Here is a 54,961-nt window from a genome sequence, read left to right on the forward strand (position 1 = left end):
GAGTCGATCAGCCGATCTCCGCCCAGACCGTTCGAGCGCTCGCCGCGTCGGCGGGCATCATCCCCGCGGTCATGGGAGGCGCAAGCGAAGTGCTCGACCTCGGCCGCGAGCAGCGTCTGTTCACGCGGGCGCAGAAGATCGCGCTCGCCGAACGAGACGGAGGCTGCACCGCCCCAAGCTGCACGCGGCCGCCGCACCTCACCGAAGCGCATCATGCGAACTGGTGGGATCGCGACCTCGGTCCATCCGACCTCGAGAACGGGGTCCTCCTCTGCTGGTTTCACCACCATCTGCTCCACCGGGCGGAGTGGACCATGAAGATCGTCGATGGACGGGTGTGGTTCATCCCCCCACCCCACATCGACCCCGCCCAGCGACCACGGCCCGGCAACAATCGCCGTCGAACGCTCCGCATCCCGACGCCGGAATCTGCAGCACTGGACGGAAACGCGGCAGCAGCGTGACCCGGCGGGCAGCACCTCGCTCGTCTGTTTGGAGAAAGACGTCGACGCCGGAGCGGGCTACGGGAACGGACACCGTCAGCTTCGCGACACGCCGCGGGGCGACGATCCGTCCTGGCGGCTCAGTGCAGCGTGGGGCGGTAGATGAACTCCTGCGTGCGGCCGTCCAGCGTCTGGGTCTCCACCAGGTCGAGGTCGAAGTCGGCGGCGCCCTCGAACACCGGGTTGATTCCGGTCTGGCCGGTGATGACGGGGAAGAGCGTCAACTGCATGTAGTCGACCAGACCAGCTGCCATCAGAGTGCGGTTCAACGACAGGCTCCCGTGCGAGCGCAACGGCACATCCGACTCCGACTTGAGTCTCGTCACGATGTCGACCGCGTCGCCGCTGACGACGGTCGCGTCGGGCCCGTCCAGCGGCTCGTGCAGGGTGGACGACACGACGGTGGTCGGCTGGTGCCACATCCGTGTCACCCACGGATCCCGCACCTCGGAATCCTCGGTGCTTCCCGCCAGCATCTCCACAAAGTCCCGATAGGTCTGTGCACCCAAGACCATCCGCTGCTCCGTGTCGTACAGCGCGAGGCGCCTCTCGAGCAACTCAGGACCCTGCTTGCCCCAGTAGCCGGTCCAGTCACCGCCGGTCGCGGCGAACCCATCGAGGCTCGAAAAGACGTCGAACGTGTAGGTGGCGGTCATGGCATCCTCCTCGATGCGTCAGCTCAGAGTGGGCCGAGCGTGCCAGCCGGCCGGGTCAGATCGCCAAGCCGGATGCCTCGGTCGCGATCGGATTCGGCTCGGACGGGTCGATCGGGTTCGGCTCGGTCGGGTCGACGGGGTTCGGTTCCGTCGGCTCGGCCGGGTTCGGCTCGGATCCGGGGTCGAAGGTGCCGTCGGGAATAGCGGCGTCGTGGTCGGGTTGGATGCTGCTGGTGAGCTCTGCGTCGGACATGTCTCTCCTCGTCGGTGAGTTGCGATGCTCTCACTCTGCGCCTCCACCGGGCCGCCGCGACAGGGGGTTGCGGGCGCGCTACGAGCGCGGTCGGTCATGGGACGATCGCCGCTCGGGGAGAATGGAGGTCGTGTGACGCCACCGGATGATTCGGGATGCGTCCATCATCCGAGGGGAGGAGGGATATGGCCGACAGGTTCTGGCGCTTCTACGACAAGGCCAACGCCATCGTGCGCACCTTCACGGGACCCGCCCAAGTGGGCATCGGTCGCCCCGAAGCTCCCGAGGTGCGACCCTCCGATCCCGACTGCCCGATCTGCCACCGGCCGATGTCGCAGCACCGGATCGAGCGATTCGCCGACCCGCGCACACCTACCCGGATGCACTGTCCCGTCTGAGCTGGCTTCGCCTGAGCCAGCACGTCCCGCGCGAGACGCTACCCGCGTGGCACCACCATGACGGGCACGCGTGCGGAGTTCAGCACCTTCGACGACACCCCGCCGAGGAGCACCCGACGGGCCGGCCCATAGCCGCGCGATCCGACGACGAGGAGGTCGACATCCGTCGCCTGGAGGTCGGACAGCGCGTCGACCACCGGTCCCTCGACGAGACGGGCGGAGCCATTGACGGATGCCGCAGCCGACACGACGGCGCGCTCGAACTGCGCCCGCTGTTCGGCGGCGAAGCCCGCCTGCTCGCCGAGGGACGGACGCACGAGCGTGTCGGGCAGGACGCTCACCAGCTCGAGCGCGGCATCGGTCTCGTCGGCCAGTGCTCGCGCCGCACCGAGGGCGGCGATACCGTCGGGGGTGTCGACGTAGGCGACGGCGATGCGGGTCGGCGGGGAGGCTGCGGAGGCGGCATACTCCCACGGCACGATGAGCACGGATCCCGGGGCGCCCTGGAGGAGCCGCTCGGCCGTGCTGCCCGGCGCGGTGCGTCGCGTGCCACGGGACTTGCGCGACCCGATCACGACGATCGCCCCCTCTCCCGATGACTCCAGCAGGTCGTGCAGTCCATGGGAAGCGGAGTCGGCGGCCACCGCGCGGAACTGCGCCGGCGGACCGTCATCGCCGAGCAGGCTCCGCGCATCCGTCAGCAGAGATTCCGCCTCCTCGCGGTTATAGGCGACCCACTCCGTGTCGACCCGGCCGATGCCGATCGGAACGTGGCCCGGATAGACCGTGACGACGACAAGGGGACGGCCGCTCGCGCGGCTCAGCGGCCCCGCGAAGGCGAGCACGTCGGGGCCCGCAGCACCCTTGAAGGCCGCGATGAGCGGGGCGGCCACGGGTTAGGCCTTCTCGTCCGGCGTCGTGGCGGCCTTCTCGTCCAGCGACGGATCGACCTTCGCGCCGGTACGCACCCGTGAGTGACGGATGGAGTAGCTGAAGTAGATGATGAGGCCGATGATGAGCCACACCACGAAGCGCACCCAGGTCTCCCACGGCAGCTGCACGATGAGGTAGCCGCAGAGCAGGATGCCGATGATCGGCAGCACCGGCGAAAGCGGCACGCGGAACGGACGCTTCATGTCCGGCTTGGTGCGGCGCAGCACGATGACGCCGATGTTGACCAGCACGAAGGCGAACAGGGTGCCGATGTTGACCAGCTTGACGATCTCGTCGAGGGGAACGAGTGCGGCGAGGATGGCGATGAGTACGCCGAACCCGAGCGTCAGCCGCGCGGGCGTTCCGTAGCGCGGGTGCACCTTCGCGAGCTTGCGCGGCAGCAGGCCGTCGCGGCACATCGCGAAGAAGATGCGCGTCTGGCCGTACATGATCACGAGCACGACACTCGTGATGGCGATGAGCGCGCCGGCCGCGAGCAATCCGCCGGCCCACGGGATGCCCGCACCCTCATTCAGTGCGGCCGCGAGCGGGGCGTCGCTGCCGGAGAGGGTCTTGACGGGCGCGACTCCGACCGCGGCGATCGCGACCAGGACGTAGAGGATGGTGGAGATGACGAGCGACCCGATCACGGCGATCGGCAGGTCGCGACCCGGGTTCTTCGACTCCTCGGATGCGGTGGTGACGGCGTCGAAGCCGATGTACGCGAAGAAGATCACGCCCGCTGCCGAGGCGATGCCGCCGAAGCCCACCGGCGCGAACGGATCGAAGTGCCCGGCATTGAAGGCCGTGAACGCGACGATGATGAAGAAGATCAGGATGAGGATCTTGATCACGACCATGACCGCGTTGGCCCGTGCGCTCTCCCGGGTGCCGAGGGTGAGCAGGATGCTGATGGCCAGCACGATCACCACCGCCGGGATGTTGATGACGCCGCCCTCGGACGGCGAGGTGGAGATCGCCTTCGGCAGCTCGTACCCGAAGGTCGCCTTGAGGAACTCGTTGACGTTGCCGCCCCAGCCGACGGCGACCGCCGCGACGGAAACCCCGTACTCAAGGATGAGGTCCCACCCGATGATGAACGCGACGAACTCGCCGAGCGTCGCGTAGGAGAACGTGTACGCACTGCCCGACACAGGGACGCTCGACGCGAGCTCCGCGTAGGAGAGCGCCGAGAACGCGCAGGTCAGCGCCGCGAGGATGAACGCCAGGAAGAGGCTCGGACCGGCGAGCTTCGCGCCCTCGCCGATGACGACGAAGATGCCGGTGCCGATGATGGCTCCGACGCCGAGTGCGGTGAGCGCGACCGGCCCGATGCTGCGCCGAAGCTTCTCATCGCCGTTCTCGGTCTCGTCGATGAGGTCGTCCACCGAGCGGGTGACGAACAGATCCTTCATGCGCATGTGCATTCCTCTCGATGAGGACCGTCGCACCAACGGAGTGCGGTGATCGGTGCGCTCACTCTGGCACTGATCTCGCGTGCCCGAAAGAGCGTGAATCGAACCGCGCTATCGTGAGCCCACGAGCCGCGCGTCGCTAGAGGTGCCGCGCCAAGCATCCGGAAGGGGTGAGGCGACCGTGCTCATCGACATCGCGACCATCGTGCTCGGCGCCGTGTCGGCCGTGCTGGTCGGGTTCGTGAGTCGACGCATCCTCGGCACGCCCGTCGGCTGGCCGCGCAGCATCGTCGTGGGCGTCATCGTGTTCCTGATCGGCTGGCCCTTCGCCGGGTGGGTGGTCGACCAGACCGGTCTCGAGTCCGCGATGGCGAGGGGCGGGCGGGTCGGCGCCGAGGCCACCCTCGTCACGGTGGCCGTCGTTATCGTGTCGATCGGATGGATCTTCGCCGGCGGCGTCGCCACCCTGGTCGCGCTCGAGGCGATCTTCCCCACTCATCCGCTACGCAATCCCGTCGACGTCGTGAGAGCCGCCGTCAAGCAGCGCCGACGCACCCGTCGCTACCTCCAGATCGTGTCGATCGCCTCGAGCCACGGGGCTGGATGGCTGTTCCACGGTGGGAGCCGCGCCGACTCCGAGCTCAGCACCTCGCAGCAGCGCGCCGACGCGATCGTGGAGACCATCAACGCGTCCGGCGTGACGTTCGTCAAGCTCGGCCAGGTGCTCTCGACGCGGCGCGACCTCATTCCCGAGCCCTACCTCAGCGCCCTCGCGAGCCTGCAGTCGGCCGCATCGACACTGCCGTGGGAACGGCTTCTTCCCGTGGTCGAGGGGGACATCGGCGGGCCGCTCGCATCCGTCTTCCGCAGTGTCGACGAACAACCGCTCGCCGCGGCATCCGTCGCGCAGGTGCATCGGGCCGTGCTGAACGACGGAACGGCCGTGGTGCTCAAGGTGCAGCGACCGGATGCGAGCGCCCAGGTGCAGGCCGACGTGGACATCGTGCTCCGACTCGCGGACCGGGCCGAGGTCGCCAGCCCGCTCGCCCACGACCTCCGCGTCGCCGCTCTCGCTCGCGGCTTCACGACCACCCTGCTGGAGGAGCTCGACTACCGGGTCGAGCGCCTCAACACCGAGATGATCCGCGCCGCCGTCGCCAACGTCGACCACTTGGACGGCGGTGCCCGCAGCGGGCAGCCGGGCGGCGGACCCAGCGCCGCCGAGGGTTCGCCGATCGCGGTGCCGCGCATCCACGCCGCCGCCTCGGGTCGTCGCGTGCTGACGATGGACCTCGTCGAGGGCAAGCCGCTGAGCGGTGCTGCCGCCGAGCTCGGGCAACTCACACACGAGCAGCGCACGGCGCTCGCGACCGTCCTCATGCGGGCGGTGCTCGAGCAGATCCTCGTGCACGGCGTCTTCCACGCCGATCTGCACCCGGGCAACGTGATCCTCCAGCCCGGTGGCACGCTCGCACTCATCGACTTCGGGGCGGTGGGCATCATCGAGCGCAGCCGCCGGGGGCACCTGACGGCCCTGCTGCTCGCGGCCATGAGCGAGGACGACACCGGAGCGACGGATGCGCTGCTGCAGATCGTCGACGTTCCCGAGGGCTTCGAGGTGGACGAGTTCCGTCACGAGGTGGGCGTAGTGCTCACGACGCAGAAGTTCCGGCCGCCCGGCGATGGGTCGATCTTCACGCGCATGCTCGACGTCATCCGTCGCCACCGCATCGCGCTGCCGGCCGACCTCGCCTCGGCATTCCGGAGCTTCGCCACCCTCGAGGGATGCCTGCGCGTCATCGAGCCCGACTTCGACCTGGTGGAGAACGCGCTGCCGATGGTGCCGTCGCTGATGCGCAAGACGGTGCACCTGCGACAGCTGGCCACCGCCACCCAGGCTCGCGCCATGGTGACCGCCGGCATCCTGCGCGAACTGCCTCGCCGGCTCGACACCCTGCTGACCGGCGTCGAGCGCGGGACGTTCGGCGTGCGCCTGCGCACCCTCGACGATGCTGAGACGCAGGGCTTCATCCAGAAGATCACCTCCGAAGTCGTCGGCACTCTCGTCTCCATCGCGGCCGTCGTCATTGCGGTCGTGCTGATCGTCTCCGACGTCGGGCCTGTGCTCGCGGGCGGACTACGCCTTCTCGACCTCATCGGCGTCGTGGTCGGGCTGTTCGGTTTCCTCGGGCTGCTCCGTGTGGTGCGGCAGATCTTCGTGCGCCGCTCGCCCTGACGGGTGGGCCGGGTCCGCGACCTGCCCTTGCGGTGACATCGCGGCGGGTGGTCGGATGGACCCCATGCAGCACACCACATCGGCGGACGGCACCCCCATCGCGTACGAGACCGTGGGGGAGGGTGCGCCCGTCGTCATCGTCGGCGGCGCGTTCTCGACCGCGGCCGGTGGTGCGCCCCTTGCGGCGGCGCTGGCAGATGCGGGGTATCAGGGCGTGACGATGGACCGGCGAGGGCGTGGCGAGAGTGGCGACACCGGGCCGTATGCACCGGCCCGGGAGGCGGAGGACCTCGCGGCGGTCATCGAGGCGGTCGGAGGCAGCGCATCCGTTCTCGGCCATTCCTCGGGAGCGGTGCTCGCCCTGTTCGCCGCCGCGGAAGGGGTGCCGGTGACGCAGCTGTTCCTGTCGGAGCCGCCGTTCCACTTCGGTGAGGGCGAGCCGGATGCCGACCTGCCCGATCGCCTGCAGGCGCTCGTCGACGGCGGCAAGCCCGAGGAGGCGGTGACGCTGTTCCAGCGGGAGGGCGTCGAGCTGCCCGACGCGATGATCGAGTGGATACGGCGGAGCCCGATGTTCGACTCGCTCGTACCGCTCGCGCAGTCGACGGTCTACGACGCGGTGCTGACCGCTACGGTGTCGACGCCGACGGATGCGATGACGAGCGTCGCCCTGCCGGTCACGATCCTGCGGGGCGAGCCCACCTATCCGATGCTCGTGCGGTCGACCGACGTGCTCGCCGAGGCGATGACGGATGCCGAACTCGTGGTCGTGCCGGAGTCGCACGACCACAGCGCCGACCCCGCCGGAACGACGCGTGAGATCCGGCGCCGGTTGGGGTGAGGGCGACATGACCCGGTTCATCATCCTCGCCCGCGGACTGAACGTCGGCGGCAAGAACCCGGTGCCGATGGCGAGGTGGCGGGCCAGCCTCGAGTCGATGGGTTACACCGACGTGGTGACCTACATCGCCAGCGGCAATGTGCTGCTGGAGTCGACCGAGTCGGCCGCGCGGGTGAAGGAGCGCGTCGATGAGGGGCTCGCCGCCGAATTCGGCATCGACGACGAGAACGTCAAGGTGCTCGTGCTGCGCCGCACCCAGTTGAAGGGCGTGATCGAGAACAAGCCGGCCGGTTTCGGGGAGGAGCCGACGCTGTACCACAGCGACGCGATCTTCCTCATGGGCATCGCGGTGGCCGATGCCCTGCCCGCGTTCAACCCGCGCGAGGGCGTGGACCGCGTCTGGCCGGGAAAGGGCGTCATCTACTCGCGGCGGCTCAGCGCCGAGCGCACGAAGAGCAGGCTCAGCACGATCGTGGCATCGCCGCTGTACAGGTCGATGACCATCCGCAGTTGGAGCACGACGCAGAAATTGTGGGAGCTGGCGAGGGCGTGACGGAGGGTGACGCGATGAGTAAAGACGAGAAGACGGATGCCGAACTCCGCCGCGAGCAGTTGACTCGGGCGCCGAAGTCCGATGAGGGCGGCGCCGCTCCGCGCATCGAAGTGACCGAGCACGGTGACGACGTCACGCGCATCGACGTCGCGGACACCGCGGCGGTTCGCCCGGGGGAGCCCGGCTGACGCCTCTGCTGGTCGAGTACCGCAGACGCGCCAGCGGCTTCGCGTATCGAGGCCGCTTCTCGATGCGCGGCCTGGGTAGGGCACGATGGGTGAATGACGACAGCATTGGTGCTCGGTGGCGGAGGGGTCACGGGCATCGCCTGGGAGACCGGATTGTTGTTCGGACTGGAGCAGGCGGGAGTCCGGGTGCGGGATGCCGACCGGCTGGTGGGCACCTCGGCGGGCTCGACGGTGGTCGCGCAGTTGGCATCCGGAACCGACCTCAGTGAGCTCTACCGACGCCAAGCGGGTGGCCTCGTCGCCGAGAAGGCTGCCGCGTTCAGCGGTGCTGATCTCCGGCGGCTCGTCAGCACTCTGCTGTTCACCCGGGATCGCGCGAAGGCGCTGCGCCGGTTGGGCGCCGAGAGCCAGGCGCGGGTGCGGTCAGGAGAGGCGGCCGAGCGTCGTGCCATCATCGCGGAGCGTGTTCCGGTCGATGTCTGGCCCGATCGCGACCTGCGCATTCCGGCCGTGCACGTCGAGACCGGCCTGCTGCGCGTGTTCACCCGCGAGGATGGCGTCGCGCTCATCGACGCGGTGGGCGCGAGCTGCGCGGTGCCGCTGGTGTGGCCGCCGGTCGAGATCGACGGTCAGCACTACATCGACGGCGGCCTGCCGTATCCGGCGAATGTGCAACTGGCGAGCGGATGCGACACCGTGCTCGTCATCGCGCCCATCACGCGAGGGCTCGGGCTCGGCACCTCGGTGAAGGCTCAGGTGCGCGCTCTGGGCGGTGACGTTCGGAGCGTCGTCCTGACACCCGACCGCGAGGCGAAGCGTTCGATGGGACGCAACTCGCTGGATCCGGCCGCGCGCGAGGCATCCGCCATCGCCGGGCTGGCCCAGGCCGAGCGCGTCGTCGAGAGGGTGCGCGGGCTGTTCTGATCGGGCCGTCGCGCTCTCATCGGCGGGCGCGGACCTCGTCGATCGCCGCGGTTCTGATCGCGCCCCGCTGTCCCGCGCCAGTCGGCGCCGAGTCCGATCACGCGGCGCGGACCACGCCCCGCGCCGACCACGCTCGGGCCCGTAACGTGAACGGCCCGTCCGGCGAGGGCGCCAGCTCGCGGCGCAACTCCTCCCGCAGGCGTTCGCGCGCCGCGTTGGTGAGCGTGGCGACGTAGGCGGGAGCAGGCCCCTGACCGCCGAGGAACGGCATCCAGTAGTCGTCGAAGTCCTCGAACTCGGCGATGAGGTCGATCGCCTCGACGCCGACGTCCGCCAGGTGCGCGGCGAACAGTTCACGCAAGGCGTCCGGGGTGCAGAGGTCGAATCCGGTCGCCTCGCGCACCGTCGTGGCGGCGGGGTCGAGCGGCACTGCGACATCCCAGAATCGCCGGATGATCTCCATCCCGTCTCCGTAGTCCCAGACGTACCCGGCGATGAGAGCGCCCGCCGTCGCGACGCGCACCATCTCGCGGACGGCGGCGTGCGGGTCCGGCACGAAGTTCAGCACGAGCCCCGACACCACGACATCGGCGGAGTCGTCGGGTAGGGGCAGTGCGGATGCGTCCCCGGCCACCACCTGCGCCGGATCGCCGAGCCTCGTCGCAGCGGCCGCCCGGAACCCGCTGGACGGCTCGACGCCGATCAGCGCGGCGGGCGCGCATCCGGCAAGGATCGCTTCGGAGAGCGCGCCCGTGCCGCATCCGACGTCCACCCAGCGCGCGTGCTCGGGCGCGGCGATGCGCTCGAGGAACAGGGGAGCGATGCGCCGACTCCACCGGCCGATGTAGCGCTCGTACGGATCACCCTGCTGCCAGGTGTCGGCCGACGTCATGGCCTTGTTCTACCGCGGGGAAGCCCCTCCCGCAAGGCGCGGACGACGGCGTAGCGTGAGCATATGACCGACTGGGACACGGTGCGCCGACTGGCGATGGACCTGCCCGACACCACGGAGGCCGTGAGCTGGGGCACCCCGCACTGGCGCGTGCACGGCAAGGGTTTCGTGTGGGATCGGCCGCTCCGCAAGAACGAGCTGGCCGCTCTTGAGCTGGACGAGCAGCCCGAACCGGTGCTGGGTGCCCGAGTGGAGGACGAGGCGACCAAGCTCGCCCTCATCGCGGAGGACCCCTCGGTGTTCTTCACGACGCCGCACTTCGACGACTTCTCGGCGATCCTCGTGTGGCTCGACCGCATTCCGCAGCGTCGTCTCGAGGAGCTGGTAACGGAGGCCTGGTTCGCCGTTGCGCCCGCGAACCTCGCCCAGGCGTGGCTTCAGGAGCACCCCGACTGAGCCCGCAAGCCGGGTGATCCGCCGTTTTACAGGACGAGAGCGCACCCGAGGCGCATATGGAGGGTGGCTCGGCTGTGGTCCTGTAAACGGAATGGCACTCGGCTGGAATCGGCTGACGGTGCGCGCCGCCATGATGGGTGTGAAGCACGGAATGGAGAATCAACGTCATGCGCAGCATCATCGTCACCGAATTCATCAGCCTCGACGGCGTCATCGACTCGCCCGGCGGCGGCACGCACGCGCGCGCCGGCTGGACGTTCACGGAGGTGCCATTCGTCGCGGAGGCCTACGAGATCAAGGGACGCGAGCAGACCGAGGCGGGCGCGATGCTCATGGGACGGGTCAGCTACGTCGACTTCGCGCCGGTGTGGCCGACCATGGCGGAGTTCGCCGAGTACAACGCGATGCCCAAATACGTCGTCTCCACGACGCTCGTCGAGGAACCGGAGTGGAACAACACCTCGATCATCCGGTCGCTCGACGATGTCGCCGCGCTCAGGCAGGGCGACGGCGGGCCCATCATCGTGCACGGCAGCGCCACGCTGGCTCAGGGGCTCGCGGCGGCGGACCTCGTCGATCGCTACCACCTGCTCGTGTTCCCGCTGCTGCTCGGCTCCGGCAAACGACTGTTCGCGGATGCCGAGAGCTCCGGCAGGCTCGCGCTCGTCGAGCACGAGGCGTACTCCAACGGCGTCATCAAGGCCGTCTACGACGTCGTCCGGTGATCACGACCGGGGTCGACCTCGCGGCGGAAGCCCGCGGAACGGCCGTGGTCAGCATCGACTGGAGCGGCTCGGCAGCCGTGATCGTCGACGCCGCCGTCGGCGTGGATGACGAGCGGATCGTGGCGGCATCCGTGCGAGCGGACGCTGTCGGAATCGACTGCGCGTTCGGCTGGCCCGACGACTTCGTGGAGTTCGTCACCGGTCACGCAGCCGGCAGGCCGGTGGACCTCACCCGCGACTCCGGCCTGGACTGGCGGCGGAGGCTGTCCTACCGCGAGACCGACCGCTTCGTGCGCGATCAGACCGGGCGCTGGCCGTTGAGCGCCGCCACCGATCGCCTCGGGCTCACCGCGATGCACTGCGCGGCCCTGCTCGACGCGATCGGCGCAGCCGTCGGACCGGTCGATCGCGCCGGCAGTGGACCGGTCGCCGAGGTGTACCCGGCGGCAGCCCTGCGAATGTGGGGTCTCTCGCGCCCGCGCTACAAGGTCGACGCGGCCGTCCGTGACGGCATGCTCGACAGCATCCGTCACGCGGCACCGTGGCTCGACATCAGGTCGCACCGGGCGCTCCTGGTGGCGTCGGACGACGTGTTCGACGCGATGATCGCCGCGCTCATCTCGCGGGCGCACGCGATGGGCGAATGGATGCGCGTGCCGCCCGAACAGCAGGACCGGGCGCGGCGGGAGGGCTGGATCGTGCTGCCGGCAGTCGGCATCGAACAGTTGCTCGGGGGCTGACTACTGCGGGGTCGCGCAGCATCACGACCGGTGCCGCGCCGCACGCCGCATCACGACCGGTGCCGCGTCGCGCGCCGCACCCTGCCCGCCGCTGCGGCCTGCTCGGCTCTTGCCGCTGTCGGCGGGTGCGGCCACGATGGGCGCATGGATGTCGAAGCGATCACGCCGCAGCAGTTCCACGACGCCGACGGGGTGGATGACTGGCGGGTGATCGCGTGGGGGGCGCACGCGTTCTTCCGGTCCGGCTCGTACGCCCAGGGCGCGCGGTTCGTCGCGGCAATCGCCGAGGTGGTCGCACCGACCCAGCACGATCCCGACGTGGACCTCCGCCGGGAGGGCGTCGCGGTCAAGCTCATCAGCCGCGAGGTGCGCAACCTCAGCACGCGGGACATCGAGCTGGCCCGGGCGATCTCGGCGGCCGCCCGCGAACACGGGCTCGAGCCCGACCCGTCCGCCGTGCAGGTCGTGCAGGTGGCGTTGGCATCCGTTCCCTCCGCGGACGTGACGCCGTTCTGGCAGGCGGCGCTCGGCTACGTGCGGCCGAACGACTCGCATCTCGTCGACCCGCTGCGACGCAACGGCTCGTTCTTCCTGCAGGACGAGATGGACGAGTCCAAGCCGCGCCGGGGACGCATGCACGTCGACGTCTCAGTGCCGCACGACCAGGTGCACGCCCGCATCGAGGCGGCACTCGCCGCTGGCGGACGGCTCGCCGACGACTCGCAGGCGCCGTACTGGTGGACCCTCGCGGATGCCGAGAACCACGGTGTCGACATCACGACGTGGTGGGGGCGCGAGTCGATCAGGCTGGAGGAGGAGCGGGAGACCGAGGCAGCGGACTGACGGCGTCCCGTAATCGGTCGCGCGGGGCCATTGCCGCCGCGGCCCGGCCGGGTCTAGCGTGATGGCATCGCCGTTGTGACCTGTTCGGGGGTAGTTCTCATGGTCCACGTTTCGCTCCGCTCTCTGGTTTCGAGCCGCGTGTCGGCTCGACGGGCATCGATCGCCGTGGCGGGCGTGCTCGTCGTCGGGCTCGTCGCGGCAGCGGCACCGGCGTCTGCGTCTCCGGGAGGGGGAGCACCGAACGCCGCACCTGTGAAGGCTGTCGCGACCGCCACCACGTCGACCTCGGTCGGCTACGGCGGCGCGGTCTCCTCTGTGGATGCCTCCGCGAGCCGGGTGGGACTGGAGGTGCTGCGCCTCGGCGGGAACGCTGCGGATGCCGCCGTCGCCACCGCATCCGCCCTCGGCGTGACCGAGCCGTACAGCGCGGGCATCGGGGGCGGCGGCTACTTCGTCTACTTCGACGCGAAGACCGGGAAGGTCTCCACCATCGACGGCCGCGAGAAGGCACCGGCCGGCATCAGCCACGATGCGTTCATCGACCCGGCGACCGGGCAGCCCTACCCGTTCACGCCGCAGCTGGTCTCGTCAGGCGTCTCGGTCGGCGTTCCCGGGTCGCTGGCCACGTGGGACGCGGCGCTCCACCGCTTCGGCACCCGCCCGCTCGGACTGATGCTGCTGCCGTCGATTCTCCTCGCGGCACGCGGATTCCCGGTCGACGACACCTTCCGCAACCAGACGCTCGACAACAAGGCGCGGTTCGCCGCGTTCCCCGACACGGCCAAGCTCTTCCTGCCGGGCGGCGACGCGCCGAAGGTCGGCTCCACGTTCCGCAACCCCGACCTCGCCACCACGCTCGCCATCATCGCGCTGAAGGGACCCCAGGCGTTCTACTCGGGCCCGCTTGCGGCCCAGATCGCGGACGTCGTGCAGCACCCGCGAAAGGATCCCGCGTCGACCCTGCCCGCTCCCGCCGGAACGCTCACCACCGCAGACCTCGCCGCCTACTCGGTCGTCAACCAGGCGCCGACGCACGTGGACTACCGAGGCCTCGACGTCTACGGCATGGCGCCCTCCTCGTCAGGCGGCACGACCATCGGCGAGGCTCTCAACATCCTCGAGAATCACCACCTCTCCGCCGCCACACCCGCCGACACCGCCGCGAGCCTGCACCTCTACCTCGAGGCGTCCGCTCGCGCATTCGCCGATCGCGGCGCCTACGTCGGCGACCCGGCGTTCGTGAACGTGCCTACCGACACTTTGCTGAGTCAGGACTTCGCGGATGCGCGCGACTGCACCATCGATCCGCTGCACGCGTCGACGCGTCCGGTCGCCGCGGGCGCCCTCGACGGGAGCGGATGCGCATCCGTCACCTCCGAGGAGCCCGCCGACACCGAGAACGTGTCGACGACGCACCTCTCGGTCGTCGACAAGTGGGGCAACGCGGCGTCGTACACGCTCACCATCGAGCAGACCGGCGGGTCGGCCATGACGGTGCCCGGGCGCGGGTTCTTACTCAACAACGAGCTCACCGACTTCAGCGCCGTCTACAGCCCGACGGACCCGAACCGCATCGAGCCGAACAAGCGCCCGCGCTCGTCGATGTCGCCGACGATCGTGCTCGACGACGGGAAGGTCACGTACGTGGTCGGGTCGCCCGGTGGGTCCACCATCATCACCACGGTGCTCCAGGTGCTGGTGAACCGCATCGACCTCGGCATGACGCTGCCGGAGGCGATCGCGGCTCCCCGCGCTTCGCAACGCAACACCGCGACGACCTCCGCCGAGCCCGATTTCATCACCGCGTACGGCGGCGCCCTCGCCCCGTACGGGCAGGTGCTCACGCCGTCGGGCGACCAGTTCACGTCGGCGGCGCAGATCGGAGCCGCCACGGGAATCGAGGTCGGGCCGGGCGGGCTGCTGACGGCCGCGGCTGAGCCGGTGCGCCGCGGCGGTGGAACAGCGCTGGTGGTCAGATCCGCGCGGTGAGGGGTCGCGAGCCGGCCGAACATCGCGCCACCCTCCCGATGACCGTGTCGATGCTGTCAAGCTGAGGACATGCTCGCACTCGAGGTGATCGTCGCCGTCGGCCTGGCGATCCTCATCGGCGCCGTGATCGCGAACCGGCTGCACGTCACGACGCCCATCGTCCTCATTCCCCTCGGCGTGCTGCTGGGGTTCATCCCGGCGTTCCGCGACGTCGAACTGCCGCCCGAGACGGTGCTGCTCCTCTTCCTCCCGGCGCTCCTGTTCCGCGAGAGCATCACCACCTCGACGCGCGAGATCCGCCGCTTCATCCGCGTCATCCTGCTCAACGGCACCCTGCTGGTGTTCATCACGGCGATCGGCATCGCCGCGGTGGGCACCTGGTTCGGGCTGCCGTGGATCGTCGCCCTCGTGCTCGGCGCGGTCCTCGCGCCGACGGATGCCACGGCCGTCAGCGAGCTGGCCGGATCGCTCCCGCGCCGGCAGCGCACCGTGCTGCGTGCCGAGAGCCTCATCAACGACGGCACGGCGCTCGCCATCTACGCGATCGCCGTGTCGATCGCCGTGGGCAGCCAGCAGGTCACCCCGCTCACCATCACGTGGACGCTCGTGGTCTCCTTCGTCGGCGGCGTCGCGATCGGGGTCGCACTGGGACTGGTGGGCTCACTGACCTTCCGCATCCGTCAGCCGCTGCCGAGCAATGTCGGCCTCATCGTCACCCCGTTCGCCGCCTTCCTCGTCGCCGAGGTCGTCGGGGCATCCGGTGTGCTCGCCGTCGTCGTCTGCGGCCTCGTGGTCAGTCGCATCGCACCGCGCCGCTTCCAGCCCGAGGCGCGCGATCAGGCGCAGTCGTTCTGGACGGTGACGACCTACATCCTGAACGCGGCCCTGTTCGTGCTCATCGGCTTGGAGTTGCAGGTGGTCGTGCGCGAGCTGCCGCCGTCGCAGCTCGGTGTCGGCCTGGTGTTCGGGGTGGTCGTGTGGATCGCGCTCATCGTCATCCGCGCGTTGTTCGTCGTGCTCACGACGGTCATCATCCGCAGCGTCGATCGTCGGCCCTACCAGCGCACGCTGCGCTCCACCCCGCGCGGCCTCGTGATCGCTGCGCTCGCCGGGTTCCGCGGAGCCGTCTCGCTGGCCGCCGTGTTGGCCGTGCCCGTGACGCTCGCGTCGGGCAAGAGCTTCGCCGATCGCGACCTGATCGTGTTCGTGACGACCGTCGTGATCGTGCTGACGCTCGCCGTGCAGGGTCCGCTGCTGCCGGTGATCATCCGCTGGGCCCGCCTGCCCGCCGACGACGGCGTCGACGAGGAGCGCACGTTCGCCGAGCTGGAGGCGTCGCGCGCCGCCGTCGAGGCCATCCCCCAGATAGCGTCCGAGATGGGCATCGACGACGATGTGCGCGACAAGGTGATCGCCGAGGCCCAGAAGCACATCAGCGTGCTCGAGGCGGTCGCGTCGGATGAGCCCGACGAGGAGACCACCCGTCATAAGGAGCAGTACACCCGGCTGCGGCTCGCCGCGTTGGAACGCAAGCGCGAGACCATCGTGAACCTCCGCGACCAGCAGCGCATCGACGACATCGTCCTTCGCCGCATCCAGTCGCAGCTCGACCTGGAGGAGCTGCGGCTCACCGGTCGCGCGTTGGAGTGACGCGCGCCTTCTCGCGGTCAGCCGAGAGACGCCGCGAAGGCGCGCACCCTCCGAGCCATGTCGTCGGGAACCTCGGCGATCGTGAAGTGACCGCCCTCGGGCAGCCGTTCGAAGATGCGCAGCTCGCGGTAGTGGCGACGCGCGAGGGACTCCGGATAGGTGGACTCGTGTCGCTGGATGAACACCGCCGCGGAAACCGCCGTGGGCGGGATGGGATCGGGCGTGTCAGCACCCTCGTGATACGGGCGGAACGACGTGCCGATGCTCTGGGTGACCCAGTAGATCATCGCCTCTGTGAGGATGCGGTCGCGGGAGATGTGGCGCTCGACCGCTCGAGGATCGCCCGGCGGGGTGTCGCTCCACTCGACGAGCTTCTCGGCCAGCCAGGCCAGCAGGCCGGCCGGGGAGTCGTTCAGTGCCACGGCGAGGGTGTCGGGGCGAGTCGATTGAACGTGTCCGTAGGCGCCGTTGACCTCATGGTGTTCGGCGATCCCGGCGAAGAACTCGCGCTCGAGCGGATCGGTCAGCGCTTGTCGCTCGTCTCGGTTCGGGAAGTGCGCATGGGTCACGACGATGCCCGCGACACTCTCGGGATGGCTGGCGGCGATGAGGTCGCTGATGTTCGCGGTGACGTCCTCTCCGTAGGTGATGTACCGCTCGTATCCCAGCACGTCGGTCATCAGCGTGTGCATGGTGTCGGCCAGCCGGTTCTCCGACATCGGACCGTCGGAGTACGGCGACGAGAACGCGAAGCCCGGCAGGCTCGGGACCACGACGTCGAAGTCGTGCAACCGATCGGCGAAGTCGAGTTGCAGCGCGAACGTGTGCGGCCAGCCGTGCATCACGAGGAGGGCCGGCGCATCCGCTCGGGACGACCGCTGGTGAACGAAGTGGACGGATGCGTCGCCGATGCGGGCGATGAACTGCGGATGCTGATTCAGCCACGCTTCGCGGCCGCGCCAGTCCCAGTCGATCCAGCTCTGGACGAGTTCGTGGAGGTAGGCAGCGCTCATGCCGGAGGCGGGTTTCCGCGGTGAGTCGGGCAGCAGCCGCGTGCGCCGCAGGCGATCGCGCAGCTCGTCGAGCACGTCGTCGGGAACGTGGAGGTCGAAGCGCTGGACATCGCTCATGCCGCGACGCTACCGGGCGCCACCGACATGTGCACCGACACGACTCCGCGTCCGCGTGACGCGCTCGACGTCCTCCCGCTCAGGAAGGGACCGGCGGTCCGCCGAGCGTCGTGTTCAGGGAGCCGAGCGCGCGAAGAGTCGCCGCCAGGTCGGCCGGCGCGACGTCGGGCAGTAGCGAGCTGCGCGCGTCAGCAAGGGCGGCATCACCCTTCAGCACAAGTGCAGCACCGGCGTCGGTGAGGGCGACGCAGTTCTCGCGGCGCGAGTGGGCGGACGGCTCGACGGTCATCAGCCCGGCCGCGACGGCGAGGTCGATCTGGCGGCTGACCGTGCCCTTGGTGAGACCGAGCCGGTCGGCGACGGCCTGCTGGTTGAGGTCACCGGGGTACGCGTCGACGACGCTGAGCACGAGGAACTGCGCAAGCGAGATGCCGACCTCACCACGGACGAGCGCCTGACCCGCGCGGTCGATGCGCGAGGCCACCTGGCGCACGAGGAACCAGAGCTGCGCTCTCTCGTCCCAAGGGTTCTCGGCCATGACGGCAGCCTACCAGAGCGTTCCAACAACAACGGTTTGATTTTAAACGGTTGCATATGCAACAGTAGGGGTGAGAAGAAAGGCGAACCCCATGCGCATCATGCTCGTCCTCGATCACCCGTACACCCTCGACTCGGCCGCGAACGTGCCCCACGAGCGCAGTTTCACGGCTGCCGTGGCCGCAGCGGCGATTACCGGCGCGGAACGCGCGGGCCACGACGTCGACCTCGTCGATCTGACCGCCGACTGCTTCAACCCGGTGATGACCCGTGACGACCTCGTCGCGTGGAGGCTCCGGGCATCCGTCGACCCGCTCGTGCTGGACTACCAGCGCCGACTGTTCGAAGCCGACCACCTCGTCTTCGCGTTCCCGATCTGGTGGGAGGCGATGCCAGCGGCGACCAAGGGGTTCCTCGACCGGGTGCTGGTCAAGGGCGTCGTGTACGAGGAGCTTCCGGGCGCGAAGGGCAACCCGTTCCGCAATCGGATGACGCGACTGCAGGGCGTGACCGCGCTCAGCGTGATGACGACGCCGACGGCCGCCTACCGCTGGTGGTTCGGCGACCCGATGCGCAAGATCCTGTTCAAGGGGACCTTCGGCAAGATCGGGGTGAAGAACCTGCGTTGGCGCAACTACGCCAATGTGGCAGACCGCACGGACGCCGATCGCGCGCGCCTTCTCGACGAGACGGCCGACTATTTCGCCGCCCTGCCTGCCCGTGAGGAGGTCGGTTCGCGCGAGAACGCTGGATGAGACCGCCGATGGCTGCATATCGCGCACATGACCGATCTCATCCTGCGTTTTCACGGGCACGAGACAGGCCGGTGCGTTCAGGGCCTGCCCCCGTGCGTCCGGGGGCCGGGGAGGCGCAGGATGGCGCCATCCCGACCGGCGTTCGTGCCACGGGCATCCCGCGCCGCTCATCACACCCGAACAGAAGGAGGCGGCCATGCGCCCGCCCGAGATCGATGCCGTACTCTCCCTGACCCAGCTGGTCGTCAATGAGACCGAGGACAGCGGGGGTGACGAGCCGTACCTGTGGGTGCTCGGCTTCAAGGTCGACGCCGACACCATCGGCGCGCCGTCCACGAATCCTCCGTTGCCGACGCTCAATGTCGCGACCAAGGGCGGCGGCATCCCGTGGGTCGTCGGCAACAACAGCGTCGACAACGGGCAGGTCTGGCCCATCCCGTCCGCACTCGGCACGCGCGCCTTCCGGCTGAAGCCCAAGCTGCTCGACTTCGGCGGCTGGTTCGGCGGCTTCGCGGGCATCGTCTGCCTGCTCTGGGACCAGGACTCGTTCTCGCCCACCACCTCCGAGGCCGGCCACAAGGCCTTCGAGAAGGTGTTCGGCAGCTCTCTCGCCGACCAGTTGAACATCATGCTCGCGGGCGACCCCGACTACGACGCCGCGCTCAACCGTGATGTCAACGGCAACCCACTGCCGGTGCCCGTGGACGGGTTCGGGCTGCAGTGGCGCATCGGTCGTCTCGGAGACAGCGCAGCGCTGAAGAACCTCACAAAGGTACTGAAAGATCGCGTGAAGGACGCCATCACCGGCCCGATCAAGGACGCCATCAAGGACGAGATGGACTGGGACGAGTACTTCGACCCCGACGACCTGCTCGGAGTCGACGCCGCGGTGTTCTCGAATGACCAGCTGCGCGCGGGTGCGAACGCCATCTCGCTGACCTACACGGATGACGAGTCGAACTACGAGATCCGCGGCACGGCGCACGGGACGCGCGTTCACCGGCCGCAGCTGATCTCGAGCGTGCTCTCATCGACCGGCACCTTCGCGGGGTCGGCCCAGGTGGTCACGCACGTGTGCCGGTTCCCCGAGACGACCTACACCGCTACGGCCACGCGGCTGGTGACCACGCAACGCTTCTCGGTGGTCGACCTCTCGGGCGGCTCGCCGACGCCGGTGCGCTGGGTGCTCGACGGCGTGCTGCTCGATGGAGCGGGAACCGTGCCTGTGACGCTCGCACCGGTGAGTTCGGTGTCAAAGGGCCCGACCGCCGACCTGGCGGCGACCTTCCCGGGCGGCGCCGGGGTAATCGGCTTCTCGGCATCCGGGGCCTCGATCGACATCACCAACCTCTCGGGTGATGGCGTCCTGGCCGGCACGCTCACCGCCGTCGTCGCCTACCCGGGCGACCCGACACTGAGCCCGAGTTTCCCGGTGACCCCGGCGGACGTCATCGGTCGTGGCTACGCGATCGATACCGACGTCAGCATCGTGACGCTGCAGATCGCCATGGACCAGCACTTCATCGACGACCTCACCAAGTGCCTCCGCTCGATCGCCCAGGCCGACCTCGAGTACATCCCGCGCACCTTCAATCCGCGCGGCGACCCGGACGCCCCGCACCCCAACTGGAAGGAACTGCAGCAGATCGCCTACGAGCAGCAGGTGCTGTTCTCGCTGGCCCAGGGCAAGACGGCGAAGACGGATGTCGGCCAGGTCGCGCTCAAGGAGGCAGCGCAGCGCCTCCTGGCGGTGAACGCCGTGTCGCCCGCCGAGTTCCGCACGATCTCGCAGCGCATCGCGGTGCACTGAGACATCGGCGCGAAGGAAGACGCGAACGGATGCCGCGAGCCCGCCTGGCACTCGCGGCATCCGGCTGCCCGGCCGCGGGTCGGCTAGGTCGCCTGGCCCTCCGTCGGAGCTGCCGGCGCATCGGTCGCCGGTCGGATCTCGCGCAGCACGGCTTGCACGGGTTCGTGATCGGATGCCGCGGCGCCGTCGAAGCGGACGGCGTTGATGCCCGTGCGCAGCACCTCGACACCCGGCCCGACCAGGATCAGGTCGATGCGCTTTCCGCCCGCGCGACGGCGCTTGTAATCGGAGAAGGTTCCCCATTGCGGGGTGAGCCGCTCGTCGGCGACCTCCCACGAGTCCCGCAGGACGCTGACGCCGGTCAGCGCCGCGTAGACGGGCGAGTCGACATCCGCGTTCACGTCGCCCATCGCGACGATGAGCGCATCCGGATCGGACGCGTGCGCGGCCTTCGCCAGCTCGATGATCATGGCGGCCGACAGGAGCCGCGACTTGCGGGAGAGCTGGTCGAAGTGGGTCACGAACGCGAACACGCGGGAGCCTGTGGCGATGTCGGTGAACTCGGCGGAGACGACGGTGCGCGGCACGTGATTGCCCCAACCGCGAGAACCGGGCTTGTCGGGTGTCGCGGAGAGCGCGCGCTGCTTCCACGCGACCAGCCGCAACCGGCGCGTGTCGAAGTAGATCAGGCAGGCCTCGCCGCGCCCGTTCGAGTTTCGGCCATGGCCGACCCGGTCGTAGTGGGCGCCGAGGCTGCTCGTCAGGAAGTCGGCCTGGTCGGACATGGCCTCCTGCACGCCGAGGATGGTCGGCTGCTCAGCCTGGAGGATGAGCTTCATCAGCCACTTGCGGCTCGCCCACCGGTCGGGGTTGCCCCGCATGAGGTGCGGCATCCGCCGACGGATGTTGTAGGTCATCGCGTGCAGGTCGGGCGGCGTGACCGGGCCGACGAGCGTGGGATCCGTCATGGGCTCAGCGTACGTCGCGGAATTCGGGCCGCCGTGCACGGCACCGTCGATCCTCAGAAAACGAGTAATCTCGATCGCGATGACGGATGCCCCGGTGTCGGTCGTACCTGCGAGGATCGGACCGTGCTCGACACGACCACCGCACGGCTCGAACTGCGCAGTCTCACTCTCGACGACGTCGACGAGTTGTACGCCGTGTACTCCGACCCCGAGACCTGGCGGCACCTGCCCGAGGGACGGTTCACCTCGCGCGAGCGGGCACGCCGCCTCATCGAGCGATCCCTGAGGAGCGTCCGCGCGACCGGCCTCGGCGAGTGGGCGGTGCGTGTCGGCGCTGGAGGGGCCGCTGCCGGCTTGGCGGCGGGCACGTTCATCGGCGCGGGCGGCGTCAAGCTGTCGGCGGGCGGAGTGTGGAACCTGGGGTATCGGCTGACGCCGGTGAGTTGGGGCCGCGGGTTCGCGACCGAGGTGGCGCGGGCGGCGCTCGAGGGTGCCGCGTGGGCGGCGCCGGACGTGCCGGTGACGGCGCGCGTGCTGGCCAACAATCCGGCATCCGTCCGCGTGATCGAGCGCGTCGGACTCGAGTTGGTGTGGGAGGGGCACCCGCCCGCATCCGGTGCGCTGCAGAACGGGGAGGAACCGCCGCTCCGACGGGTCTATACGGATCGCCCCCTGAGTCCGGATGCCTATCGATGGCTGGTGCGACACGCGTGACGGAGGACGGATGACCGAGTACGAGACGCTCTACGTCGCTGACGAGGCGGCGTGGCGGGCATGGCTGGAGACACACGGGGAATCGGTCGCCGGTGTGCGGCTGGCGATAGCCAAGAAGGGCGGTGCCGGCGCGAGCGCGACCTACGCCGAGGCCGTGAACCAAGCGTTGTGCTTCGGCTGGATCGACGGACCCAAGGCCAGCCTCGACGCCGACCACTACCTGCAGACGTTCACTCCGCGTCGGGCGCGCAGCATCTGGTCTGCGCGCAACCGCGAGCTCGTCGACGAGCTGATCGCGTCGGGACGGATGACGGCGCCGGGGCTGCGGGAGGTCGAGCGCGCCCAAGCGGACGGGCGGTGGGATGCCGCCTATCAGCGCGGCTCGGACCGCACGGTCCCGGACGATCTCGCCGCAGCCCTGGCCGCGAACCCGGAGGCCGCCGCCTTCTTCGAGACGCTCACGGCGCAGAACCGGTACGCGATCGTGTTCCGCACCACGACGGCGAAGCGGGCCGAGACGCGCGCGCGACGCATCGGCCAGTTCGTCGACATGCTCGCGAAGGGGGAGACGATCTATCCGCAGAAGCGGGGGTGAGCCACCACGCCGGCGGCATCCGCCCGTCTGCTCGCTCACAGCGCATCCCGTTCTCTGGACGCGTTGCGGCGAGCGCACCTAGGCTGCCCCCATGACGGGGTTTCGAGCGCTGGTCACCGGCCAACTGCTGACCGCTGAGACGTCCCGCGAGGGCGACAGGGTCACCACGCTCGAGCTGTTCTTCGACCTCGTCTACGTGTTCGCGTTCACCCAGGTCACGCAGTTAATGGCGCACGGCCACAGCGCCGAGAGCGTGCTGCAGGGCCTCGCCGTCCTCGCGCTCATCTGGTGGTCGTGGACCTCGTTCGCCTGGCTCACCAACCAGGCGCACGCCGATCGCGGGGTCGTGCGCGTGGGCATCATGATCGCGATCGGCGTCATGTTCATCGTGTGCCTCGTGATTCCCGAGAGCTTCGACGACCTCGAGGGCGGCCTGTTCGCGCCGATGGTGCTCGTGGTCGGGATCACCCTCGTGAGCATCGTCCACGCCGTCACCTATCTGATCGCCGCGGGGACGGATGCCGCACTCCGCCGCCAGATCCTCCGCAGCGTGGGCATCACCATCGTCCCCGTCTTCGTGCTAGCCACCATCGGGGCATTCATCGGCGGACCGTGGCAGGCGTGGATCTGGCTGGGCACGGCCCTACTCGAGGGCGTGATCATCTTCGTCACCTCGCACGGCGGCGACTGGCGCATCTACTCGATGGCGCACTTCGCCGAACGGCACGGGCTCATCGTGATCCTCGCGCTCGGAGAGTCGGTCGTGGCGACCGGCGTCGGAGTGGCCGCATTGCCCATCAGCGTGCCGATCATCGTCGGGTCGCTGTTCTCGATCACCCTCGCGGTGGCGATGTGGTGGAACTACTTCCACCACCTGTCCGGCGGTGTCGAGCACGCGCTCCAGCGCCGCGAGGGTCGGCGTCGGGTGGATGCGGCAACCGATGTCTACACCTACCTGCATCCATTCGTCGTCGCCGGCATCATCATCGTCGCCCTGGGCGTGGAGCAGGGAATGCATCACATCGAGTCGTCGGAGCCGATCGGCCTGTTCGCGGCTTGGGCGCTCGGCGGCGGACTCGCCCTCTACCTCGCGACGACGGGGTTCATCTGGGTGCGCGTTTCTGGACAGTGGTCGCTGTTGAGGTTCGGCGCTGCGACGGCGTCGCTCGCGCTCGTGCCGGTGCTGGCCGCACTGCCGGCACTCGCGGCGCTCCCGATCCTGGTGATCGTCTCGGTACTGCTCGCGGTGTTCGAGGAGCTGCTCGGGCCGCGCGCGAAGGTGCGTTCGCGAGGACGGATGCGGGTCGCGTCCGTCGACTGACGCCTGCGCCGGAGGGTGCATCCGGACGCTCCACACGCGACCTGCGGGTGGAGCGTCCGAATGCGATCAGGGCCGTTCATCACGAGCGGCGGATTAGAACGGACGCACCAGCAGAACCTGCTGCTGGGTGTCGTTCACCGTGCTCGAGCGAAGGCTCGCCATGGCGTCCAGAGCCTGCACGCTCGAACTCGAGAGCGAAGTGCTCCCGGATCGGCGTGCGCTCCAACGCACGAGGGCGAGCCCGGTGCGGCGGGTGAGTCGGTCGAGGGTGGTCGTGGGGAGCTGCGCCCCGCGAGTATCTCGAGCGGTGATGAGTTGCGTATTCATGATCATTCCTTGATGGGTGGTGATGCGGGCGCGCCCGATTGCGGGCGCGCCGAAGAGCCGCCGCAGGGCGGAGCGTCTGTCGACGGAAGCGCCTGTCTGCCGGGTCGGCAGGAGGCGTGCGGGAGGCATGACCTCTCCGGGCGCAGGGCACGGATGGTCGGGAGCGACGTTTCGTCGGTCAGCCGAGACGGTGTTCGAGACGCGACTCACGCCATGGCAGAGCGTGAATTCGCTCTGGACCGGGCGACGGTAGCGGCCGGAGCTCAGGCGCTGGAGTCAGCGACGGATCTCACGGACGGGACCGGCGGGCGGAGTCGGCATCCGACCCGTGTTTCAGCGTGAGCGACGAATCGTCAGCACGCGCGACGGAGGAAGGAGGCCGGAGTCTCGAAGGTCGTCTTCGGGTTCATCGTCATGGCTGCTCCTTTCCTGTGGTCGGCTTCGGGCTGCAAGACAGCGGCACCGATTGATCACCATAGCGGTGATCCTCGGCGCTCGGCAAGGAGAACTTTCGCGCAGGGTCGGATCGTGACCATCCGGTGATCGGAGAACTTCGGGACGAGACGCGTACCGCCCAGTCGGTACGCTGGACGTCGATCGAAGGAGTGACCGCATGGGCGAGACGACGAGCATCCCGGGTTCCATGAAGGCGTGGCGCGTGACGCGGCACGGCGAGCCGGCGGACGTGCTGGAGTTGCATGACGTCGACGTGCCGACACCGGGCGCCGGCGAGGTGCTCGTCAGGGTCACGGCGGTCGCGGTGAACTTCCCGGACGTGCTGCTGGCGCGCGGCGAGTATCAGGAGCGTCCGGAGATGCCGTTCATCCCCGGCATCGAACTCGTCGGCGAGGTGGTCGCCCTCGGGCCCGACGTGACCGACCACGCCGTGGGGGATCGCGTCGTCGCGACGAAGATCGGCGTGCTCGCCCAGTACGCGACGGTGCCGGCGGTCGCGGCGCATCTCGCCCCCGTCTCCCTCGATGACGAGCACGCCGCGGGATTGTCGATCGCCTACCAGACGGCGTGGTTCGCGCTGCACCGGCGAGCACGACTGCAGGCCGGCGAGACGCTGCTGGTGCACGCCGCGGCCGGTGGGGTTGGCACCGCCGCGGTTCAGCTCGGGGTCGCCGCGGGCGCCCGGGTGATCGGCGTGGTCGGCAGCGCGGAGAAGGCGGATGTCGTCGCTGCGGCGGGGGCAGAGCGCGTCGTCGTGCGCGGCGATGAGGACGTCGCGGCCGTCGTCAACGAGTTGACCGGCCGCCGAGGGGCCGACGTGGTGTGCGATCCGGTGGGCGGGGAGAGCTTCGAGAAGAGCACCAAGTGCATCGCCTTCGAGGGACGGATCGTCGTGGTCGGCTTCGCGGGCGGCGTCGTGCCCGAGGTGCGCGCCAACCACGCGCTGGTCAAGAACTACAGCGTGCTCGGGCTGCACTGGGCGCTCTACCAGCTGCGCCGACCCGACCTGGTGCGTGAGGCGCACGCCGATCTCGAGCGGCTCGCAGCCGCGGGCGCGATCACCCCGGTCGTCGGAGGCACCGTGCCGTTCGAACGCGCGCCCGAGGCGATCCAGGAGCTGGCGGGCGGGCGGACGGTCGGGCGCTTGGTCATCCGGGTGGGCTGAGGCCGAGCGCGGCGTCGGCGGCATCCGCTCGATGCTCGACAGTGTCGGCGGTGTGGGGCACTCTGGTGTGCAGACCGAGGCACCGAAGAGAGAGGATCCGACCATGTCGACCCTGAACCCCTATGTCAACTTCAGAGACGAAGCACGAGCGGCGCTGGAGTTCTACCAATCGGTGCTCGGCGGCGAGCTGACCGTCAGCACCTTCGCCGAGTTCGGCATGAACGACGTGCCGGAATCCGCCGACCTCATCATGCATGGCCAGCTCGAGACGCCGGCCGGCTTCACGCTGATGGCATCCGACACCCCGCCGTCGCTGACGTTCGACGAGGGTGGACGCATCACCATCTCGGTGAGCGGTAGGGAGGAGGACGAGCTGCGCGGGTACTGGGACGGCCTCGCGGAGGGGGCGACCGTGACCATGCCGCTCGAGAAGGCGCCGTGGGGCGACTCGTTCGGGCAGCTCACCGACCGGTTCGGCGTCAACTGGATGTTCAACATCGGAAGCGCCGACCCCGCCGAGTGAGGCGGCATGCTCCCACTCGGGGTCGGTTCGCGCAAGCCCAGCCGTTCTCCCTGTTCGCCTGCCTACCGTGACGAGTCCCAGCCCCGAATCGACAGCACGTGAAAGGAAAACCATGGCTCAGGTCATCGAATCCATCGACGTCGACGTTCCCGTCTCGACCTCCTACAACCAGTGGACCCAGTTCGAATCGTTCCCGCGGTTCCTCGACTACGTCGACTCCATCACCCAGACGAGTGACACCATGACCCACTGGGTGGTCACCATCGGCGGTCAGACGCGGGAGTTCGACGCCGAGATCACCGAGCAGCACCCCGACGAGCGTGTCGCCTGGAACAGCGTCGGCGGCGACGAGAACCACGCGGGCGTCATCACGTTCCACAAGCTCAGCGACACCACGTCGCGCCTCACGGTTCAGCTGGACTGGGAGCCGACCGGCCTCGCCGAGAAGGCGGCCGCGACGTTCGGCGTTGACGACCACGCGATCAAGAAGGACCTGAAGAACTTCAAGGAACTCATCGAGTCGCAGGGTGCCGACGACGGCGGATGGCGCGGCGACGTCTCGAACTGACGCACTGACGTCGTAGACCGACGGACGGACGGCCCGACGCGGGCGGAGAACACTCTGCTCGCGTCGGGCCGTTCGCTCGGGGAAGACGGCTACTTGGACTCCACCACGACGCCGGCCGGGGTCGGAGCGGGAGCCGCGCCCTTGAGCGTGCTGTCGAGCCATCCGCCGACCAGGGCCGCGGCGATCGGAAGCTGGGTGGACCGGGAGATCTGGCCCTTGTCGCAGCCGATGCCGAAGAACGACGAGGAGTCGACGAAGCCGCAGTGGTAGCCGCCGGTGATGGTGGCGAACTCAGCCGGTGCCGGCTTGGCGTCGTACATCGCTCGGGTCGTTGCCGGCTTGACCACGGTGTCGGAGCTGCCGACCACGAACAGTGCCGGAGCCGCGATCGTGGCTGCCGCCGCGGTCGCCGACGGGCGCGTCTCGGCTGCCGCTTCGACGGCGACGCTCTCGATCTCGGGATGCCGGCTCGCGGTGAGCAGCGCGGCTCCGCCGCCCATCGAGTGGCCACTGACTGCGTCGAGGGTTGCTGACGCGTTGGGCTGGGTCGACCGCACCCAGGTGATGGCGCGCCACAAATCGTCGGCGAAGCGGGAATGGTTGGGGAACAGTCCGGTCTCCGAGTCGGGCGCGATGACGATGTATCCACGCGAGGCGATGGAGGAGAGCGTCGAGGCGTACCGGGAGGCGGACTGCACGAAGCCGTGTCCGAAGGCGACGACCGGATACGAGCCCGGTGCGCCCGATGTGGGTTGCACGAGACGTGCACTGAAGGAGCGGCCGTCGACGCTCACCGTGACCTGCGAGGTGGTCGTGGGCAAGGCGACCGCGGCCGTGGACGCCGGAGCGCTCTGGAGGGTGACGGCTTGAGCGGCGCTCGGAACGAGCAGGCCCCCGAGAATCAGGGCGAGAAGGGCGACGACGGTGGCACCGGTTCTTTTCATGTCGTCAGCGTAGCTCCGCGTCGATCTGCTGAGAAAGGGAACATCGCGCATCCGCCGGTCGTTGCTCACACCATGACGACAATCGGAATCATCGGAGCAGGACACATCGGCAGCCAGGTCGCGCGGGCCGCCATCACGGCGGGCCACGACGTGGTGATCGCCAACTCGCGTGGGCCGGAGACGCTCGCCGATCTGGTGGCGGATCTGGGCGACCAAGCGCGCGCCGCGACGGCAGTCGAGGCGGCCGAGGCCGGCGACGTGGTCGTCGTGACCGTGCCGTTCAAAGCGCACGACTCCATCCCGGTCGAACCTCTTGCCGGCAAGATCGTGATCGACACCGACAACTACTACTTCGAGCGCGACGGCCACGTCGCCGACCTCGACGAGGGCCGCGACACCGTGACGGGCATGCTGCAGAAGCACCTGCCCGATTCGCGCGTCGCCAAGGGCTTCAACCACATCATGGCCAAGGACATCACGACGGATGGCCAGCCCGCCGGCACGCCGGATCGTCGCGCCCTGGCGACAGCGAGCGACCACGACGATGCCGCCCAGTTCGTGATCGATCTCTACGACAGCTTCGGATTCGACGCCGTCAACATCGGGCCCCTCTCGGAGAGCTGGCGCGTCGAGCGCGACCAGCCCGCCTACGTCGTGCGCCAGAACCGGGACGAACTGGTGGCCAACCTCGCGAAGGCCGAGCGCACCACCGCGTAACAGCAGACAGATCGCACCGTGGTGCCCGCCTCCGAGGACGAGGCGGGCGCCGCTGCGTGACGGCTGCTTCGCGCGCATCAGCCGGTGCCCGTGTGGGGGGCCGGTGCTATGCCTGTCCCATGAGCGAATCAACCGAATCAGTCGCGCGGCAGTACATCGAGGCGGTGGGCCGACGCGATCTCGCGCCGCTCGACGCCCTGTTCGACGAGGGGATGGAGGCCAGGTTCGCCGGGTCGCCGTCCGACAAGAAGGAGTGGACCGAGGCGCTTCGACGCCTGCTCCCCATTCTCGTGCGCAACGACATCCGCGAGGTGTTCTCCAACGGCTCGCGTGCGTGCGTGGTCTACGACTTCGTCACGGACACCTCGGCGGGCGCCATCCCGTGCGTCGAGCTCGTCAGTGTCGTCGATGGGCGCATCACCGAGGTGGAGCTCATCCTGGACAGGGTCGCCTTCGCGCCCGTGCGGGAGGAGCTGGGGCGCCGCACTGCGCAGCAATGACCGACGGGACCGCCCCGCCGAGCTGGACGAGCTCGGAGCGGGACGGTCCCGTACGTGGTCAGCGCTTCGCGATCAGTGGGCGACGACCGGCTCGGGCGCGTCATCCGTCGTCGCGGCGGGTGCCGGGTCGTGCGAGAGCGAGAGGCCCTGGCCGCGGCGGCGGAACAGCAGCGCGGCGAGCACGGCACCGAAGGCGAAGAAGCCGGCGCCCCACCAGTACGCGGTGGCGTAGCTGTGCACCGCGGCCTCCGCCATCACCCGCGCGGACGGGGGCGTGTGCGAGGCGATGTAGTCCGTCGCCGCGGTCGCCGCAAGGGTGTTGAGGAGCGCGGTTCCGATCGAGCCGCCCACCTGCTGGCTGGTGTTCACCATCGCGGAGGCGACGCCCGCGAAGTGGCGGTCGACGCCGAGGGTGGCGGTCTGCATCGAGGCGGGCATGATCGAACCCATCGCGAAGCCCAGGATGAGCAGCGGCGGCAGCACGTCGGCCGCGTACGTGCTGTTGAGGTCGAGGTGCGTGAGGTAGATCATGCCGATGACGCCGAGCGTCATGCCGAACGGCACCATGATCTTCGGTCCGAAGCGCGGCACGAAGATGTTGGTCGAGAGCTGCGCGGCCAGCACGAGCATGCCGATCATCGGCAGGAACGACAGGCCGGTCTGGATGGGCGAGTAGCCGAGCGACGCCTGCAGGTAGTACGTCACGAACAGGAAGATGCCGAACATGCCGGCACCGGCGATGAGCACCGAGCTGTAGGCGGCTCCGCGGTTGCGATCGAGCACGATCGAGAGGGGGAGCAGCGGATGCGCGGCGCGCCGCTGCCAGAGCACGAACGCGATGAGAAGCACACCGGCCGCGGCCAGGAACCCCCACGTGAGCGGCGAGTCCCAGCCATCCGTCTCCGCGTTGGAGAAACCGTAGACGAGGGAGAACAGCGCGCCGGAGACGATCAGGGTTCCCGGGATGTCGAGCTTGGGACGCGGACCGGTGCGGTGCATGTTGGCGACGAAGATGGAGGCGCCGATCACCGCGACGATCGCGATGATGACGTTGATGTAGAGGTTCCAGCGCCAGTCGAGCTTCTCGGTGAGGAACCCGCCGAGCAGCAGTCCGACCGCTCCACCGGCTCCCGCGATGGCGCCGAACACGCCGAAAGCCCGTGCGCGCTCCTTGGGAATGGTGAACGTGGTCGTCAGCACGGCGAGGGCGGTCGGGGCGAGGAGAGCGCCGAATGCGCCTTGAGCCGCGCGAGCGGCGACGAGCATGCCGAACGTGCCCGCCGCTCCACCGATGGCGGAAGAGGCGGCGAACCCGACGAGGCCGATGATGAACGTTCGCTTGCGTCCGATGAGGTCGGAGAGGCGTCCGCCGAGAAGCAGGAGGCTGCCGAACGCCAGCGAGTAGGCGGTGATGATCCACTGGCGGTCGCCGTTGGAGAAGCCGAGGTCGGCCTGGGCGGCGGGCAAGGCGATGTTGACGACGGTCGAGTCGAGCACCACCATGAGCTGCGCGAGGGCGACGACCGACAGCGTCCACCACCGGCGGGACGAGGCGTGCTCGCTCTCGGCCGAGGTCTGGAGGGTTGGGGATGGGGAAGTCATGGGAAGAACTATATACGACACTCACCAGTTCCGGATATTACGAGTTCCTGAACTATGATGTTCTCATCGGGCGACATCCGGTCGCACCCTCATCCGGAAATGGAGACAGCCGCAATGACGCCGCTCGACCTGTCCGCACGTTCCAGCCAGCTCACCGCCGAGCTGGCCGACCAGATCGACGACGCGTTGGCGGACGACGATTTCGAAGACGGCCCTGATGAGGTCGTCGACGATGCCGCCGCGTCTGATACCGCGCCACGCATGGGGCGCAAGCGCGACCACACGCGCGACGCCGACATTCTCGCCGCCGCCCTCGACGTGCTCTCGGAGGAGGGCTACGACGGCATGACCGTCGACATGGTCGCCACCCGTGCGCGCGCGGGCAAGGCCACCCTCTACCGCCGCTGGCCGTCCAAGGCCGAGCTCGTGATCGACGCCGTCGCCTGCCTCAAGAAGACGGATGCCTCCGCCCCGTTGCCCGACACCGGCACTCTTCGTGGCGACCTGATCGCGCTCATCAAGCCGCATTCCATCGAGGACGGCGAGAAGAAGCTGCAGATCATGGCGGGCATCGCCTCGATGCTCTCGCGTTCGCCCGAGCTCGCCGACGTCGCCCGTGCCGCCATGGTCGAGCCGCGCGCGGCCATCAACCGTCAGCTGTTCCGACGTGCGGTCGAGCGGGGCGAGATCAGCGCCGACCATGACTTCGAGCTGCTGTCGCTGCTGTCGCCGTCCGTCGTGACCTACCGCACCCTGATGCTCCGCAAGCCCGTCGACCGTGAGTTCCTCATCTCGCTCATCGACGAGGTCGTGCTGCCGGCCCTCGGCATTCCGCGAGCCTGAGCCCCGCGGTCGACGCACAGCGCTGAATGCAGGATGAGACCGCCGATAGGCGCATATCGCGTCCATCGCCCCTCTGATCCTGCAAACCGCGGTCGACGAACCGCGTAGCATCGACATACCGCGCGGTCGGTCGGCCGCGCGGACTCGAGGAGGAGGATTCGTGCAGAGGTTCGACGGACAGGTAGCGCTCATCACCGGCGGTAGTCGCGGCATCGGCCTCGCCATCGCGCAGCGGCTGGTCGAGGAGGGGGCATCCGTCGTCGTCACGGGTCGTAAGCAGGAAAGCCTCGATGAGGCCGTTGCCCAGCTCGGCGCGAACGCCAGTGCCGTCGCGGGACGGGCCGACGACGCCGAGCATCGTGCAGCCGTGTTCGCGCACATCTCCGACCGGCACGGCCGGCTCGATCACCTGGTGAACAACGCCGGCATCAACCCCGCCTACGGCCCGTTGCTGGATGTGGACGAGGCGGCAGTGCGCAAGATCCTCGAGGTCAACGTGGTGGCGACGCTCGAGTGGACGCGCTCCGCGGTCGCCGCCGGCCTTGCACACTCCGTCGTGAACCTCGCCTCGGTCGCCGGCACGAGCGCCAGCCCCGGCATCGCGGCCTACGGGGTGTCGAAAGCCGCCCTCATCAACCTCACGGTGCAACTCGCGCAGGAGCTCGCGCCGCGCATCCGGGTGAACGCGGTGGCGCCGGCCGTGGTCAAGACGGCCTTCGCCCGGGCGCTCTACGAGGGGCACGAGGAGCAGGCGGCAGCCGCGTACCCGCTCGGCCGGTTGGGGCTGCCGACGGATGTCGCGGGCCCGGTCGCCTTCCTGCTCTCCGACGACGCCGCGTGGATCACCGGCCAGACGCTCTCGATCGACGGCGGTGTCGGCATCCGCGGGCTCTGGTGAGGAGACGGGCATGAGGCAGACGAGCGTCGCCGACGACGTCACGCGCGCAGCGGTGGAGCTGTTCGCCGCGCAGGGATACGCCAACACGAGCGTGCAGCAGATCGTGGAGGCGGCCGGCGTCACCAAGGGCGCGATGTACCACTACTTCGAGTCGAAGGACGACCTGCTGTTCGGCATCTACGACCGGCTGCTGGCGATGCAGAAGCGACGGATGGACGACATCGTCGCCCGTGGGGGCGCGGTCGACGACGTGCTCCGTGCCGTCTGCATCGACGTGATGGAGACCTCGATCGCGTCGCTGCAGGAGGGAACCGTGTTCTTCCGGAGCGCCCACATGTTGAGCGCCCCGCGGCAGCAGGAGGTCACTCGGCGTCGTCGGGAGTACAACGACGAGTTCGCCGCGCTGCTCGAGCGCGGTCAGTCGGAGGGTCTCTACCGCACCGACATCCCGCGCTCCGTTCTCATCGCCCACTTCTTCAGCGACACGCACTACTTGCCGCAGTGGTACTCGCCCGAGGGGCCGGAGGATGCCACGCTCGTCGCCGAGCAGCTGACGGACCTGTTCCTGCGGAGCATCCGGGCGTAGCGGGCTCACTCGTAGCGGAGGGACTCGATCGGGTCCTGGCGCGCTGCACGGAGCGCCGGGAGGGTGCCCGCGAGGAAGGCGATCGCCATCACGAGCAGCACGATCCCGAGCACCGAGAGCGGGTCGAAGGCGATCAGGTGCAGTCCGGGCAGGTTCGAGAGCACCTTCCCGAGCGCGTTGCCGACCAGGCTCCCGACGCCGATGCCGATGGCCGCTCCGATGGCGCTGCCGAGGAAGCCGATGAAGGTCGCCTCCAAGCTAAACAGGCCGAAGACCTTCCCGCTGCCCATGCCCATCGCCTTCATCAGGCCGATCTCACGGGTGCGCTCCTGGACCGACATGAACAGGGTGTTCACGATGCCGAAGCTCGCGGCGAGGAGGGCGATGATGGCGAAGGCGTTGAGCACGACCACGATCGCGTCGATGACGGTCTTGAAGGTGCCGAGCTGGTCGGCGACGGTCTGGCCGGTGTAGCCGGCATCCGTCAGTCGGGTCTTCAGGGCGGTCACGTCCTGCGCGTTGCCGGAATCGGCGAAGCGGATGCTGGCCTGCCGGAACTGCCCCTGCTGCGCCGCGGGGAGTCCGGTGCTCTGCAGGTCGTGCAGGTTCGCACTCAGCGCCGTATTGGCGACCAGGGTGGTGCCTGCGCCGCCGAGGGAGGGATTGGCGACGCCGATGACGGTCGCGTCGACCTGCTGCGCCTGGTGCGCTCCGTCCGTCAGCCCCAGCGTGATGGTCTGGCCGACGGCGGACGCCGCATCGTCGAAGCCGAGCGAGTCGACGTAGTTCGCCGGGATCGCCACCTGCAGCTCGGATGACGTGTCGCTCGGCTGAGCGCCGGCCGCCAGCTGCAATGCCGAGCCCGAGAAGAATCCGCCGATCGCCGCCTGATACTGCGTGCCGTCGCCATGGCGCACCCAGTCGAGGGTGATCGCGTCGATCGGCGTGACAGACGTCACGCCGTCGATCGCTCGCAGGGCGGTGACGTCGGAGTCGTCCATGAGCTCCACGGCGGTCAGGGTCGGGCCCTGCCGGGTGGTGCTCGCGTTCGGGTCGTAGGCGCGCGGCCCGTCGCCGGTGGGCGCATCCGGTGCGTTCTTGCTCACCGTCATGCCGTTGCTCGCCCCGACGGAAGCCACCGTGTCGTCGATGTAGCGGTTGATCCCCGTGCCGAGCCCGGTGGTGATGGTCAGCGTGAACGCGCCGATGAAGATCGCGAGGATCGTCAGCAGGGTGCGCGTCTTGCTGCGGAAGGTGTTCGAGACGGCCGAGCCGATCACGTCGATGGTCCTCATGCCGCCACCGCCTCGGCGTCGATGATGAGACCGTCGCGCACGTGGATGGCCCGATCGCAGCGGGCCGCGAGCTCCTCGTCGTGCGTGACGATGATGAGGGTGATGCCCTGTTCGCGATTGAGGGTGAACAGGATGTCCTCGACCACGGCGCCGGTGGCTGTGTCGAGGTTGCCGGTGGGTTCGTCGGCGAAGATGACGCGCGGGTCGTTGACCAACGCACGGGCGATGACGGCGCGTTGCTTCTGTCCACCCGAGAGGTCGGATGCGCGGTTGCGCGCCTTGTCGTCGAGCTCGAGCCGGGCCAGCACCTCGAGGCCGCGGCGACGGCGCTCGGAGCGTCCGACGCCCGCGATCTTCAGCGGCAGGATCACGTTCTCGAGCACGCTGGCGCCCGAGGTGAGGAAGAACTGCTGGAAGACGAATCCGAAGGTCTTGTTGCGGGTCGTGTTGAGCGTGCGGCCGTGCAGGCTGGCCGCATCCGTTCCCGACAGCGCGATAGTGCCGCTCGTCGGTTGGTCGAGGAGCGCCATCAGGTGCATGAGCGTCGACTTGCCGGAGCCGCTCTTGCCGACGATGGCGAGGGACTCGCCCTCGAGGACGTCGAAGCTCACGCCCTTGAGCGCGTCGAAGCGGGTCGCGCCGCGGCCGTACGACTTGTGCACGTCATGGAGGGACAGGATGGGGGCGGGCATGGCGATCCTTCGTCGAGGGAGGAGTGGATGCATCCACTCTCGCCCTCGGCTGCCGAACGCGCATCCACCCGGGGCGGCATCTTCGGATACCGCCCCGGCAGTACGCCGTCGCGGTACCCGCAGCTAGGCGCGGAAGGCGGCCGCGAACACCGACGGCATCTTGAGCCAGCTCGGCTTCGCGGCGTACTCGGTGAGGCGCTGACCCGTCAGTGCGGCGCTGCGAGCGGAGACGAACCACGGCGGCTTGGGGAACAGGGCGTTCTCGCCGTGCCGGACGGAGTGCGGGAAGGCGCGGAACGGACCGGTGAGCACCGTGCGCTCCGGGTCGGGCAGCAGCAGCGCGTTGTGCACGACGCCCCGGCCGCTCTGCACGTCGTCGAGCGTGTGGCCGGGGAACGCGCCCCACGTCGCGGCGGCGGTCAGGAAGACCACGCCCGTCCACGCGTTGATCGCGATGCTGCCGTAGCGCAGCCGCGCGATCGCCTCGCGGAAGCCGTCGCCCAGGCGCCTCCGCTCCTTCGGGTCGATGAGCACGTTGGCGCCGAGGGTCCCGACGAGGTCGTCGTTGGCGGTCGCCACGGCGGCGTCGAGGAACTCCTGCCCCGTTCCCGGCACCTCGATCACGCCGAGCACCGGGGAGAAGTACTCCGTCGAGGCCATCACGTCGGCCGAGGCGGTGGCGTCGACGAGGAGGCGGCAGCCGTCGGGCCCGACCGCCTCGGCATCGGGGTAGGAGGCACGCGCGGCGGCGACCCGGTCGTCGCTGCCCGGGTACCAGGCGTGCCGCACCGGTGCCTCGTCCAGCGCGAGGCGGAGGGCGGTGAGGAACTGCTTCTTCTGCGGCCAGTCGGCGCTCAGGATGACGACCTGTCCGGCGATGCAGTTGTAGCCGCCGTTATGCAGGCGCATCGTGGCGATGTGCTCGGCCTGGAAGGTGAGGTCGGAGTCGAGCCACTCGCCGGGCACGACGATGATGGGCGAGACGCCGCCCAGCTCGCTCGTGATCGGCTTGTCAAGGGTGGGTGTTCCGGCCTTCTTGCGCGCGCGGCCCTCTTCGCCCGGGCCGTAGACGATGACGTCGTGGGTTGCAGCGCTGCCGGTGATGTGCACGTGGGCGATGCCCTCGTGGTGCACGAGGTAGGCGCCGACCGGGCCGCCGCCCTGTACGATGCGCAGCACTCCCAGCTGGATGAGCGGCGCGAGCGCCTTGGCATAGACCGGCTCCATGCCGGCGAGGGTCGGGTTGAGCTTGAGCAGCGCGACGCGGTTGTTGGCGACGAGTTCGTACAGCACGTCGAGGGGTGCGATGGACGTGATGTTGCCCGCACCCAGCACGAGGCCCACTCCGCCGGTCTCGGTGGGGTGCAGTGACGCGAGGCCCACGCCGGCGCGAACGGTCTTGCCGTCGACGCCGGGCCGCATCCACACCTCGGCCGAGAAGCCGTTCATGAGCATGCCCTCGGCGGCATCCGCCGGCATCACCGGGACGGTCACGCGGTCGCCGGGAGCCGTTCCGAAGGTGATGCGATCGAGCGGATTGCGCAGCGTGGCGAGTGCCTCGAGGCTGTTCGCGACGGCGGCGAGTCCGGTGAGCATCGCGTAGGGGCCCGAGAGCCACTCCTCGCCGACGAGGGGGGAGTCGGCGTCGAGTCCCTTGATGCTGCTGGCCGTCAGCGCCCACTCCTGCGCCGAGGTCGCGACGAGCCCGTGCACCCGCCGCAGCAGCGCCGCACGGTCAGCCAGGGACGTCTTGGCCCACACTCGTTCGCCATCGTGCAACTCGCGGACGGCGGCGTCGAGCGCGGCGCGCTCGTCATCCGTCATGCCGGCCTGGTTGACGGCCGCGGACGGGGCCGACTGTTCGATGATGCTCATGGGATCTCCTTCGATCGTGCTCACCCTAACCCGTGCAGGTCGGGGAATCGGTGGATGCGGTTCAGCGCCGGAACTCGGCCTTGCCGAGCGCGCTCAGATGCACCTCGTCGGGCCCGTCGGCCAGGCGCAGCGCCCGCGCTCCGGCGAACATCTCGGCGAGGGGCGTGTCCTCGGACAGGCCGGCCGCACCGAAGACCTGGATCGCCCGGTCGAGGATCTGCTGCACCGCCCGCGGCACGGCGATCTTGATGGACTGGATCTCGGTCATCGCCTCGCGGTTGCCCACCGTGTCCATCAGCCACGCCGTCTTCAATACGAGCAGCCGGAGGGCTTCGATCTGGATGCGCGACTCGGCGACCCACTCGCGCACGACGCCCTGGTCGGCGATCGGCCGGCCGAAGGTCTCCCGGGTGGTGGCCCGGTCGCGCACGAGCGAGAGGGCGCGCTCCGCCATCCCGATCGCCCGCATGCAGTGGTGGATGCGGCCGGGGCCGAGCCGTGCCTGCGCCATCGCGAACCCCTCGCCCTCTCCGCCGAGCAGGTTGGTGGCCGGCACCCGCACGTCGTCGAAGACGATCTCAGCGTGGCCGCCGTGGTCGCGGTCGTCGTAGCCGAACACTGTGAGCGGGCGCACGATGGTGACACCCTCCGCGTCGCGCGGCACCAGGATCATCGACTGCTGGCGATGGCGGGGTGCATCCGGGTCGGTCTTGCCCATCACGATGAGCAGCTGCGCCTCGGGGTTCATCGCGCCTGTCGACCACCACTTGCGGCCGCTGATGACGAAGTCGTCGCCGTCGCGTCGGATGCGGGTGGCGATCTGGGTGGCATCGGAGGATCCGACGTCGGGCTCTGTCATGCAGAACGACGAGCGGATGCGGGCGTCGAGCAGCGGTTCGAGCCACTGCCGCTTCTGCTCGGCGGTGCCGAAGTGGGCGAGCAGCTCCATGTTGCCCGTGTCGGGGGCGTTGCAGTTGAGGGCATACGGGGCCACGTGCATGCTCCAGCCGGTGAGCTCGGCGAGCGGGGCGTACTGCAGGTTCGTGAGCCCGGCACCGCCCTCGCCGGGGAGGAACAGGTTCCACAGGCCCTGCTCGCGCGCCTTCTGCTGCAGCGCTCGCACGATGGGGCGCGTGTGCCAGTCGTTCGGGGTGGCCCTGACCTGCTCGGCGAGGACGTGTTCGGCCGGGATGATCTCCTGGTCGAGGAAGGTGCGCAGCCGGTCGATGAGGTCGGTGGTGCGCTCGTCGTGGGCGAAGTCCATGATCAGTGCCTTCCGGTGGATGAGTAGAGGCGGGCGATGCCCTCTCCGGCGAGCGGATCGACGAGCGCGCCGATGCGGTCGAAGCCCTCGCCGACGGTCTCGCCCGCCTGCCAGCGCAGGTGGATGCCCTCGGCGATCACCGCGAGCTTGTATGCGGCGAAGGCTCGGTACCAGCCCAGGTCGGGGACGCTCGTTCCCTCGCGGGCGGCGTAGGCGTCGACGAGCTCGTCGAAGCTCGGGTAGCCGGCGCTCGTGTCGACGGCGCTCGGCATGAGACCGAGCGCGCCCGGCAGGTCGGCGATCGTCCAGTAGAGCCCGAACATGCCGAGGTCGACGAGCGGGTCGCCGATCGTGGACATCTCCCAGTCGAGGATGGCGGCGATGCGCGGGCCGTCGTCGTCGTCGCCGACCAGCGCGTTGTCGAGGCGGTAGTCCCCGTGCACGAGACCGCTGCGCTGCGACGCGGGCATCCGTTCGCCGAGGGCGTCCTGGAGGGCGTCGAGTCGCGGAAGTTCGCGGGATCGCGAGGCGTCGTACTGCCGCCGCCAAGTGCGCAACTGCCGTTCGAGGTAGCCCTCCGGTCGTCCGAAGTCGGCGAGCCCGATGGAGGCGGGGTCGATCGCGTGCAGGTCGGCGAGCGTCTGCGCGAGCTCGATGCCGAGGTGGTGCAGCCCCGCCGGACGGTAGTGCCGGTTCTGGGACGGATGCGCGAGCACGCGTCCCTCCACGAGCGCCATCACGAAGAACGGGGTGCCGGTGACGCGGTCGGCGTCGGTGTCGTCGACGAAGGCGATGGCAGGAGGGACGGGTACGGCGCTGCCCGCCAGCGCGCTGATGATGCGGTGCTCTCGGCGCATGTCATGGGCGCTCGCGAGCACGTGACCGAGCGGCGGGCGGCGGAGAACGAGCGGCATGCGGGCACCGTCGACCCGATAGGTGAGGTTGCTGCGCCCGCCCGCGATGACGGTCGCCGTCAGCGGGGCGTGGGCCAGCTCGGGGTGCGCATCCTCGAGCCAACGGGTCAGCCCGGGGACGTCCACCCCGGGCGGGGATCCTGCCGGACCGTGGGTCACCGGTGACCACCTCTCGCGTTCGCGCTCTCCTCACGAGGGCGCCTCCGCAGCATACCGCGTAGTCGGTACGTGCTCGGATGGCGGAGGAGCGCCGATAGCTCCCGAAATGCAGGATGAGATCGCTCATGACCGCGATATGCGGCTATGACCGCTGTGATCCTGCGTTCTCGTCGGCAATCAGCAGTTCCGTCTCGATCGCGGCCCTCATGCCAGCGGGCACCGGGGTGGGCCGGCGGGTGGCCGCATCGACGAACACATGCACGAACCGGCCGGTCGCGATCGGCTCCTGCTCGCCCGCTCGCAGGATGCCGAGGCTCCAGGTGATGCTCGTCGTTCCCAGCCGTTCCACGCCGATTCCCACCTCGAGTTCGTCGGGGAACGACGCCGACGACTGGTACTCGCACGCGCTCGACGCGCACACGGCGATGGCCTCACCCTGGGGGTCGAGGCCGCCGTACCGCATCATCCAGACGTTGATCGCCGTGTCCATCGCCTCGTAGTAGACGGTGTTGTTGACGTGCCCGTACTGGTCGTTGTCGTTCCACCGGGTGGGGAAGGGGTGGCGGGCCGGGTAGGGCATGCAGAGGCTCGTCTCAGTCGGCGCGCAGCAGCACGCGGAGCGCCACTCGTGCCCGGTCGGTGCTCGGCTCGTCGCCGGCGATGAGGTCGGAGTAGGTGAACGACTCGGATACGCGCACGATGAGGAAGGCGAGGGTGGACGGGTCGATCGCCCCGCCGAGCGGTGCAGCGCCGAGGTCGCGACGCACGAGCCACTCGACGGTGGCCACGTAGCGCCGCTGGATCTCGCTCTCCTTGGTCGTCAGCAGTCTCAGCGCGCGCGCCGGCTCCCGCCGCAGGAACTGGCGGAAGTAGTCGTTCGAGATGAGGTCGTCGGTGAAGTGCGTGAGCGTCGCGGCGATGCGCTCGGCTCCGACCAGTCCGTCGGCCGCCTGCTCGGCTTGCACCAGCGTGGGAACGGCGAGCGACCAGAGCACCTCGCTCAGCAGGGCGTCGCGATTGCCGACCCAGCGGAACAGCGACGTGCGATCGACGCCGAGCGACGTGGCCAGCGCCCCCATGTCGATGCGGCGACCGGTGATGAGCGTCTCGCGGGCCGCTTCGAACGCGCGCAGGGCGTCCGGATGCGCTCCGCTCGCCAGCCGCTCCGACAGCCACGACGGAGCGGCGTCGAGACCCACCGACGCCACGGTCGCTTCGGTGATCGAGGCTGGCATGCCGGAACTCTACCTCCGTCGATCGGGCCGAGGCGACGGATGCCCGTGCCTCGAGGAGGAGGTCAGGAGCCCGGGAGGGCGGCGTCTCCGGCGGCGGTGTCCGAGGAGAGACCGCTGATCCACGGAACGAGGCGACGGTTCTCGTAGACCAATCCGACGACCACGGCGAGCGCGCCGACGGCGATGCCCACCGGGAGGAACACCGCCGTTGAGGCGCCGGCGGCGATGGCGAGCAGCAGCGCGGCGATGGCGCCGGCGAGCACGCCGTTGACGAACACGATCATGCTGGCCATCGTGAACAGCATCGCCCAGAACCCGTAGCGCACCCCGCGGTATCCGCTCCTCGGCGCGTCCGGCCCGAAGAAGTGCGCTCCGGCCGGGTCGAGAGTTGCCCAGTACTGGCGCACGCGTTCCAGCCGGCGGAGCGCCACGAGGTTCTCGACGCTCGTGTCGACCAGACGCACGATGGTGAAGCATCCGAGGATGAAGACGGTGGGCAGCACGGAGAAGGTCAGGGCGGCCAGGGCCGTCGGATGCGTGGCGCTGAACCCGATCGCGACGAGCCCGCTCGAGAGGGTGGAGAGGTAGAGCGCCGCCCGGCTCGAGCTCTCACTGACCGAGATGCCCGACACGGACTGCAGGCCGAACTGCTCATTGGCCAGCGCTCCGAGGAACGCGGGCGACGGCTCGTGGGCTTCAGGATCGCTCATGATCACACTTCACCGCATCATCGCCGTGCGGCATGCGATTTGGCGGGCGGGTCGCAGGTCGCCCGGGCTCACATGCAACGTTCTGGAAAATGATGCATACTCGTCCCATCACCGGATGAATCGGAGAAGCGATGACGCTCACGACCTCGCAGACGAACGCGCTGCCCACCACCGACCTCGACTCGGCCGCGCCGGCTGAACTCCTCGACGTCGACTTCTACTCCTTCCAGAACCTGCTGACGCCTGAGGAGCAGGCATCCGTCTCCCGGGTCCGCGCCTTCCTCGAGGAGAGGGTGCGCCCGAACGCGGACGAGCTGTGGGATAAGGCGCAGAGCCCGCGCCACCTCATTCCCGAGTTTGCCGCGCTCGGCCTGTTCGGAGCGGGCTGGCCCGAGACGCGCCAATTCGAGAACAGCGCCGTCTACCGGGCGTGGATCGCGCTGGAGATCTCCCGCGTCGACCCATCCACAGCCACCTTCGTCGGCGTGCACAGCGGGCTCGCCATGAACGCGGTCGGCGTCGGCGGCTCCGAGGAGCAGCGAGCCGAGTGGATGGGGCCGATGGGGCGCGGCGAGCTCGTCGGAGCGTTCGGCCTCACCGAGCCCGAGCACGGTTCAGACACCGCCCGTGGGCTGCAGACCACCGCCACCCGCGACGGCGACCAATGGACCCTCAACGGCGCGAAGCGCTGGATCGGCAACGCCACCTTCGCCGACATGGTGGTCATCTGGGCGCGCGACACCGCAGACGACCAGGTCAAGGGCTTCATCGTGCGGCAGCCGGCGGAGGGCTTCACGGCCACCAAGATCGAGCGCAAGCAGTCCCTTCGCGGTGTCGAGAACGCCGACATCGTGCTCGAGAACGTCATCGTGCCCGAGAGCGACCGGTTGCAGAACATCGACTCGTTCCGCGACGTCGCCATCGTGCTGCGGATGACCCGCGCCGAGGTGGCTTGGCAGGCGATCGGCGTGATGGTGGGCGCCTATGAGGCCGCCCTCGCCTACGCGAAGCAGCGGGTGCAGTTCGGCAAGCCGATCGCCTCCTTCCAGTTGGTGCAGCAGAAGCTGGCCAACGCTCTCAGCAACATCACCGCGTCGATCGCGTTGTGCGTGCGCGTCTCGGAGATGCAGGACGAGGGCATCCAGAAGGACCACCACTCGGCGATGGCGAAGGCCTTCGCGACGGCCCGGATGCGCGAGACCGTCGCCCTGTGCCGCGAGATCATGGGCGGCAACGGCATCCAGCTCGACCATGGCGTCGCCCGGTACTTCGCGGACGCCGAGGCGGTGTTCACGTTCGAGGGCACCTTCGACATGAACTCGCTCATCGTCGGCCGCGCCATCACCGGCATCGCCGCGTTCCACTGATCGCTCCCGCCGCACACCCTGGGTACCGTCGCCCCTGACGGCACCCGCCGCACACGACAGAGGAGTCACCATGGCCGAGGCCTACATCGTCGCCACCGCCCGCTCGCCGATCGGTCGTGCTCGCAAGGGTTCGCTCGCCTCACTGCGCGGCGACGACCTCACCGTCCAGATGGTGCGGGCCGCGCTCGACAAGGTCCCCACCATCGACCCGGAGCGCATCGACGACCTCATGCTCGGCTGCGGCCTGCCGGGCGGCGAGCAGGGCATGAACATGGCGCGCGTCGTCGCGGTGCTGCTCGGCCTCGACGCACTCCCGGGCACGACCGTGAACCGCTACTGCTCGTCGAGCCTGCAGACCACGCGCATGGCCTTCCACGCCATCAAGGCCGGCGAGGGCGACATCTTCATCTCGGCGGGTGTCGAGTCGGTCACGCATGCGATGCGCGGGTCGAGCGACTACATCCCGGGCGAGAACGTCGAGAATCCGTTGTTCGCGGATGCCGTCGCGCGCACGGCATCCCGCGCCCAAGGCGGAGCCGCCACCTGGCACGACCCGCGCGAGGACGGCCTGCTCCCCGACGCCTACATCGCCATGGGCCAGACTGCCGAGAACGTCGCCCAGTTGCGCAGCGTCAGCCGGGAGGACCAGGACGCGTTCGCCGCCCGCAGCCAGCAGCGTGCCGAAGCGGCGATCGCGAGCGGCTTCTGGGCGAACGACATCACGCCGGTGACGCTCGCCGACGGCTCGGTCGTGTCGACGGATGACGGACCGCGCCCCGGCGTGACGCTCGAGGCGCTCGCCGGGCTCGACCCGGTGTTCCGACCCGACGGCACCGTCACGGCCGGCAACTGCTGCCCGCTCAACGACGGAGCAGCGGCGGTCGTCGTCGTGTCCGACCGCGTCGTCGAGGAGCTCGGCCTCGAGCCGCTCGCTCGCGTCGTGTCCACCGGGGTATCCGGGCTCTCTCCGGAGATCATGGGGCTCGGGCCCGTGGAGGCGTCCCGCCGCGCGCTCGCCCGGGCGGGCCTCTCGATGGACGACATGGACCTCATCGAGCTGAATGAGGCGTTCGCCGCCCAGGTGCTCCCGTCCGCCCGCGAGCTCGGCATCGACGAGGAGCGCCTCAACGTGCACGGTGGGGCGATCGCGGTGGGCCATCCGTTCGGCATGACGGGTGCGCGCATCACCTCCACCCTCATCAACGGACTCGCCGCGACCGGGGGCCGCTACGGCCTCGAGACCATGTGCGTCGGAGGCGGCCAGGGCATGGCCCTCATCCTTGAGCGCGTCTGACCCCTCACCCCCCATCCGTTGGGCAGTAGGGGTCGCGAACTCGGGCTGGCGCGAGCAACTAGTGCCCAACGGATCATTCAGGCGGGGACCAGCAGGGTGACCCACTGGGCAACGAGGGCGGGGCGCTCCGAACCCTCGATCTCGACCGTGAGGTCCTGCACGAGACGGATGCCGGTGCCGGTGCGCTCGGCCGCCGACAGGACTCCGACCGCTCGGACCCTCGAGTCGACCACCACCGGCTGCAGGAACCGCACCTTCTCGAAGCCGTAGTTGACGCCCATCGCCACGCCGTCGACGTCGAGCAATCTCGACGCGAGGGCCGTGAGAAGCGACAGCGTGAGGAACCCGTGGGCGATCGGCGCACCGAACGGACCCGCGGTGGCCCGCTCCACGTCGACGTGGATCCACTGGTGGTCATCCGTCGCATCGGCGAACGCCTCGATGCGCGCCTGGTCGATGGCGAACCACTCGCTCGGACCCACCGCCGTGCCGACGGCGTCGAGCAGCGCTTCGGGGGAGGAGAACGTCGCGCTCATGCCTTCGGGCCGCCCGCCACGTAGAGCACCTGTCCCGACGTGAAGCCGGCCGCCTCGGAACAGAAGAACGACACCGCGGCGGCGACGTCCTCAGGCTGGCCCACGCGCGCCACGGGGATCTCCTTGGCGGCCCCCGCGAGGAAGTCGTCGAACCCGACGCCCATCCGATCGGCCGTTGCACGTAGCATGTCCGTCGCGATGAACCCGGGCGCCACCGCGTTCACGGTCACTCCGTAGCGGCCCAACTCGATCGCCAGGGTCTTGGTGAAGCCCTGCATGCCGGCCTTCGCCGCTGCGTAGTTGGCCTGCCCGCGATTGCCGAGTGCCGAGGTGCTCGACAGGTTGACGATGCGCCCCCAGCCCTCCTTCACCTGGAACGCCTGCACCGCCCGGCTCATCAGGAAGGCGCCGCGCAGGTGCACGTTCAGCACCGCGTCCCAGTCGCCATCCGTCATCTTGAACAGCAGGTTGTCGCGCAGGATGCCGGCGTTGTTGACCAGCACCGTCGGAGCGCCGAGCTCGTCCGCGACCAAGGCGACCGCTTCGGCGACCGCCTCGGAATCGGCGACGTTCGCGCCGACCGCGAGAGCTCGACCGCCGGATGCCTCGATGGCCGCGACGGTGTCCGCGCACTGCTCGGCATCCAGGTCGAGCACGGCGACGGTGCAGCCGTCGGAGGCGAGCTGCTTGGCGGTCGCGGCCCCGATGCCGCGGGCGGCTCCGGTGACGATGGCGATGCGGGTCATGCGGTTGATCCTTTCGAAGGGGTTCAGAACGTGATGAGCTGTCGCAGTTCGCCGCCGGCCGCGAGACGGTCCATCGCGGCGTCGATTTCGTCGAGGCGGATGTGCGAGGAGATGAGCTTCTCGAGCGGGAGGCGGCCGGAGCGCCAGAGCTCGACATAACGCGGGATGTCCCGGCTCGGCACGGCGGACCCGAGGTAGCTGCCGATGACGGTGCGCGCCTCGGCGGTGAGGGCGAGCGGCGAGAGGGATGCCCGTGCGTCGGGAGCGGGCAGTCCGACGGTGACCGTCGTCCCGCCGGGTGCAGTCAGGGCGAAGGCTGTCTCGAACGCGCGGGCGGATCCGGCGGCCTCGATCACGACGGGGGCGCGGAGCGTCGCATCCGTCGCGTCAGCAGGGGAGTAGGCGGCGGATGCCCCGAGCTCGAGCGCCAGCGCGAGTTTGCCCTCGACGGCATCGACGCCGATCACCTCGTGCCCGAGCGCGACCGCGACGAGGAGCGCGGCCATGCCGACACCGCCGAGCCCGACGACGATCACGCGCGACCCCGCCGCGGGGCGCCCCGCGTTGATGACGGCTCCCCCGCCGGTCAGCACCGCGCAGCCGAGGAGCGCGGCTATCTCGGCCGGCACGTCGGCATCGACCGGGACCACCGAGGTGCGGCTGACCACGGCGTGGGTCGCGAACGCGCTGACGCCCAGGTGGTGCTTCACATCCTCGTGGCCACGATGCAGGCGGATGCCGCCACCGACGAGGGTGCCGGCGTTGTTGGCGGCCGATCCGGGCTCGCACGGCAGACGACCGTCGGTACGGCATCCGTCGCAGTCGTCGCAGCGCGGGAGGAAAGTCATCACGACGCGCGTGCCGACGGCGAGGTCCACGCCGTCGCCGACTTGCTCGACGATGCCCGCCGCTTCGTGGCCGAGCAGCATCGGCGTCGGTCGCACCCTGTTGCCGTCGACGACGCTGAGGTCGGAGTGGCAGACACCCGCGGCCTCGATGCGCACGAGCAGCTCGCCGTGGCCGGGCGGATCGAGTTCGAGAGTCTGGACCGTGAAGGGTCGCGATGCCGAGAACGGCGCCGCGGCGCCGGAACGTTCCAGGACGGCACCCGTGATCTGCACCTGACCTCCTCGTCCAGCGGAGCCTCCAGCATAGCCGTGCATCGCGAACCGACTACGCGGTATGTCCTTGGGTCGGCGTCAGACCGCGATCAGGTCGACCCCGGCGATGGACGGGTCGATGAGCACCTTCGCGTGCGCTTCGGGGTCGGCCAGGGCGGTGAACGCGCGATCCACCCCCGCAAGGCCGACGCGACCCGTCACGAGCGCGGCGGCGTCGAGCTTGCCGTCGGCCAGGGCGTGCAGCGTGTCGCGGAACTCCAACGGCGTGTAGCCCACGACGAAACGCAGGTCGAGCTCCTTGTTGATCGCGAGCGACGGACGGATGGCGTCCGCGCCCATGCAGACGCCGACCACCACGACGCGGGTATGGAGGGGAGCCGAGGCCAGGATGCCGTCGATCATGCCGGGCACGCCGACGCACTCGAACACGACGGGGCGCTTCGCATCCGTCACGCCCACCCTGTCGAGGCCGCGCCAGGCCGTCCACCACGGGATCGGCAGCTTCTCGAGGCTCTCGATGAGGTCGATGCCGGCGTTGTAGGAGTCGGGCATGGTGGCCATCTCGCCGTGTCCGGCCGCCGCCTCCCAGGGCGACGCGACGGCGGGATCGACCACGACATGCGCGCCCACCCGAGCGGCGAGGGCGCGCCGACCGGCCGAGAAGTCGCTCGCGACGATCGTCTCGACGCCCCGCGCCCGGAGCACGGCGATGACGGCGAGACCGACCGGGCCGCAGCCCATGACGATGGCGACGTCCTTGCGCGTGATCTCGGACCGGGCCACGGCGTGCCACCCGACGGCCATCGGCTCGGTCAGCGCGGCGAGGTCCGGTGCCAGGCCGCCCGGCACGGGAATCGTCAGCGCCTCCTGCACGACGACCTGTTCGGCATAGCCGCCGGAGGCGTCAGCCGACAGGCCGATGCCGTCGACGGTCCGGCCGCGGCGCACGAGCGGAACCGTCACGACCGGGGTGCCGACGGCGATGCGGCGCGTGCTCCACGGCCCGTGGTCGGCCACGACTCCATAGATCTCGTGGCCCATGACCACGGACTGGTCCGATCGCATGTACCGCGGATACCCGCAGAGCTCGAGCACGTCGGCGAGGTCGTCGGCGTGCCTCCGCGCGTGCAGGTCCGACCCGCAGATGCCGCAGCGCCCCACCTGCACGAGCAGCTGGCCGGCGCCTGGGCGAGGTGCGGGCAGGTCGGCCACCGCAAGCCGGCCGTGCTGAACGGTGACGGCCCTCATCGGGCGATCGCTGAGGCCGCGGCGACTGCCGGCGTGACGCCCTCGGTGACGGATGCCGGCCCGGTCGTGAGGCGGTAGGCATCCGCCCGCCACTTCACGTTGTCGCGCCGGAACCGGAACGTCCAGTCCGGGTAGATGGAGGCGTTCCGGCCGTTGACGTCCCGGTAGAACGAGGTGCAGCCGCCCAGCTCCCACACCGTCGTGGCGAGCTTCGCGTCGATTCTGCGGTTGTACCCGTCGTGCACGCTCTGCTCGACCTCGATCGCGGTCGCCCCCGTGGTGTCGAGCGCGCGGATCGCGTGCGTGATGTGCGCGACCTGCGCCTCGATCATGTAGACCATCGAGCTGTGGCCGAGGCCCGTGTTGGGCCCGAGGAACATGAAGAAGTTGGGGAAGCCGGGGACGGATGCTCCGAGGTAGGCGCGGGGGGAGCCCTTCCAGTGGTCCTGGAGCAGCTCGCCGCTACGTCCGCGCACCCGGTCGGCGAACGGGATGTCCGCCACGTGGAAGCCGGTGGCGAAGATGATGGCGTCCACCTCGCGCTCGACCCCGTCGGCATCCACCACGGAGTTCTCGCGCACCTCGCGCAGCGCCTTCGGCACGAGCGTCACGTTCGGCTTCTGCAGGGCCGGATACCACTCGTTCGACGGAACGATGCGCTTGCAGCCGACCAGGTAGTCGGGCGTGAGCGCGGCGCGCAGTGCAGGGTCGGCGACCTGGCTCTCGCGGTGCTTGCGCGCGAGTCCCTCCACGAGCTTCATGAGCTTGGGCTGCTTCGCGAACCCGAGCAGCAGCGCCTCCTTGGACAGGTAGACCTTGTCGCGCTCGCGCTTCTGCGCCGCCGGGTTCCTGCGGAAGCGCGCGCGTTCGGCATCCGTTATCGGCCGCTTGTCGTGCGGCATGATCCAGGGGGCGGTGCGCTGGAAGACGAACAGCTCGCCGACCCGGTCGACGATGCGGGGCACGTACTGGATGGCGGATGCGCCCGTGCCGATCGAGGCCACGCGCTTTCCGGCGAGGTCGTAGTCGTTGTCCCAGCGCGCCGAGTGCATCACCTTGCCCCGGAACCGCCCGATGCCGGGCACGTCCGGCAGCTTGGGCTCCGTCAACGGACCGACAGCACTCACCAGGACGTTCGCCGTCCAGCGACCGTCGCTGGTCTCGATCTCCCAGAGCTGGTCGGCCTCGTTCCAGGCCGCGCCGGTCACGTCGACGCCGGTGCGAAGGTGCGGTCGCAGGCCGAACCGTTCGAGGCAGGTGTGCAGGTAGTCCCGGATCTCGGGCTGCGGCGAGTAGGTCGACGACCACTCCGGGTTGGGGGCGAACGAGAACGAGTAGAGGTGGCTCGGCACGTCGCAGGTGCAGCCGGGGTAGGTGTTGAGGTTCCACACGCCGCCGACATCCGCCGACCGCTCGAGGATGACGAAGTCCTCGAAGCGCTCCTTCTTCAGGCTGTAGCCCAATCCGATGCCCGAGAACCCGCTGCCGATGATCACCACCTGTGCGTGCCGGCTCATCGTTGACTCCTCCGCCGCGGCGGCGTGCTCGGTCGTCTGCGCGGTGCTGTTCTGCATGTCGTTCCCCGTCCCTGCGGACTGTCTGCTCTCCATGATGCGACGGATGGCGGCGTTTCGCGCCTCAGGCGGCTTCGCGGGCCAGCATCGCCTCGTGGTCCCTGGTCATGAACCGGGTGGCGATGAACATGCCGATGGCGGCCACCACGAAGGCGATCGGCACCATGATCATCATCGCTCCCTGCAGGCCCTGCGCGATCGCGGCGTCGCTCGACATGCTCGATGCGGCGGACGTCGCGAGGGAGTCGGACACCGCGCCCACCGCGATCGGCCCTCCGGCGCCACCGATCAAGAGGCCGATGGCGAACACCACCCCCAGTGCGGTGGAGCGCTGACGCGGGCCGATCACGTCGGACACGGCCGGCAGCGACGCGGCGAGGTAGACGATGCCGAGCAGGTAGCCGATGCCGAGGAAGACCACGAGCTGCCAGAGGTTCTGCTGGGCGGCGGCGAGGCCGACGAGCGAGAACACCGCGGCGCCCACCAGGCTGATCGACGCGATCAGGACACGCCGCGATGGCGAGGACTTCGCCGCGCGGTCGAGCACCCGGCCGCCGAAGATGAGACCGAGCAGGCCCGTGATGCCGATCACGACGCCGCCGAGGAGGGCGGCCGGGATGAGCTCGAGCCCGTAGTAGCGCTGCAGCACCGGGGTGAGGAAGGTGCCGATGGCGTAGGCGGCGAAGTTGTAGCCCGCGTAGGCGAGCACGAGCCCCCACAGCGAGCCGACCCGGAAGAGGCCGGCGAAGGCACGGCTCTTGGCGGGACGGTCGGTGGCGGCCGCGGGGGCGCCGAGGGCGTCGAGACGGTCGGGCTCGGCAGCGCCGCGGCGCGGCTCCTTGATGAGCAGGATGAGGATCGCCACGATCACGCCGGGAACGGCGGCGATGAGGAACGGCGCCCGCCAGGAGTCGAACGCCACCGCGATGCCGCCCACGGTGAAGAAGGCGAGCAGCGTGCCGATCGGGAAGCCGAGCAGGAACAGCGAGTTAGCGCGCGCTCGCTTCTCGCTCGGGTAGAGGTCGGAGATGAGCGATCCGGTGGCCGGGGTGTAGCTCGCCTCGCCGATGCCGACGCCCACGCGAGTGCCGAAGAACGCCCAGAAGTTGGTGAGCAGCCCGCCGAGGGCCGTGAAGGCGCTCCAGACGAGCAGGCCCCATCCGGCCACCTGCTTGCGGGCGATCTTGTCGGCCAGCCAGCCGAGCGGGATGCCTGCGATCGCACCGAACAGCACGAACGCCGACGCCAGGATGCCGACCTGCACGTCGTCGAGCCGGAAGTCCGCCTTGATCTGCTCGAGCACGACGGACGGGATGGCCCGGTCGTAGAAGTTCAGCAGGTTGCCGATGAACAGCAAGGTGAGGATCCATTTGGCGCTGGAGACAACTCGCGCCTTCGTCTCGGGTTGCGTCACGCGGGTGTCGGACATGGATGGATCCCTTCGCCATTGAAGAAAGAGGAGGGCTCAGGCCGCACGAGGTCGGCATGAACTCCCGCCATTGTGATCGCCGGTGGGCCGCCCAGCCATGGCGGCGCTACCAAGGGTTCGCTGCGTCTTTTGTGTCGCTGAACAAGACGGCGGGTAGGCTCGCCGCATGGACGACGTCGTCGGGGACTGGCCGCGCCGGAGGCGGATGCCCGAGCTGACCTCGCTGGACGCGCCGACCCAGGCCGTGGTCGCCGCTGCGGTCGACCGGCTGCGCGACTCCGTCGATGAGTGGACCGCTCGGTTCCTCCGTCTGGTGCGTGAACACGTCCCCGGCTACGACCAGCTCGCCGACGACGACATCCGCGGGTCGGCGCGCACCCTCGTCGAGGGCGAGATCTCCGAGCTGGAGTCGATGCGCATCCCCGACGACGCCTTGCGAGAGCAACTGGAGGCGTTCGCGCTGAAGCGCGTGGCCCAGGGCATCTCGATCGACACCCTGTCGCTCAGCTATCACCTCGGCTCGCGGGAGATGCTCGCGCTCATGGACGAGATCGCGGTGGAGGTCGCGATGCCGACGGACCTCCTGCTGGCCATCCACGACAGCACCTGGGAATTCGCCAACGAGGCGGCGGCGGTGTTCGCCCGTGTGCAGCACGGACTGCTGGTCGAGCAGGCGCGTTTCGACGCCGAGAGGCGTTCGGCGTTCGCGCGTGGGGTGCTGAGTGGCACGGCATCCTCCGAGCAGATCCAGCGCGATGCGGCCCTGTTCGGCTTGGATGCCCGGCGCCCGTACGTGGCCGTGGCGGCACGGGCGACGACGCCCGCCCGCGCTGAGGAGCTCCGCCGGCTGCTCGCCGTCGCCACGCGCACCCCGCCCGACCGGCTGCTCGTCGCCGACGTCGACGGCTCATGGGGCTGCATCAGCCCGAGCGCTCCGGAGGGTGTCGGCGAGGCCCTCGTGGCCATTGGCCCACCGCTGAGGCTCGAGGAGCTCGACCGAGGCTTCGACGAGGCCGTGGAGGCGCTCGAGACGGCCGAGCGCTTCGGCATGGCCGGCGCCGTTCGGCTGACCGATCTCGGCCCGCGACCGTTGGTGCTGCCCGAGAGCAGGGCGGCCGACCTCCTCGCCGAACGGCACCTCGGTGCGCTGGCCGCCGAGGGACGCATGGGCGACGAGCTGCGCGAGACGGTGCGCGTCTATCTGGAGTGTGACCAACGGGCCGCGGATGCCGCTCGCCTGCTCACCGTGCACGCCAACACGGTGCGCTACCGCGTCAATCGGTTCCGCGAGCTGACCGGGCTCGACCTGCGGCGCACGGAGGACATCGTCACGACGTGGTGGCTGCTCAACCGAGGGGCGTGAGGGCGCTGGGTCAAGCGCGTGAGCGGGGCCCGTTATGCGGGGAGCCCTGCTCGAATCACGCGGCGAGCCCTGCTCGGGTCAGGCGGGGAGCAGGGGCGCCGACTCCGGGTCGGCGGCGGTGACGACGAGCAGTGCGGTGCGCTCCAGGAGGGCGACGACGTCATCCTCCGACACCTCGGTGCCGACGGCCGCCTCGACGAGGTACTGCTCGGCGAAGGCCACCCAGGAGCGGAGCGCCATTCGCAGGGTCGGAGACTCCGCGACCCCCATCTCGCCGAGGACGGTGACGATGCGCTCGGTCTGGAGCGACCGGGCCTGCTCGACGACCTCCTGCACGCGCAGGTCGCCGCTCGCTGCACCGCGGACGAGGGAGAAGAAGGTGCCGCGGTGCTCGCGCACGAAGCGCACGATGCGTTCGAGTGTGTCGTGCAGGCGCTCGAGCGGCGGGAGATCCGTCGCCGGCTCCGTGGCACGCAGCATGGCGTCGCGTGCCGTGCGCACGACCTCGCGGTGGAAGCCCTGCTTGGACTCGAAGTAGTAGAACAGCAGGCCGCGAGAGACGCCGGCCTGGGCGGCGAGGTCGTCGAGGGAGAGCTCGTCGAGCGGGCGGTCGGCCAGGGCGGCGACGCCGAGTGCGACCAGCTGCGCCCGGCGCTCGTCGGGCGACAACCGCGTGCGCCGTTCCTCTGCCATGAATCGAGCCTACGGGCGGCGCGGAGCACGACGCGCCGGATGCGAGCTCGGATCGTCACCAGTTCGTTACTGACTGAATATCAGTAGTAATTGACGCGCAGTCAATAGTCTCGTAATCTCTCCATCGCACGACGCCGCCGTCGTGCTCCGGCCTCCATCGAACATGGTCGGTGCGCACGGGCGACGGCTGATCGGCCCACCCGCACCACGTGTCATCAATCAAGGAGGATCTATGAAGTTCAGCTCGCTCACGGGCTCCCGCGCAGGACGAGTCCTGCTGACGGCCGTTCCCGTCGCGCTCGCGCTCAGCGTGCTCGGCGCCGGCGTCGCGAACGGCGCCGTCCCGGTCTCGTTCGCGGTCTCGGGCAGCCAGTTCAAGATCGGCGCATCGGAGCTGAACGGCACCGGGTTCTCGCAGTACTCGGGCGTCGCGCTCGAGAAGACGGGCAAGCCCCACGCCGTCGCCATCGCGAACATCAAGAGCGCGACCCTCGCCGACCTGTGCCAGTCGGTCGTCAGCGACACCCCGCTCGGCAAGCTCGGCATCCTCATCCAGGCCGGCGGCGGCGGAAAGCCCGCAACGGCATCCGACCTCCAGCTCGGCATGACCGACCTCCAAGGTGACGCCACCTTCACCAACATCCGCATCGGCGTGGACGCCTCGACGGTCAACACGACCGCGAAGGGCGAGGCGGGCGGCTTCGCCCAGGACGCGGATGCGCTCAAGATCGTTGGACTCAAGCAGACCGCATGGAGCACGCAGGCCGGAACCTTCGCCCTCAACGGCCTGCACCTGCAGCTGACCAACGGGACCGAGTGCTTCTAGCACTCAGCTGAGTCGTCGGCCGATCGATGCACGTCATCGATCGGCCGGCGCCCCATCCTGATCCACCTAGGAGTACCTGATTTGAGCATCGACCACCACGCCGGCACTGCCAGGCCCGCCGCCAGTGCAACACCCCCGGCCCCGTCGCGATTCGACAGCTGGATGGTCACCCGACCTCTCATCGGCGGCATCCTCGTCGTGCTCGCCGGCATCGAGATGTTCTTCTCGACGCAGCTCGATCTGGGCAACCTCCACATCCAGGTGGGCATCGAGGGCATGCAGGCCACCATCCTCCCGATCACGCTCGTCGTGCTCGGAGTGCTGGCGATCGTGTCGCCGTCGCAGCGCTTGTTCTACGGCATTCTCACGCTCGTCGTCGCCATCTACTCACTCGTCGCGGTGAACTTGGGCGGATTCCTCGTCGGGATGCTCCTCGGCGTGGCCGGTGGCATCGTCGTCGTGACGTGGGCACCCCAACGCGATGACGATGTTCTCGATGGTGCGGGTGCGTCGGGCGGAGTCGCAGAGGCGAGCGATGATCGCGCTGGCGTTCCCGAGGGCGCCCTCGAGGCGGGCGTCCCGGTGGATGCGGGGGCTGGCGCGACGGGCGAAGTTGAGCAGGCGAGCGATGATCGCACGGTCAAGGCGAGTGCCGACCGTTCGGCCGACGTCGGGATGCGCCGCGATCGCGTGAGGCCTGTTACAGCTGCATCGGCCGACGACCTCGCGCACGCCGACGACCTGTCCGTCGTGACCGGCGCCCTGAGCTCCGCACCGGAGCCGCCCCCTTTTCCCGCAGCGCCGGCTGACACCGGCGCCGCCACACCCGCGCCCGCATCCGGCACGATCCCGGCTCCGCTGCCGGCCCGCGCCGGATCGCTCACCCTGACGTTGCTCGCCGCCGTGATCGTGTCGGGCATCCTGACGTCGGGGCTCGCCGCTCCCAGCGCCCGGGCCGATGATGTCGGCGGATGCTCCGGCTCGAGCTGCGACGCGACTCCAACGCCCGACCCCGGGGCGCCTGGCGAACCCGTACCCGCTAGTACCCCGACCTCCACGCCCGGCCCGACGCCGTCCGTGCCGACGCCGTCCGTGCCGACGACCACTTCACCGACGTCCACGCCGACATCGTCGCTCACGCCACCCACCAGCGGTCCCGACGATGGCACGACCCATGGTTCGGCAGGTGGTTCCGGCGGATACGCGCGGGGTGACACCGACCCGGCCGCCGCCGCAGCCACCGCCGCCGCGACCCCCGCCCCGCCCGTCATCGCTGATGCCCTCTACCCCGGTGCCACCGCCCAAGTCAGCGGGTCATCGCTCGGCCTCATAGGGGGACGGTTCGTGGGTGTCACCACGGCGACCCTCCTCGATGGCCGCACGGTTCCTGTGCTGCGCATCACGGCCGACCAGATGTCCATCGCCGATTTCTCGCTCGATGCGCCGGCCGCGGGCGGTCGTCGCCA

57 protein-coding genes (2 of these 57 only partly in view) are annotated in these 54,961 nt (G+C 69.5%); 31 read left to right on the forward strand and 26 right to left on the reverse strand.

Features of this window, described 5'->3' with window-relative positions:
- Positions 1-464, forward strand: the final stretch of a protein-coding gene (locus tag E6C70_RS08825; RefSeq protein WP_136424165.1) for a DUF222 domain-containing protein. It extends 1,114 nt beyond the left edge of the window; only the last 464 of its 1,578 coding nucleotides appear in the window; its start codon lies off the left edge, out of view; its stop codon occupies positions 462-464.
- Positions 465-583: 119 nt separating this feature from the next.
- Here the strand turns inward: E6C70_RS08825 and E6C70_RS08830 are convergent, their stop codons facing one another.
- Complete coding sequence (locus E6C70_RS08830; RefSeq protein ID WP_136424166.1) at positions 584-1,159, reverse strand: dihydrofolate reductase family protein; 576 nt, start codon at positions 1,157-1,159, stop codon at positions 584-586.
- Positions 1,160-1,214: 55 nt separating this feature from the next.
- On the reverse strand, positions 1,215-1,412 hold the full coding sequence (locus E6C70_RS08835) for a hypothetical protein (RefSeq protein WP_136424167.1): 198 nt from the start codon (positions 1,410-1,412) through the stop codon (positions 1,215-1,217).
- Between the two features lie 185 nt (positions 1,413-1,597).
- Here E6C70_RS08835 and E6C70_RS08840 point away from each other — a divergent pair, with 185 nt between their 5' ends.
- On the forward strand, positions 1,598-1,810 hold the full coding sequence (locus E6C70_RS08840; RefSeq protein ID WP_136424168.1) for a hypothetical protein: 213 nt from the start codon (positions 1,598-1,600) through the stop codon (positions 1,808-1,810).
- A gap of 38 nt (positions 1,811-1,848) precedes the next feature.
- Here the strand turns inward: E6C70_RS08840 and E6C70_RS08845 are convergent, their stop codons facing one another.
- Both E6C70_RS08845 and E6C70_RS08850 read right to left on the reverse strand, forming a co-directional pair.
- On the reverse strand, positions 1,849-2,703 hold the full coding sequence (locus tag E6C70_RS08845; protein ID WP_136424169.1) for a universal stress protein: 855 nt from the start codon (positions 2,701-2,703) through the stop codon (positions 1,849-1,851).
- A gap of 3 nt (positions 2,704-2,706) precedes the next feature.
- The gene (locus E6C70_RS08850; protein ID WP_235833359.1) at positions 2,707-4,164 is read right to left on the reverse strand and encodes an amino acid permease; all 1,458 of its coding nucleotides are present in this window, start codon (positions 4,162-4,164) and stop codon (positions 2,707-2,709) included.
- A gap of 175 nt (positions 4,165-4,339) precedes the next feature.
- Between E6C70_RS08850 and E6C70_RS08855 the strand changes: the two genes are divergently transcribed.
- The 5 genes from E6C70_RS08855 (at position 4,340) to E6C70_RS08870 (ending at position 8,900) form a co-directional block, all read left to right on the forward strand.
- A complete protein-coding gene (locus E6C70_RS08855) occupies positions 4,340-6,394 on the forward strand; it encodes an ABC1 kinase family protein (RefSeq protein ID WP_136424170.1) in 2,055 nt (684 codons plus the stop codon).
- Positions 6,395-6,458: 64 nt separating this feature from the next.
- The gene (locus E6C70_RS08860; protein ID WP_136424171.1) at positions 6,459-7,235 is read left to right on the forward strand and encodes an alpha/beta fold hydrolase; all 777 of its coding nucleotides are present in this window, start codon (positions 6,459-6,461) and stop codon (positions 7,233-7,235) included.
- Between the two features lie 7 nt (positions 7,236-7,242).
- Positions 7,243-7,788: a DUF1697 domain-containing protein gene (locus E6C70_RS08865; RefSeq protein WP_136424172.1), complete on the forward strand. Its 546-nt coding sequence runs from the start codon at positions 7,243-7,245 to the stop codon at positions 7,786-7,788.
- A 14-nt stretch (positions 7,789-7,802) separates the two neighbouring features.
- Entirely contained in the window at positions 7,803-7,976 is a 174-nt protein-coding gene (locus E6C70_RS16660) for a hypothetical protein (protein ID WP_168770896.1), read from the forward strand.
- Between the two features lie 93 nt (positions 7,977-8,069).
- A complete protein-coding gene (locus E6C70_RS08870; RefSeq protein ID WP_136424173.1) occupies positions 8,070-8,900 on the forward strand; it encodes a patatin-like phospholipase family protein in 831 nt (276 codons plus the stop codon).
- 97 nt (positions 8,901-8,997) lie between these two features.
- On the opposite strand, the gene E6C70_RS08875 is transcribed toward E6C70_RS08870, so the two are convergent.
- Positions 8,998-9,792 carry a class I SAM-dependent methyltransferase gene (locus tag E6C70_RS08875; protein WP_136424174.1) on the reverse strand — a complete coding sequence of 265 codons (795 nt, stop codon included), beginning with the start codon at positions 9,790-9,792 and terminating at the stop codon, positions 8,998-9,000.
- A 63-nt stretch (positions 9,793-9,855) separates the two neighbouring features.
- Between E6C70_RS08875 and E6C70_RS08880 the strand changes: the two genes are divergently transcribed.
- The 6 genes from E6C70_RS08880 (at position 9,856) to E6C70_RS08905 (ending at position 16,195) form a co-directional block, all read left to right on the forward strand.
- A complete protein-coding gene (locus E6C70_RS08880) occupies positions 9,856-10,248 on the forward strand; it encodes an MmcQ/YjbR family DNA-binding protein (protein ID WP_136424175.1) in 393 nt (130 codons plus the stop codon).
- A gap of 167 nt (positions 10,249-10,415) precedes the next feature.
- Positions 10,416-10,973, forward strand: a complete 558-nt coding sequence (locus E6C70_RS08885) for a dihydrofolate reductase family protein (protein WP_136424176.1) — start codon at positions 10,416-10,418, stop codon at positions 10,971-10,973.
- Entirely contained in the window at positions 10,970-11,713 is a 744-nt protein-coding gene (locus tag E6C70_RS08890; protein ID WP_136424177.1) for a DUF429 domain-containing protein, read from the forward strand. The genes E6C70_RS08885 and E6C70_RS08890 overlap by 4 nt, the downstream gene beginning before the upstream one ends.
- 144 nt (positions 11,714-11,857) lie before the next feature.
- Entirely contained in the window at positions 11,858-12,556 is a 699-nt protein-coding gene (locus E6C70_RS08895; RefSeq protein ID WP_136424178.1) for a VOC family protein, read from the forward strand.
- Between the two features lie 99 nt (positions 12,557-12,655).
- Positions 12,656-14,545 (forward strand): gamma-glutamyltransferase, encoded by a 1,890-nt coding sequence (ggt, locus tag E6C70_RS08900; protein WP_136424179.1) that lies wholly within the window; start codon positions 12,656-12,658, stop codon positions 14,543-14,545.
- 69 nt (positions 14,546-14,614) lie between these two features.
- A complete protein-coding gene (locus E6C70_RS08905; RefSeq protein ID WP_136424180.1) occupies positions 14,615-16,195 on the forward strand; it encodes a Na+/H+ antiporter in 1,581 nt (526 codons plus the stop codon).
- A 17-nt stretch (positions 16,196-16,212) separates the two neighbouring features.
- Here E6C70_RS08905 and E6C70_RS08910 read toward each other — a convergent pair whose 3' ends face one another.
- Both E6C70_RS08910 and E6C70_RS08915 read right to left on the reverse strand, forming a co-directional pair.
- Complete coding sequence (locus E6C70_RS08910; protein ID WP_136424181.1) at positions 16,213-17,325, reverse strand: epoxide hydrolase family protein; 1,113 nt, start codon at positions 17,323-17,325, stop codon at positions 16,213-16,215.
- 79 nt (positions 17,326-17,404) lie between these two features.
- Positions 17,405-17,863 (reverse strand): MarR family winged helix-turn-helix transcriptional regulator, encoded by a 459-nt coding sequence (locus E6C70_RS08915; RefSeq protein WP_136424182.1) that lies wholly within the window; start codon positions 17,861-17,863, stop codon positions 17,405-17,407.
- Positions 17,864-17,954: 91 nt separating this feature from the next.
- Between E6C70_RS08915 and E6C70_RS08920 the strand changes: the two genes are divergently transcribed.
- A complete protein-coding gene (locus E6C70_RS08920; RefSeq protein WP_136424183.1) occupies positions 17,955-18,617 on the forward strand; it encodes an NAD(P)H-dependent oxidoreductase in 663 nt (220 codons plus the stop codon).
- Between the two features lie 196 nt (positions 18,618-18,813).
- On the forward strand, positions 18,814-20,427 hold the full coding sequence (locus tag E6C70_RS08925; RefSeq protein ID WP_136424184.1) for a hypothetical protein: 1,614 nt from the start codon (positions 18,814-18,816) through the stop codon (positions 20,425-20,427).
- An 83-nt stretch (positions 20,428-20,510) separates the two neighbouring features.
- Here E6C70_RS08925 and E6C70_RS08930 read toward each other — a convergent pair whose 3' ends face one another.
- Positions 20,511-21,395 carry an endonuclease/exonuclease/phosphatase family protein gene (locus E6C70_RS08930; protein WP_136424185.1) on the reverse strand — a complete coding sequence of 295 codons (885 nt, stop codon included), beginning with the start codon at positions 21,393-21,395 and terminating at the stop codon, positions 20,511-20,513.
- A 123-nt stretch (positions 21,396-21,518) separates the two neighbouring features.
- Between E6C70_RS08930 and E6C70_RS08935 the strand changes: the two genes are divergently transcribed.
- From E6C70_RS08935 to E6C70_RS08945, 3 genes are all read left to right on the forward strand, one after another.
- Positions 21,519-22,109 (forward strand): GNAT family N-acetyltransferase, encoded by a 591-nt coding sequence (locus tag E6C70_RS08935; protein ID WP_168770897.1) that lies wholly within the window; start codon positions 21,519-21,521, stop codon positions 22,107-22,109.
- 10 nt (positions 22,110-22,119) lie between these two features.
- Positions 22,120-22,704, forward strand: coding sequence for a YdeI/OmpD-associated family protein (locus tag E6C70_RS08940; RefSeq protein ID WP_136424187.1), 585 nt, complete (start codon positions 22,120-22,122; stop codon positions 22,702-22,704).
- 91 nt (positions 22,705-22,795) lie between these two features.
- The gene (locus tag E6C70_RS08945; protein ID WP_136424188.1) at positions 22,796-24,025 is read left to right on the forward strand and encodes a low temperature requirement protein A; all 1,230 of its coding nucleotides are present in this window, start codon (positions 22,796-22,798) and stop codon (positions 24,023-24,025) included.
- Between the two features lie 93 nt (positions 24,026-24,118).
- Here E6C70_RS08945 and E6C70_RS08950 read toward each other — a convergent pair whose 3' ends face one another.
- Positions 24,119-24,352, reverse strand: a complete 234-nt coding sequence (locus tag E6C70_RS08950) for a hypothetical protein (RefSeq protein WP_136424189.1) — start codon at positions 24,350-24,352, stop codon at positions 24,119-24,121.
- Between the two features lie 613 nt (positions 24,353-24,965).
- On the opposite strand from E6C70_RS08950, the gene E6C70_RS08955 reads away from it, so the two are divergent.
- The 3 genes from E6C70_RS08955 (at position 24,966) to E6C70_RS08965 (ending at position 27,064) form a co-directional block, all read left to right on the forward strand.
- Positions 24,966-25,973, forward strand: a complete 1,008-nt coding sequence (locus tag E6C70_RS08955; protein WP_235833360.1) for an NADPH:quinone oxidoreductase family protein — start codon at positions 24,966-24,968, stop codon at positions 25,971-25,973.
- 103 nt (positions 25,974-26,076) lie between these two features.
- A complete protein-coding gene (locus tag E6C70_RS08960; RefSeq protein WP_136424190.1) occupies positions 26,077-26,496 on the forward strand; it encodes a VOC family protein in 420 nt (139 codons plus the stop codon).
- Between the two features lie 112 nt (positions 26,497-26,608).
- Complete coding sequence (locus E6C70_RS08965) at positions 26,609-27,064, forward strand: SRPBCC family protein (RefSeq protein WP_136424191.1); 456 nt, start codon at positions 26,609-26,611, stop codon at positions 27,062-27,064.
- 89 nt (positions 27,065-27,153) lie between these two features.
- On the opposite strand, the gene E6C70_RS08970 is transcribed toward E6C70_RS08965, so the two are convergent.
- Positions 27,154-28,008, reverse strand: a complete 855-nt coding sequence (locus tag E6C70_RS08970) for an alpha/beta hydrolase (protein ID WP_168770898.1) — start codon at positions 28,006-28,008, stop codon at positions 27,154-27,156.
- Between the two features lie 42 nt (positions 28,009-28,050).
- Here E6C70_RS08970 and E6C70_RS08975 point away from each other — a divergent pair, with 42 nt between their 5' ends.
- On the forward strand, positions 28,051-28,725 hold the full coding sequence (locus E6C70_RS08975; RefSeq protein ID WP_407921030.1) for an NADPH-dependent F420 reductase: 675 nt from the start codon (positions 28,051-28,053) through the stop codon (positions 28,723-28,725).
- Between the two features lie 119 nt (positions 28,726-28,844).
- Complete coding sequence (locus tag E6C70_RS08980) at positions 28,845-29,225, forward strand: nuclear transport factor 2 family protein (RefSeq protein ID WP_136424194.1); 381 nt, start codon at positions 28,845-28,847, stop codon at positions 29,223-29,225.
- Positions 29,226-29,297: 72 nt separating this feature from the next.
- On the opposite strand, the gene E6C70_RS08985 is transcribed toward E6C70_RS08980, so the two are convergent.
- The gene (locus E6C70_RS08985; RefSeq protein WP_235833361.1) at positions 29,298-30,827 is read right to left on the reverse strand and encodes an MFS transporter; all 1,530 of its coding nucleotides are present in this window, start codon (positions 30,825-30,827) and stop codon (positions 29,298-29,300) included.
- 114 nt (positions 30,828-30,941) lie between these two features.
- Here E6C70_RS08985 and E6C70_RS08990 point away from each other — a divergent pair, with 114 nt between their 5' ends.
- The 3 genes from E6C70_RS08990 (at position 30,942) to E6C70_RS09000 (ending at position 33,154) form a co-directional block, all read left to right on the forward strand.
- A complete protein-coding gene (locus E6C70_RS08990) occupies positions 30,942-31,670 on the forward strand; it encodes a TetR/AcrR family transcriptional regulator (RefSeq protein WP_235833362.1) in 729 nt (242 codons plus the stop codon).
- A gap of 160 nt (positions 31,671-31,830) precedes the next feature.
- Complete coding sequence (locus E6C70_RS08995) at positions 31,831-32,568, forward strand: SDR family oxidoreductase (RefSeq protein ID WP_136424196.1); 738 nt, start codon at positions 31,831-31,833, stop codon at positions 32,566-32,568.
- A gap of 10 nt (positions 32,569-32,578) precedes the next feature.
- The gene (locus E6C70_RS09000) at positions 32,579-33,154 is read left to right on the forward strand and encodes a TetR/AcrR family transcriptional regulator (protein ID WP_136424197.1); all 576 of its coding nucleotides are present in this window, start codon (positions 32,579-32,581) and stop codon (positions 33,152-33,154) included.
- A 5-nt stretch (positions 33,155-33,159) separates the two neighbouring features.
- Here the strand turns inward: E6C70_RS09000 and E6C70_RS09005 are convergent, their stop codons facing one another.
- The 8 genes from E6C70_RS09005 to E6C70_RS09040 all read right to left on the reverse strand — a co-directional run bounded on the left by E6C70_RS09005 (position 33,160) and on the right by E6C70_RS09040 (position 41,298).
- A complete protein-coding gene (locus tag E6C70_RS09005) occupies positions 33,160-34,449 on the reverse strand; it encodes an ABC transporter permease (RefSeq protein ID WP_136424198.1) in 1,290 nt (429 codons plus the stop codon).
- The gene (locus E6C70_RS09010) at positions 34,446-35,141 is read right to left on the reverse strand and encodes an ABC transporter ATP-binding protein (RefSeq protein WP_136424199.1); all 696 of its coding nucleotides are present in this window, start codon (positions 35,139-35,141) and stop codon (positions 34,446-34,448) included. The genes E6C70_RS09005 and E6C70_RS09010 overlap by 4 nt, the downstream gene beginning before the upstream one ends.
- Positions 35,142-35,264: 123 nt before the next feature.
- On the reverse strand, positions 35,265-37,016 hold the full coding sequence (locus E6C70_RS09015) for an aldehyde dehydrogenase family protein (RefSeq protein WP_136424200.1): 1,752 nt from the start codon (positions 37,014-37,016) through the stop codon (positions 35,265-35,267).
- 61 nt (positions 37,017-37,077) lie between these two features.
- Positions 37,078-38,280, reverse strand: coding sequence for an acyl-CoA dehydrogenase family protein (locus E6C70_RS09020; protein WP_136424201.1), 1,203 nt, complete (start codon positions 38,278-38,280; stop codon positions 37,078-37,080).
- A 2-nt stretch (positions 38,281-38,282) separates the two neighbouring features.
- Entirely contained in the window at positions 38,283-39,353 is a 1,071-nt protein-coding gene (locus tag E6C70_RS09025) for a phosphotransferase family protein (protein ID WP_235833363.1), read from the reverse strand.
- 142 nt (positions 39,354-39,495) lie between these two features.
- The gene (locus E6C70_RS09030) at positions 39,496-39,933 is read right to left on the reverse strand and encodes an acyl-CoA thioesterase (RefSeq protein ID WP_136424202.1); all 438 of its coding nucleotides are present in this window, start codon (positions 39,931-39,933) and stop codon (positions 39,496-39,498) included.
- A 13-nt stretch (positions 39,934-39,946) separates the two neighbouring features.
- The gene (locus E6C70_RS09035; RefSeq protein ID WP_136424203.1) at positions 39,947-40,588 is read right to left on the reverse strand and encodes a QsdR family transcriptional regulator; all 642 of its coding nucleotides are present in this window, start codon (positions 40,586-40,588) and stop codon (positions 39,947-39,949) included.
- Between the two features lie 62 nt (positions 40,589-40,650).
- Positions 40,651-41,298 carry a hypothetical protein gene (locus E6C70_RS09040; protein ID WP_136424204.1) on the reverse strand — a complete coding sequence of 216 codons (648 nt, stop codon included), beginning with the start codon at positions 41,296-41,298 and terminating at the stop codon, positions 40,651-40,653.
- A 131-nt stretch (positions 41,299-41,429) separates the two neighbouring features.
- Between E6C70_RS09040 and E6C70_RS09045 the strand changes: the two genes are divergently transcribed.
- Positions 41,430-42,665, forward strand: a complete 1,236-nt coding sequence (locus E6C70_RS09045) for an acyl-CoA dehydrogenase family protein (RefSeq protein ID WP_136424205.1) — start codon at positions 41,430-41,432, stop codon at positions 42,663-42,665.
- Positions 42,666-42,735: 70 nt separating this feature from the next.
- The gene (locus tag E6C70_RS09050; protein WP_136424206.1) at positions 42,736-43,959 is read left to right on the forward strand and encodes an acetyl-CoA C-acetyltransferase; all 1,224 of its coding nucleotides are present in this window, start codon (positions 42,736-42,738) and stop codon (positions 43,957-43,959) included.
- Between the two features lie 77 nt (positions 43,960-44,036).
- On the opposite strand, the gene E6C70_RS09055 is transcribed toward E6C70_RS09050, so the two are convergent.
- From E6C70_RS09055 to E6C70_RS09080, 6 genes are all read right to left on the reverse strand, one after another.
- Positions 44,037-44,495, reverse strand: a complete 459-nt coding sequence (locus E6C70_RS09055; RefSeq protein WP_136424207.1) for a MaoC family dehydratase — start codon at positions 44,493-44,495, stop codon at positions 44,037-44,039.
- Entirely contained in the window at positions 44,492-45,241 is a 750-nt protein-coding gene (locus E6C70_RS09060; protein WP_136424208.1) for an SDR family oxidoreductase, read from the reverse strand. Before E6C70_RS09060 ends, E6C70_RS09055 begins: the two co-directional genes overlap by 4 nt.
- Positions 45,242-45,264: 23 nt before the next feature.
- A complete protein-coding gene (locus tag E6C70_RS09065; protein WP_136424209.1) occupies positions 45,265-46,362 on the reverse strand; it encodes a zinc-binding dehydrogenase in 1,098 nt (365 codons plus the stop codon).
- 78 nt (positions 46,363-46,440) lie between these two features.
- The gene (locus E6C70_RS09070; protein ID WP_136424210.1) at positions 46,441-47,610 is read right to left on the reverse strand and encodes a zinc-binding dehydrogenase; all 1,170 of its coding nucleotides are present in this window, start codon (positions 47,608-47,610) and stop codon (positions 46,441-46,443) included.
- Positions 47,607-49,184, reverse strand: a complete 1,578-nt coding sequence (locus tag E6C70_RS09075) for a flavin-containing monooxygenase (RefSeq protein WP_207670079.1) — start codon at positions 49,182-49,184, stop codon at positions 47,607-47,609. Before E6C70_RS09075 ends, E6C70_RS09070 begins: the two co-directional genes overlap by 4 nt.
- Positions 49,185-49,248: 64 nt before the next feature.
- A complete protein-coding gene (locus E6C70_RS09080) occupies positions 49,249-50,613 on the reverse strand; it encodes a spinster family MFS transporter (RefSeq protein WP_136424211.1) in 1,365 nt (454 codons plus the stop codon).
- 166 nt (positions 50,614-50,779) lie between these two features.
- Between E6C70_RS09080 and E6C70_RS09085 the strand changes: the two genes are divergently transcribed.
- The gene (locus E6C70_RS09085; RefSeq protein WP_136424212.1) at positions 50,780-51,976 is read left to right on the forward strand and encodes a PucR family transcriptional regulator; all 1,197 of its coding nucleotides are present in this window, start codon (positions 50,780-50,782) and stop codon (positions 51,974-51,976) included.
- Between the two features lie 78 nt (positions 51,977-52,054).
- On the opposite strand, the gene E6C70_RS09090 is transcribed toward E6C70_RS09085, so the two are convergent.
- Positions 52,055-52,669 carry a TetR/AcrR family transcriptional regulator gene (locus E6C70_RS09090; RefSeq protein ID WP_136424213.1) on the reverse strand — a complete coding sequence of 205 codons (615 nt, stop codon included), beginning with the start codon at positions 52,667-52,669 and terminating at the stop codon, positions 52,055-52,057.
- Positions 52,670-52,901: 232 nt separating this feature from the next.
- Here E6C70_RS09090 and E6C70_RS09095 point away from each other — a divergent pair, with 232 nt between their 5' ends.
- Both E6C70_RS09095 and E6C70_RS09100 read left to right on the forward strand, forming a co-directional pair.
- Positions 52,902-53,495: a DUF6230 family protein gene (locus E6C70_RS09095; RefSeq protein ID WP_136424214.1), complete on the forward strand. Its 594-nt coding sequence runs from the start codon at positions 52,902-52,904 to the stop codon at positions 53,493-53,495.
- An 81-nt stretch (positions 53,496-53,576) separates the two neighbouring features.
- Positions 53,577-54,961: the 5' portion of a DUF6114 domain-containing protein gene (locus E6C70_RS09100; protein ID WP_136424215.1), read on the forward strand. It continues 226 nt past the right edge of the window; the window shows 1,385 of its 1,611 coding nt (coding positions 1-1,385); its start codon is at positions 53,577-53,579; its stop codon lies beyond the right edge, outside the window.

Origin of the sequence: Orlajensenia flava (genome assembly GCF_004801905.1) — a bacterium.
GTDB lineage: Bacteria > Actinomycetota > Actinomycetes > Actinomycetales > Microbacteriaceae > Orlajensenia > Orlajensenia flava.

Excerpts from the sequence above, each read along its gene's own strand:
- E6C70_RS09040 (WP_136424204.1), bottom strand. The coding sequence starts at position 41,298 with ATGAGCGATCCTGAAGCCCACGAGCCGTCGCCCGCGTTCCTCGGAGCG.
- E6C70_RS08990 (WP_235833362.1), top strand. The coding sequence starts at position 30,942 with ATGACGCCGCTCGACCTGTCCGCACGTTCCAGCCAGCTCACCGCCGAG.
- E6C70_RS08835 (WP_136424167.1), bottom strand. The coding sequence starts at position 1,412 with ATGTCCGACGCAGAGCTCACCAGCAGCATCCAACCCGACCACGACGCC.
- E6C70_RS08885 (WP_136424176.1), top strand. The coding sequence starts at position 10,416 with ATGCGCAGCATCATCGTCACCGAATTCATCAGCCTCGACGGCGTCATC.
- E6C70_RS09005 (WP_136424198.1), bottom strand. The coding sequence starts at position 34,449 with ATGAGGACCATCGACGTGATCGGCTCGGCCGTCTCGAACACCTTCCGC.
- E6C70_RS09090 (WP_136424213.1), bottom strand. The coding sequence starts at position 52,669 with ATGGCAGAGGAACGGCGCACGCGGTTGTCGCCCGACGAGCGCCGGGCG.
- E6C70_RS08865 (WP_136424172.1), top strand. The coding sequence starts at position 7,243 with ATGACCCGGTTCATCATCCTCGCCCGCGGACTGAACGTCGGCGGCAAG.
- E6C70_RS08970 (WP_168770898.1), bottom strand. The coding sequence starts at position 28,008 with ATGAAAAGAACCGGTGCCACCGTCGTCGCCCTTCTCGCCCTGATTCTC.
- E6C70_RS09030 (WP_136424202.1), bottom strand. The coding sequence starts at position 39,933 with ATGCCCTACCCGGCCCGCCACCCCTTCCCCACCCGGTGGAACGACAAC.
- E6C70_RS09000 (WP_136424197.1), top strand. The coding sequence starts at position 32,579 with ATGAGGCAGACGAGCGTCGCCGACGACGTCACGCGCGCAGCGGTGGAG.
- E6C70_RS08980 (WP_136424194.1), top strand. The coding sequence starts at position 28,845 with ATGAGCGAATCAACCGAATCAGTCGCGCGGCAGTACATCGAGGCGGTG.
- E6C70_RS09070 (WP_136424210.1), bottom strand. The coding sequence starts at position 47,610 with ATGAGGGCCGTCACCGTTCAGCACGGCCGGCTTGCGGTGGCCGACCTG.
- E6C70_RS09055 (WP_136424207.1), bottom strand. The coding sequence starts at position 44,495 with ATGAGCGCGACGTTCTCCTCCCCCGAAGCGCTGCTCGACGCCGTCGGC.
- E6C70_RS08830 (WP_136424166.1), bottom strand. The coding sequence starts at position 1,159 with ATGACCGCCACCTACACGTTCGACGTCTTTTCGAGCCTCGATGGGTTC.
- E6C70_RS08915 (WP_136424182.1), bottom strand. The coding sequence starts at position 17,863 with ATGGCCGAGAACCCTTGGGACGAGAGAGCGCAGCTCTGGTTCCTCGTG.
- E6C70_RS08930 (WP_136424185.1), bottom strand. The coding sequence starts at position 21,395 with ATGACGGATCCCACGCTCGTCGGCCCGGTCACGCCGCCCGACCTGCAC.
- E6C70_RS08955 (WP_235833360.1), top strand. The coding sequence starts at position 24,966 with ATGGGCGAGACGACGAGCATCCCGGGTTCCATGAAGGCGTGGCGCGTG.
- E6C70_RS09080 (WP_136424211.1), bottom strand. The coding sequence starts at position 50,613 with ATGTCCGACACCCGCGTGACGCAACCCGAGACGAAGGCGCGAGTTGTC.
- E6C70_RS08875 (WP_136424174.1), bottom strand. The coding sequence starts at position 9,792 with ATGACGTCGGCCGACACCTGGCAGCAGGGTGATCCGTACGAGCGCTAC.
- E6C70_RS08880 (WP_136424175.1), top strand. The coding sequence starts at position 9,856 with ATGACCGACTGGGACACGGTGCGCCGACTGGCGATGGACCTGCCCGAC.
- E6C70_RS09050 (WP_136424206.1), top strand. The coding sequence starts at position 42,736 with ATGGCCGAGGCCTACATCGTCGCCACCGCCCGCTCGCCGATCGGTCGT.
- E6C70_RS09020 (WP_136424201.1), bottom strand. The coding sequence starts at position 38,280 with ATGGACTTCGCCCACGACGAGCGCACCACCGACCTCATCGACCGGCTG.
- E6C70_RS09010 (WP_136424199.1), bottom strand. The coding sequence starts at position 35,141 with ATGCCCGCCCCCATCCTGTCCCTCCATGACGTGCACAAGTCGTACGGC.
- E6C70_RS08905 (WP_136424180.1), top strand. The coding sequence starts at position 14,615 with ATGCTCGCACTCGAGGTGATCGTCGCCGTCGGCCTGGCGATCCTCATC.
- E6C70_RS09095 (WP_136424214.1), top strand. The coding sequence starts at position 52,902 with ATGAAGTTCAGCTCGCTCACGGGCTCCCGCGCAGGACGAGTCCTGCTG.
- E6C70_RS09085 (WP_136424212.1), top strand. The coding sequence starts at position 50,780 with ATGGACGACGTCGTCGGGGACTGGCCGCGCCGGAGGCGGATGCCCGAG.
- E6C70_RS09045 (WP_136424205.1), top strand. The coding sequence starts at position 41,430 with ATGACGCTCACGACCTCGCAGACGAACGCGCTGCCCACCACCGACCTC.
- E6C70_RS08840 (WP_136424168.1), top strand. The coding sequence starts at position 1,598 with ATGGCCGACAGGTTCTGGCGCTTCTACGACAAGGCCAACGCCATCGTG.
- E6C70_RS08910 (WP_136424181.1), bottom strand. The coding sequence starts at position 17,325 with ATGAGCGATGTCCAGCGCTTCGACCTCCACGTTCCCGACGACGTGCTC.
- E6C70_RS09060 (WP_136424208.1), bottom strand. The coding sequence starts at position 45,241 with ATGACCCGCATCGCCATCGTCACCGGAGCCGCCCGCGGCATCGGGGCC.
- E6C70_RS08965 (WP_136424191.1), top strand. The coding sequence starts at position 26,609 with ATGGCTCAGGTCATCGAATCCATCGACGTCGACGTTCCCGTCTCGACC.
- E6C70_RS09015 (WP_136424200.1), bottom strand. The coding sequence starts at position 37,016 with ATGAGCATCATCGAACAGTCGGCCCCGTCCGCGGCCGTCAACCAGGCC.
- E6C70_RS08925 (WP_136424184.1), top strand. The coding sequence starts at position 18,814 with ATGCGCCCGCCCGAGATCGATGCCGTACTCTCCCTGACCCAGCTGGTC.
- E6C70_RS08940 (WP_136424187.1), top strand. The coding sequence starts at position 22,120 with ATGACCGAGTACGAGACGCTCTACGTCGCTGACGAGGCGGCGTGGCGG.
- E6C70_RS08950 (WP_136424189.1), bottom strand. The coding sequence starts at position 24,352 with ATGAATACGCAACTCATCACCGCTCGAGATACTCGCGGGGCGCAGCTC.
- E6C70_RS08850 (WP_235833359.1), bottom strand. The coding sequence starts at position 4,164 with ATGCGCATGAAGGATCTGTTCGTCACCCGCTCGGTGGACGACCTCATC.
- E6C70_RS08860 (WP_136424171.1), top strand. The coding sequence starts at position 6,459 with ATGCAGCACACCACATCGGCGGACGGCACCCCCATCGCGTACGAGACC.
- E6C70_RS08945 (WP_136424188.1), top strand. The coding sequence starts at position 22,796 with ATGACGGGGTTTCGAGCGCTGGTCACCGGCCAACTGCTGACCGCTGAG.
- E6C70_RS08960 (WP_136424190.1), top strand. The coding sequence starts at position 26,077 with ATGTCGACCCTGAACCCCTATGTCAACTTCAGAGACGAAGCACGAGCG.
- ggt (WP_136424179.1), top strand. The coding sequence starts at position 12,656 with ATGGTCCACGTTTCGCTCCGCTCTCTGGTTTCGAGCCGCGTGTCGGCT.
- E6C70_RS08920 (WP_136424183.1), top strand. The coding sequence starts at position 17,955 with ATGCGCATCATGCTCGTCCTCGATCACCCGTACACCCTCGACTCGGCC.
- E6C70_RS08895 (WP_136424178.1), top strand. The coding sequence starts at position 11,858 with ATGGATGTCGAAGCGATCACGCCGCAGCAGTTCCACGACGCCGACGGG.
- E6C70_RS09035 (WP_136424203.1), bottom strand. The coding sequence starts at position 40,588 with ATGCCAGCCTCGATCACCGAAGCGACCGTGGCGTCGGTGGGTCTCGAC.
- E6C70_RS08870 (WP_136424173.1), top strand. The coding sequence starts at position 8,070 with ATGACGACAGCATTGGTGCTCGGTGGCGGAGGGGTCACGGGCATCGCC.
- E6C70_RS16660 (WP_168770896.1), top strand. The coding sequence starts at position 7,803 with ATGAGTAAAGACGAGAAGACGGATGCCGAACTCCGCCGCGAGCAGTTG.
- E6C70_RS09075 (WP_207670079.1), bottom strand. The coding sequence starts at position 49,184 with ATGCAGAACAGCACCGCGCAGACGACCGAGCACGCCGCCGCGGCGGAG.
- E6C70_RS08985 (WP_235833361.1), bottom strand. The coding sequence starts at position 30,827 with ATGACTTCCCCATCCCCAACCCTCCAGACCTCGGCCGAGAGCGAGCAC.